Here is a 57,671-nt window from a genome sequence, read left to right on the forward strand (position 1 = left end):
ATGGCTCCTAGCTATCCGGAAGTAACGACAGACTATATGTATGTGGACAACGCCGCTATGCGTATGATCCAAGAGCCGAAATTCTTCGACGTGATGGTAACCGAGAATACGTTTGGTGATATCTTGACGGATGAGGGTTCTTGCATCAGCGGCTCTATGGGCTTGCTGCCTTCCGCTTCTACCGGAGAGAGCACACCGGTTTTCGAGCCGATTCATGGCTCTTGGCCGCAGGCGAAAGGGCTGAATATTGCGAACCCCTTGGCGCAAATTCTTTCAGTAGCGATGTTATTCGAGTATTTCGACCTCAAAGAAGAGGGAGCCTTGATCCGTGAAGCCGTAGACGCTTCCCTCGATGCGAATGTCCGTACGCCGGAAATCCAAGTGGAAGGTGGAGCGAAATATGGAACGAAAGAAGTGGGTAGTTGGGTTGTCAATTATATCACGGAAAAGTAGTATAAATGGGCCGATTTCGCACCAGTAGTGGCGCAGGCTCACACGTATAGTGGCATCGGCTCACGCGAGTAGTGGCGTAGGCCAATACCACTACTCGCGTGAGCCGATGCCACTATACGTATAAAAACAGCCTTAACGAGCCATCTTCATCAACTCGTCGATAGTCGTTTTATCATATCCCATATCCTCAGCTTTCTTGAAGTCTAAGGCGGCCGATGCCTTCTCATATTGGGCGAGTTTTACTTTGCCTCGCAATACATATAAAGCGGCTGTCGGGGTACTTTCCACGAAAACACGATTGATATCGGCCATAGCCCGGGCGTTCTTGCCCATCATGAAGTATAGATCGGCACGGCCCTCGTATAAGATCCATTCGCGGGGCATCTCGTTGATCAAGTAATTAAAGATGCGTTCGCTCTCATCGTAATTCCCCCGTAGCTTCTCGAGAATCGCGTGTCCCAGACGTCCTTTCACGGATTTCTCGTTTACTTCCAGTATCTTATCGAAATCCTGCTCGGCCAACAGATAGTTCTTATGTTGCAAATGAAGCATCGCCCTGCAATATAACGCCTCTTGATGATGGGGGTTCAAGATTAACAGGGCATTGTAATCGTTCGTCGCTTTTTCGATCTCACCCATTTCCGTATATAAGCCGGCACGATTTTCCAGTATGGCCTCATTATTCGGATGGCGGCTTAGGGCGGCGGTATAGGAGAGAAGGGCATCTTCCAGTTTCCCTTGTCTACGCTGTATCGTCCCGAGATTCATGAGCAAGGCATAGTTATTGGGGTTGCCCGGTTCAAGGCGCATGGCGGCTCGTAGGCTCTCTTCGGCGGAGACTAAGTCGTTCTTGTCCAAGAAGTCAAAACTTTTCTCGACAAACTTCTCGTATGTCTGAGCGTGGCCATAGCCTATTGAAAGGAAAAGGGCGGCGAGTATCGCAAGGATTTTCATGCTGTCGTATTTAACGTGTTATTTGATTGATGCAAAGCTACGTAATTATTTCATGGTTTTACCAGATTAAAAAAACTTTATACCTTTGCTACATTTCATAATATTTTTGGAAGATCAGATTGTTATATAATTAATAGATTAACTAAAATAGAAGAGATATGGTATTATTAGCAGCTGTAGAAGCGAGTTCTAAATTAGAGGAAGCTATCAGATCCTTGGTTGAGCATGGCTCCCAATTGGGTTTTACGATTATTAAAGCCCTTATTGTCTTTTTGGTGGGACGATTGGTTATAAACTTACTAAATAAACTGGTTCGGAAGATATTGAGCAAACGGGATATCGATCCTTCTGTCAAGACTTTTGTGGGTAGTTTGGTGAATGTCAGTTTAACCATTTTATTGATTATTTCAGTCGTAGGGGCGTTAGGCGTTCAAACTACATCGTTTGCCGCCTTGTTGGCTTCCGCCGGTGTCGCTGTCGGTATGGCATTGAGCGGTAACCTGTCAAACTTTGCCGGTGGATTGATCATCCTTCTTTTCAAGCCTTATAAGGTGGGTGATTATATTGAGGCGCAGGGCGTTGGCGGTACCGTGAAAGAGGTCCAGATGTTCCATACCGTATTAGGTACGGTTGATAATAAGGTCATTTATATACCGAACGGCTCTTTGAGCAGTGGCGTTGTGACTAATTTCAGTAACCAGACGACTCGCCGTGTAGACTGGACCTTTGGCGTGGAATACGGCAGCGATTATGAGAAAGTAAAGCAAGTGATAGAGTCTGTATTAGCGAAGGATTCCCGCATCTTGTCCGAGCCGGCCGCTCCGTTTATCGCCTTGACAGCCTTGGCGGACAGCAGCGTAAACGTGGTGGTACGTGTTTGGGTAAATAGTTCAGACTATTGGGGCGTGTATTTCGATATTAACAAGAATATCTACGCGACCTTCAATGAGGTAGGTATCGGTTTCCCATTCCCGCAACTAACCGTACACCAAGCGAAGGATTGAAGTTCGTGATAATCTATGACTTGTCCTTAAAAGGAATCTTTTTGTTCAAAAATCTTTGAGTTTCGTTAGATGAGCGGTTATTTTATAGATGGTTGAACAAAAAGATTTATCTTTGTGAACCGCAAATTAGAGATTAGACACAGAGTGTATACGATATTACGGAACTTTATTTTATTACTTTAGTATTTTTATTTGATTATATTTAAGTAGAATGATTTAAGGCTCATCCTTATATAGATTAAGGGTGGGCCTCGTTTTTTATAGTAGTGTGTAGAGATTCCACACTCTCGTGGGGAAATTTTCCACATTCCACGGTTTGTTCCACACTTTGGCAACCGAATGATTGATTCTTCGCTTTTGGTTAATTGTCGGATTTACAACTTGTTATTCTCTTGTCGTTTTTTAGGGTGAGTTTTGGCACGGAGATTGCACCCTATACTGCGAATTTATGATGTAAGAGAAAAAAGGTTTAGGTATTTAGGTTTTTAAGGTATGAAAAAGATTGTTTACGGGGTTATTGTCGCTTTATGTGGCTTATTTATTGCCCCTGATGTAGAAGCGCAAGCCGGGATGGCCGGTAGCGCTAAGGAAACAGTGGCACAGGATAAATTTTATCCGATCGAGGTAACTGATATGCCCCAAGTATTGCGTGATGCGGTAAATACTTCCTATGAGGGATGTATGGTGAAATCAGTTGAGGTGTCAAACAATAGCACGTTTGTGAAGTATAAGGTAGTATTACTTTCCAGAAATGGTAAGATATATAAGGTTTATTTCGATGACAGAGGTCATGTCGTAAAAGAACATGCTTATTTCGAGTAAGCCTGTGAAGATATTTATTGAGTAGATTAGATTTCCAGCCGTTTTGCCTGTGAAGGTGGAGCGGTTTTTCTCCAAAATATATAGTTTCATGATATTACTATATAAATACACTGTTTACATTTTTAGTAGTATAGTCGTCCTGTTCGTGAGAATAGGACGATTTTTGTTATAAGACGCTAAATCGATTGTTAATCTCATACCCCCTCAAAACCTTTTCTAAACAACCCCTGTTTAGACTGTGATTAATAAATAAAATCTATTTGATTATGGACAAAAAATGTACTCTTATTGCTGCGGCCCTGATGGTTGCGGGCGTATTCTCGGCTAATGCTCAGTCGAGTACGACCGTTCCGGAGGCTCAGTGGAAAGCCGGTAACTATTATTATTTAAAGACAGGTTCTTCCGTTTTGTCTTTAAGTGGTGAGAAAGCCGACTCAGTAATTGTTAAAACTTTGGCGTCAGACGCTACCAAAGCCGCTATTGATTCTGCCTTGTGGCAAATCACGAATGCGGGCACAACTCCTGCTGGTCCTGTGTATCAATTCAAGAACAAGAAGACACAGGCCGTTTTGTCGTTTTCGGCTTCATCTACGGCAAAGCCTGTTATCACATCGGGCGTGAATCAGTGGACATTCTCTGACGCTGCCGGTGGTAGCGCTATTCAGGCTTATTACGGAAACAATCAAATCTTGGCGTTGGATGTAGCTGGGACAGACTTGAGCTTAGGTTCTTCTGCTTCTTCTACGAAATTTACCGTAGAGGCTCCTAGCGACGCTATGTATTTGAGCGCAAGTGAGCTAGGGGATGGTTTCCAAGTCTTTCAATTGACGTTTGGAGGAAATTATCAAGGAAATATCTTCGAGGGTAAGAACTTGATAGCGAAGAATACGGCGGCTCCCGCTACAGGCGCTATTGCGAACGCTAAATATGTGACCTTGCAAATCCAAGGTGACCAAGTATTTAGTGATGGTAAAGCAAAATACTTAGGTGTCGATACATTGAAGAATGTGATCGCCGGTGCTACCGGTGTATATGGGGCTAAGTTTACGGCTGATTCCACCTATGACGCTAGTGGCTTGCATACACTGGGTAACGCTGATTTCCAGAAATTCTATTTCACGATCAACTTGAAGAACGATGCTTTGGCTATGTATGCCGCTGCCGCTCCGACCGTGAACGCAAGTCCGATGACTTCCGTTCCGAACGTACGTGTCGTATATGCCAGCGTGATCGAGACGAAAGCCTTGACCGTATCTGACTTGCAGTCGGGTTCTACTCAACCTGCTCAAGGAGCCGCTCCTGTTATTACCGTAACGAAGGGAACTCCTTCTACGATCGCTACAGGTACAGGCGTATACTTCTTGAAGAGTGCGAGCAAGGGCGATAAGGGCGGACAATACGCTGTCGCTTACGATAAGAGTGCCGCTTCCGATAAGTTGGTAACCGCGGCAGGTTTCAAACCTTCTATTTATCAACCGAAGGGACAATGGTATATCAAGGAAAACAACGGGATGTATTCGGTTGTAGACCGTAATACGAATACGACTATTATTTCTAACGAGGAGATCTTCGCCGTTCAAGGTATGGCCAATACCTATACATTTGGGGGTAGCACCGATTCTATTACGGTGGAATATCAAGCGAATGTGGATTTAAAGGATAAGTTCTTGGGTACTCGTCACTTCTCTGCGGAGGAACTCGCTGATAATGGTTATGTATTGAACTTAATCTCCGGTACTCCGGGTGTAGACGATCTGTATGCGTTTACTTCTGATTCCGTATTGATGATTAAATCCGGTGACGCAGCGAACGCAGCCGCTCTTCGTATCGTGGTTAGCCAAGATTCCGTACAGAATGTAACGGATGGTTTAGGTGCCCGTGCTTTAGGTGATACCTTGTATCATGCGACTTATATGTTGAAAGAACGTTTCAGCAATGATTTGGTTGCCAGCGAGAATGGCGGACCGTTGAAATTATCTGATTATACCGCTCCGTTGGAATTCGTATTCAATACGGCTACGACCGGTGGCAAATACCAGATGGCTACAAGGGTAGGTGCGACCACTCAATATGTCTTTATGAACGTGAATACGGCGAACCTGATCCTTTCCGATAAGGTTAACTACTTCGACTTTGTCGCTGTAGAGGCTCCGGAGTACGCTTCTATCGACGATTCTCACAAACGTTTCGGTACGAATGGCAAGTTCTTGACGATGAATCCGCTGAATTTCTTCGCCGAAGTGAAGAACGAAGGCCAAGATATCTTGAAGTCAACTTATGAGACTGACAACTTCTCTTTGTGGGTTCAAGAAGCCGATACCGTGATCGCTGGTAAACCGTTGTATTTCATCACGACATCGATCTATACGCCGGAGACAACTACCAAAGCTGTTTCTCCTCGCTACTATATGGTATCCTTGCGGGATTCTAACGAGACATTCGTTAGCAATGGCGCTACTTACTACCGTGTAGGCTTCAGCGATAAAGCGAATATCGTTCCGTCTTTGGATAACAACGCTTTGTTCGCCTTCAAGACAACTCAGGATGGTGGCTACTTATTGGAGAACCAGAAAGAGTTGAATCGCACCGTGGCCGCGGGCGAGTTGAAGACTCCTTATGTAGGTGTGGTAAACAATGTTGTGGTAATGTCTAATGTTGGCGTTCCATTCACGATCGAGAATGCTCCGACTCCGGTTTCCAACGAACAATTGGAAGAGGTTGCCAGCTTTACGGTAATCGCTGGCGAGGCTAGCGTTACGGTCTTGAACGCGGCAGGCAAGACGGTTACATTGTCTAACATCTTAGGTCAGACCACCGCTTCCGCTATCGCTTCTTCAGATAACTTCGTGATGCCGGCATCGAAAGGTATCGTGGTAGTTTCCGTTGATGGCGAGACCGCCCAGAAGGTCGTCGTTAAATGATGAATAACTGATAGTGGATATCAGTCTGTATACTAACGCCGGGATTCCTACTGTATGGTAGGGATCCCGGTGCTTTTTTATAGGTAGGCCATTTGTATGGAGGGATTCTATTCCTCCAGTTTATTCTTTAGATAAGCGATCTTCTTCTCTGATTTCTCTTTCAAGGTGTTCATGCTCTTGATATCGCTTAATACGGTGGCGAGGTTGAAGGTGTTGACGATCGCTTTCTTGTCGGCGTCCGCCATATATATAATGTAAGGCTTGCCTCCTGTGTATTCCACCTTGATCCGCTCTTTCTCGTTATCGTAGATGAACTTGACAGCATCGACGCAGTGCTCCCCCTTGTAGGTCACTACCTCCGTGGTGCTTCCCATATCCTTGAAGCGGTAATTCAGTCCGCCGTCGTACGGGATGGAAGCGGTCTCGGCGAATTGGCCGTCTTTCAGGCTCAGCTTGATTCCCGTATGCTCGATGGGGCGTCCGCCGTAATATACGCTGGCCAGATACATCTCGCCCTCCTCGTTCACGCCGCAACGTACGTAACAACGTTGCACGTTGCGCTCGATCGTCTGCTGTTTCCAGATATAATTGCCGATTTCCTCGTAAACGGAATCCTTCTCGAAAGCGAAGCCTTTCTTCAATCCCTCTACTTCCTCCAGCTTGATCGGGAGTAAGCTGTCGCAGAAAGCAATATTGCGCTCCGCCTCCTTTACTTCTACTTGGCGCATAAGCGTTAATCCCTGCTTCAGTACCTTTACTTCCTTGGGATAGAGTGCTCGGATACTGTCTATCTCGTTCTTCGCCCCGAAAAACTCGTTATTCTCGTACATGGCCCGGGCCTTGTCCAAACGGGCCTGAGCCGCTTTCTCGTCTCCGTTACAGCCCGTTAAAATGGCGGCAATGAGCGTTATACAGATCGCTAACTTTTTCATATCTTTCTCGTTCAATGTATTTGATACCGCAAAAGTACATGAAATTTGATTATCTTTGCGCTCTTTATTGGATTTGGAATACATAAATATGTATATAAACGAGGAAGAGATAGTAAATCATATATCCGCGAAGCCTTTCCATTTGATATCGGAGGCGGCGGAAGAGCTAGGTGTTGAGGTATATGTAATAGGCGGATATGTGCGGGATATTTTCTTGAACCGCCCATCCAAGGATATAGACGTGGTAGCGGTTGGCAGCGGTATCGAGTTGGCCAAACGAGTGGCCAAAAAGATCGGGCGTGGCGCTTATCTTTCCGTCTTCAAGAATTTCGGGACGGCGCAGGTGAAAGCCGGCGATCTGGAGCTGGAATTCGTGGGGGCAAGGAAAGAATCCTACAGCCATGACAGCCGTAAGCCTGTCGTGGAAGACGGCACCTTGGAAGATGACCAGAACCGCCGGGATTTCACGATCAACGCCTTAGCCCTTTGCCTGAATAAGGAGCGTTACGGAGAATTGGTCGATCCCTTCGGCGGGTTGGAGGATATGGACGAGCTTACGATCCGTACGCCTTTAGACCCGGATGTTACTTTCAGCGATGATCCGCTCCGGATGATGCGTGCGGTTCGTTTCGCCACTCAATTAGGTTTCTTTATCGATCCCGATACCTTCGACGCCATCATCCGTAACCGGGAGCGTATCTCCATTATCTCCAAGGAGCGTATCGTGGACGAGTTGAACAAGATCGTCCTCTCGCCAAAGCCCTCTATCGGTTTCGACTTGCTGGATAAATGCGGACTGTTGCCATTGATTTTCCCCGAGCTTTGCGCCTTGAAGGGCGTGGAGACCAAGGAGGGGATCGGGCATAAGGATAATTTCGCCCATACCTTGATGGTGCTGGATCGTTTGAGCAAGACTTCCGATAATCTATGGCTGCGTTGGAGCGCCCTCTTCCACGATATCGCCAAGCCTGCCACGAAGCGTTTCGACCCTCGCTTGGGATGGACGTTCCATAATCATAATTTTATCGGCGAGCGGATGATCCCCGGTATTTTTAGGAAGATGAAACTCCCGATGAACGAGAAGATGAAGTACGTGCAGAAGATGGTAAGCCTGCATATGCGTCCGATCGCCTTGTCGGACGATGAGGTGACGGATTCGGCGATCCGCCGTCTGCTGTTCGATGCGGGAGATGATATCGACGATTTGATGAAACTGTGCGAGGCCGATATCACGAGCAAGAACCCGGAGAAGGTTCGCCGTTTCTTGAACAATTTCCGAAAGGTGCGTGAGAAGCTGGCCGATATAGAGGAAAAAGACCGTGTCCGTAACTTCCAGCCTCCGGTATCCGGCGAGGAGATCATGGAGACGTTTGGCTTGGCTCCCTCCAAGCCTGTCGGCGTGCTGAAAGAGGCGATCAAGAACGCCATCCTCGACGGCGTGATCCCGAACGAGTATGAGGCGGCCCGGCAGTTCCTAATACAACGTGCGGAGAAGATGGGGCTGAAGCCGATTCTGTGATCCGGGTATAGTCACAAGGCCCAGTCGTACAGTTGGCACAGTCCCCTGTACGAAGTACTGCGGTACTTCCTAGAGGGTACTGTAGTACTTCGTACAGAGTACTACGGTACTTCGTGCACAGTACACTGTCTAAGAATTTAATCGCTCTACCGCTTTCACGCCGTTTACCGCCTTGATCTTTTTCGTCAGCAAGTTTAACGCGGTCGTATCTCTTACCAATACGGTAAAGTTACCTTGGAATAATCCGTCTACCGAGTTGATGTTTAAGGAGCGAAGCGTGACGTTCGATTCTTTTCCGATCACGGAGGTGATGTTGGTGACGATCGCTATATCGTCCCGTCCGATCACCCGCAACGTAACCGTATAGCCATTGTCTCCCTTGCCACTCCATTTCGCGCGGATGATCCGGTAACCGAAGCGGCTGAACATCTCTTGTGCGTTCGGGCAATCCATACGGTGGATCTTGATACCCTGCGTGGAGACGAAACCGAAAACCTCGTCGCCATAAATCGGGTTGCAGCATTTGGCGAGTTTATATTCGATACCCGTCAAGTTCTTGTCGATCACCAAGACATCCTTGTTCGTCGATATCTCCTCCACCGGAGTCATCGTCACGAATTCCTCCGCGCTACGCACCTCGGTGCGCTCGTTCGTCTCCGTCTCCTTGCGGAAAGCCTCCAGATATTCGTCGATTACTTGGTTGGGATCGAGGCGTTCCTCGGCGATCTCGATGTAGAAGTCCGTGACGGTCTTGAATCCTTTCTTCTTGATATAGCGCATCATGGTCGGCTCGTCCATGTCGATCTTCCGGTTCTTGAAGCGGCGCTGCAACATCTCTTTGGCGAATTCCACGGCCTTCACCGTCTCCTCCTTCAAGGCCTGCTTGATCTTCACACGGGCCTTGGAGGTGACGACGAAGTTCAGCCAATCCCGCTTCGGGCTTTGGGCGGGCGACGTGATGACGGATACGCTATCGCCGTTGTTCAAGGTGTATTTGATCGGAACGTTCTTACCGTTCACTTTCGCCGACACGCATTTGCTTCCTAGCTTCGTGTGGATGGCAAAGGCGAAATCGAGGACCGTCGCTCCCTTGGCCAGCTTGATAAGCTCGCCGGTAGGCGTGAAGACGTAGATCTCATCCTTATATAGATCCATCTTGAAATCCTGCATCAAGTCGAGCGGATTATTCTCCTTGGCCTCCAAGGCGGCACGTACGGTATTCAAGAACTCGTCTAGCCCGCTCTCCGCTTTCACGCCCTTGTATTTCCAATGCGCCGCTAGGCCTCGCTCGGCGATCTCATCCATTCGCCTCGTACGGATCTGCACCTCTACCCATTTATTTTGCGGGCCCATAACCGTGATGTGCAAGCTCTCGTAACCATTGCTCTTCGGGATAGAGATCCAGTCCTTCATACGCTTCGGGTTGGGCTGGTACATATCGGTGACGATGGAGTAGACTTGCCAGCATTCCGAGCGTTCCTTCTCCAGCGGCGTATCCAATACGATCCGGATAGCGAAAAGATCGTAGATACCCTCGAATTCCACCTGCTGCTTTTTCAGCTTGTTATTAATGGAATGTATGGATTTGGTACGCCCCTTGATATCGAACTTGAATCCTGCCGCTGCCAGCTTCCGCTTGATCGGGGCGATGAACTCGGCGATATAAGCGTCGCGGGAGCGTTTCGTCTCATTCAGTTTCCGTTTGATGAAGTCATACTGTTTCCTGTCCGTATATTTCAAGGAAAGGTCTTCCAGCTCGCTCTTGATCGTATATAAACCCAGTCGATGGGCGAGGGGAGCGTACAAATAAGAGGCCTCGGTAGCCAGTCGGATACGATCATCCTCTTGTATCTGTTTACCCATGCGCATGAGGCAGAGGCGGTCGGCGATCATAAGCAAGATCACACGTACGTCCTCGGCAAACGAGAAAAGCAAATGATGGAAATTCTCCGAGTTGACGGCAGTGTTCCGGGCATACAAGTCGGAGGTCTTCAAGAGGCGACGGATGATCAAGGTCACGTCCGCCCCGAATTTTTGCTCCACTTCCTCTATCGTGATCGCCTTCTTCAATACCGGGCGGTATAATAGGAGGGCGATGACCGAGGTACGTTTCAAGCCAATCTCCAAGGTGGCGATCAAGGCCGTGTCGATATTTCGCAATAAACCGTTGATACCATTCTTATCCCTGCCGTAGCAATCGAGGGCGACAACCCGCTTCATCAGCTCCTTCATCTTCCGAATATCTTCCCTCTCGAGGAAAGAGTAAAGGTTTCGTAACAGGAGCCTGTATTTGGAGAAGAACAGCTTCTTTTCCTCAGACGTAAAGAATCCAATTGTATCCATAGTTATATCATTTTTATTGCCCGGTTGAGGACTAACCGCAAAACATGCTGTAAAAATACTTTTTTCTATGGAATTTCAACACGTATCTTGCGGTTATTTTATACATTTGCGATACACATAGCGCATAAGTGCCCTGTGGCGTTACTGATGAGATTATTCACATTAAATACTATACTATGTTAAACGCGAACGATTTAGAACAGCTGAAAGCCAAAGGAATCAGCGAAAAACAGATTGAAGAGCAACTCGCTTGCTTCGTAAAAGGTTTCCCTTTCCTTGAGATAGCGGCCTCCGCTTCGGTAGAAAAAGGTATTATGGTAATATCTAAAGAGGAACAGGCTTCTTATATGGATGCTTGGGACGCTTATCTGGCTAAAAACAAGAAAATCGTAAAATTCGTACCTGCCTCCGGCGCCGCTAGCCGTATGTTTAAGAATCTGTACGAGTTCCTTTCAGCGGATTATAAGGAACCGATGAACGCTTTCGAGAAGAAATTCTTTAGCGAGATCGAGAAATTCGCTTTCTATAAGGCTTTGGACAAGAAGTGCGTGGAGAATACAGGGAAAGATATTCCTGCGTTGGTAGCCTTGGGCGAGTACAAGGAGGTGGTATCCAATTTATTGGAGCCGAAAGGCTTGAGTTACGGACAGCTACCGAAAGGCTTGTTGCTTTTCCATAAATATGCCGATACGGTTCGTACGGCGATGGAGGAACATCTGGCCGAAGGTGCCATGTACGCCAAGAATAACGCCGGCGAGGTGAATATCCATTTCACGGTATCTCCGGAGCATCAGGCTTTATTCGAGCAATTGGTTGCCGATAAATCTGGCGAGTACGAGGAGAAGTTCTCTGTGAAATACGATGTCTCTTTCAGTATCCAGAAACCGAGTACCGATACGGTAGCGGCCGCTATGGATAACACGCCGTTCCGCGATAAGAATGATAAGCTGTTGTTCCGTCCGGGTGGACACGGTGCCTTGATCGAGAATTTGAACGATGTGGATGCCGACGTGGTATTTATCAAGAATATAGATAACGTGGTTCCGGATAGCTTCAAATGCTCTACGGTTATCTACAAGAAGGTGATCGCCGGTGTCTTGGTAACATTGCAGGAGAAAGCCTTCAGATATCTGGAACAGATCGAGACCGGCAAATATACCCATGCCGAGGTAGAGGAGATGATCCATTTCTTGCAAGACGACCTATGTATCAAGAACCCGGATACGAGATTGCTGGAGGACGCCGAGTTGATCCTTTATATCAAGAGCAAGCTGCTTCGCCCGTTGCGTGTATGCGGTATGGTGAAGAACGTGGGCGAGCCGGGTGGCGGTCCGTTCCTGGCGGTGAATCCGGACGGTACGGTTTCCTTGCAGGTGCTTGAAAGCTCCCAGATCGATATGAGCGATCCGGCTAAGAAGGCGATGTTTGAGCAAGGTACTCACTTCAATCCAGTAGATTTAGTTTGCGCCGTTAAGAATTATAAGGGAGAGAAATACAACTTGCCGGATTACGTGGATAAGAATACGGGCTTCATCTCTTATAAGAGCAAGGATGGTCGCGAATTGAAAGCGCTGGAATTGCCGGGCTTGTGGAACGGTGCCATGAGCGACTGGAACACGGTATTCGTAGAAGTTCCTATCGAGACATTCAACCCCGTGAAGACGGTGAACGACCTGTTACGCCCCGAACATCAATAAATACCCAGTTGTAGAGACGAGGCACGCCCCGTCTCTACAACTAGATCCTTAGACTTTCGGTAGCTCCCACGGTGCCCTGTATTCCTTGCACAATAGTTTATCCGCCTCCGTATCATGGAAACTCTTTCCATCCCACGATAATTTCTTACCCGTGCGATAGGCTATATTCCCTAATTGGGAGAACTTGGCGATATGTGCTCCGATCTCTACACTTGCGTTGCAATTACGATTCCGACTCTTGATACATTCCAGATGATTCTTTACGTGTAAGTTCAGTCCCCCTTCGCCGTATGAGTTCTTTAAAGGTACTGCCTCCATACGTGCCTGTCCGTTCACTTTCTCCGGTATCACTTCCCAGCCGCTACGGTCGATCACCAACGTACCGTTCTCGCCTACAAATCCCAAACCGTGATTGCGTCCGTAAGCGCCATCGTCGATACCGATCGCATGATCCCACATCACGGTGAAATCCTTGAATGTATAGATGGTTTGCAATAAGTCCGGGGTCTCGCAAGCGTCATCCGGATAACCGAACTTGCCTCCGGATGCCATGATGGATTCCGGTGCGGTAACGTTCATGCCATATAATGCGTAGTCTAACAGGTGAACACCCCAGTCAGTCATCAAACCTCCCGCATAATCCCAGAACCAACGGAATGTGAAATGAAAACGGTTCCGGTTGAATGGGCGTCGTGGTGCCGGCCCTAGCCACATATCATAGTCCACTCCAGCGGGCACTGCCTCGTCCGGCTTGACGGGGATAGAGGGGCACCAACCTTGATAAGAGAATACACGTACGGTGCGTATCTTACCCAGCTGTCCGCTATGTACGAATTGCATGGCGTCCTGCCAGTGCGGGTCGCTACGTTGCCATTGGCCTACCTGCACGACCCGGTTGTATTTCTGCGCCGCCCGTACCATAATGTTACATTCCTCGATACTATTTCCCAGCGGTTTCTCACAATACACATCCTTCCCGGCTTGGCAAGCGGATACCATTTGCAGACAGTGCCAATGATCGGGAGTTCCTACGATTACGAGATCGATATCCTTATTATCTATCAATTTACGCCAGTCTTTATACAAATGCTTCACTTTCTTTCCGGTGATCTTCTCGGTCTCTGCCGCCCGGTTGTTTAATACGTTCTCATCGATATCCGATAAGGCGATACACTCTACTTCCGGATTACGAAGGAACGCTTTAAGGTCTTCGAATCCCATGCCGTTACATCCGATAAGCCCGACGCCTATCTTGTCGTTTGCGCCCACACCGGCACTCCCAGCTTTAATGAAAAAAGGACTGATGGAAAGTCCGGCACCGAGCAAGGCGGTCTGCCGGAGGAAATCTCTTCGTGTTGTCATATGGTCTATACAGATTTAAGTATACGCGATATTAGTAGTATTTTATGACAATCGCAAATATATAAACCTCATTCTCTTGGAATCTCGTCATTTCCGTAGGTGTGAGAAAAGGGCATTGTAAAAAAAGTTATTAAAATATATAGGAATACTACGTATCGCATAATAGATTACCTTTGTTCCCCGTTATAGGTACTTGAAAGAGACCTATATGAATAATAGGGAGGTGTGATCCTTTTTCAATATGAATTATAAAGATTTTGAAGTATGAAGGTACAAAGTTTTGTTTTATGCTTTTTATTGACGTTACTCTCCGTCTCTTGTATCCGGGAGGAGGCGCCCAATGCGGAAGCGGATATCTTATCGTGTACGGTAGATGGCGATATATTGAAAGCCGAGCCGGAGATCGGCAACGAGTCCGTGACGCTGACCGTGAAAAGTGACGCGGATATTACAAACCTAGCCCCGGTATTCACCTTGACTCCCGGCGCTACTATCAAGCCGGCTAGTGGCACCGCTTTTGATTTTACGACACCGAGAACCTATACGGTTACTTCCGAGGATGGCCATTGGACGAAGACCTATACGGTACGTTGCATCGTCTCTGGTGTGAGCACGGAATATCATTTCGAGCATATAACGATGGAGCCGAAGAATGAACGTTATCAGATATTCTATGATTTCACGTCGAATGGAGATTCCGTGACATGGGCGAGTGGTAACGCCGGTTTTGGCTTGACGGGTGTGCCCAAGACTCCGTTGGATTATCCCACCATGCAAGACGATAACGGATATGTCGGTAAATGCGCTAAGTTGGTGACCCGCAGCACGGGTAGTTTCGGTAGCGGATTCGGTATGCCTATCGCCGCGGGAAACCTTTTTATCGGTACGTTTGATTTGCTGAACGCTATTCCGGACGCAAGGAAAGGCACGAGATTGGGACGTCCTTTCGATCATGTGCCGACTTACTTGAGTGGTTATTATAAATATAAAGCGGGAGAGTCGTATAAAGTGAATGGCGAGGAGGTAAAAGGTAAGAAAGACCAATGTGATATCTACGCCATCTTCTATGAGACGGATGAGAATGTGAAATATTTGGATGGTTTCAACGGGTTGACAAGCCCGAACCTGATATCCGTTGCCCGGATCAGCGATCAGAAAGAGACGGACGAGTGGACGCATTTCTATATTCCTTTCGTGGCTAAGCCCGGTAAGGTGATCGATAAGGATAAGCTGGCGAAAGGTGGTTATCAGTTATCCATAGTCTTCTCTTCGAGTTTGAAAGGTGATGTCTTCGAGGGAGCGGAAGGTAGCACGCTTTGGATCGATGAGGTTGAGATAATCCAGTCCGGTGAGAACTAAAAAAACAGAGGATATGAAAAGATATATAGTATTAATAGGTATACTGTGCTTGTCGGGTGTCATTACGTTGAAGGCGCAGCAGGAAAGAAACCAAGGAATAATCTGGTCTTCCCTAAGGGGATTGGAATATACGGTAAAGGCCGGTATCAATATCGGCGGAACCGCTCCGGTGCCATTGCCTCGTGAGATTCGTGCGATAGATAGTTATCGCCCTACGCTTTGTGTCTCCATAGAGGGCGATATCAAGAAATGGTTCGGCGAGAGCAAGGAATGGGGTATGATGATCGGTCTCCGTCTGGAGAATAAAGGTATGGAGACAAAAGCGACGGTTAAGAATTACAGCATGGAGATCATTGGCTCCGGTGGCGAGAAGCTGAAAGGAAACTGGACCGGCGGCGTGCAGACGAAAGTGGAGAACTCTTATTTCTCGATACCGGTCGTGGCTCTTTACCAATTGAATAACCGGGTGAGTTTCTCGGCGGGACCATTTGTCTCGTTCGCTACAAACCGGAACTTCTCCGGCTACGTATACGACGGATATCTGCGTGAGATCAATCCTACCGGTACGAAGGTGGAGTTTTCTGGTGACAACCGTGCTTCCTATGATTTCTCGGATAACTTAAGAAAGTTTCAGTGGGGAGCGCAGATCGGTACAGAATGGAAGGCGTTTAAGCACCTTATCGTATACGCTGACTTGACATGGGGATTGAACGATATCTTCCAAAAGGATTTCGATACGATTACCTTCGGGATGTATCCGATCTATCTGAACGTAGGTTTCGGATATGCGTTTTAGGAATTGATATGAATCAAAATAAGGCTATCCCGGACAAGGATAGCCTTTTTTATTAAAAGATTATTATGGAAATAAATTATTTTTTATAACTTTGGGGCAATCATTCTCAGACCAAGTTACATTTTATCTTATATTATTAACAAAATTACCATGAAAGAAAACACTAAGAAGGGCGTAAGCCGTAGAGAGTTTTTGGGTCTTTCCGCACTAGGATTGGCTAGTTTAACAATTCTTCCCAGTTGGGCCATTGATGGAGTCCGTATCGCCCCGAGCGATCGAGTCGTTTTAGGTTTTATCGGCCTAGGTCAGCAAGCATTATCAGACTTTAAAGGATTTGCCGCATGTCCGGGCGTACAGGTTGCCGCATGTTGTGACGTGGACACGATGAAAACAGAGCGTTTCAGAAGACGTGTCGCTGAATGGCAAGCCTCAAAGGGAATGAACCAACGTTGTGATCAATATGAGTTTTACGAGGATTTGCTGGAGCGTAAGGATATCGACGCTATCGAGGTCGCTACCCCGGACCACTGGCATGCCTTGGCTACCATTCATTCTTGTCAATCTGGAAAAGACGTATATTGTCAGAAACCGTTGGCTTATACGATCGCTGAAGGTTTGGCTATGGTAAAAGCCGTACGTAATAATAAACGTGTGCTTCAAGTAGGTAGCCAGCAACGTTCCAGCAGAGAGTTCCAAGCTGCGATCGATATGGTTCAGAATGGAGCCATCGGTCATATAGAGAAAATATATGCACGTGTAGGTGAGCCTCCTACGCCGCTGAGCTTGCCGGAAATGCCGGTTCCCGCTAATTTGAACTTCAATCAGTGGATGGGTCCGTTGAACGATCCGAAGATCCATTATCATCCCGATTTATGTCCTCCTATTTCTCTGGATCCGGAAGAGAACGAGAAACTATGGGGCGCATGGCGTTGGTATCAAGAGACTGGTAATGGTTATACCGCTGACTGGGGCGCTCATATGTTCGATATCGCCCAAGCCGCTATCGGTATGGATGGCTCTGGTCCGGTTGAGTTTACACCTAAGGGATACAATGGCACGCAATATTCAACCATGCGCTATGCGAATGGTATCGTAATGACTGAACAACCTTATTTGGAGGATAATCCGGATGCGCAGGGTATTAAGTTTGTCGGTGATAACGGTTGGATCGAGGTAGCTCGTGGCTACATCAACTGCTCTGATCAGTCTAAGATCCCCTCCGACCTGAAGAACTTGATCGAGAAGCGCCCGAGAATGATGACTCCGGAAGAGCGTAAGAAGATGTATGAGGAATATATGAAGAAGCTGAAAGACAGTAAAAAGAAGGGTAACGATGCTGGCAATTATGAGACTAGCGCTCCGCATATGCAGAACTTCATCGACTGCGTTCGTTCACGTGAGAACCCGATCGCTCCGGTTGAGGTAGGTTGCAGTACGAATACGCTTTGCTGTTTACAGAATATTGCCCGTGAGCTAGGCCGTCCGGTTAAATGGAACCCGGCTACATTAAGCTTCGGTAATGATAAGGAGGCGGCTTCCCACCGTTTGTACTGGTATCAATATCGCAACCCGTATTCATTGCCTTATTTCTGTAAATAAGCCTATTTAAATAGAATGATGTTATGAGTAACAGACGGGATTTCTTAAAAAATATCTCTCTCTTTACCGCTGGTGGATTGCTGGCTGGTAAAGCCGGTTCCGTAAATGCGGCGAACGCTGCGTTGGGAGTTGTGGATGAGGTCCATGCCGGCAAAGAGATTGGCTTGCAGATCTATTCTTTATCCCAAGAATTATATAAAGGCGACGTGGCCGCTAATCTTCGGAAGGTGAAGGATATGGGATACTCCAAGCTGGAGTTGGCGGGTTATGGTAAAGGTGCTATCGGAGGTGTTCCTATGATGGACTTCAAGAAAATGGCGGAAGACGCAGGCTTGAAGATCATTAGCTCGCACGTGAATCCGGTAGACACATCTATCTCTGACCCTTTTAAGGCTATGATTTTCAAATACTCGAAGGAGGTTACCCCAAAGATCATGGAGTATTGGAAAGCTACGGCTGCCGATCATGCGAAACTAGGCTGTAAATATTTGATCCAGCCGATGATGCCGACGATTACTACGCACGATGAGGCTAAACTTGTTTGCGATATTTTCAATCAGGCCTCGGATGTTATCAAGGCAGAGGGCATCGCCACTGGTTTTGGCTATCATAATCATAATATGGAGTTCAATCGTGTCGCAACGAAAGAGCAACAGGAGAAAGTGAAGGGAAATCCTTTCGCTGCCTTCATGAAAGTCGGAGACCAGATTTATGACTTGATGCTGAAAGATACGGACCCGAGCAAGGTTTACTTCGAGATGGATGTTTATTGGACTGTCATGGGACAAAACGATCCTGTCGAGTATATGCAGAAACATCCGGATCGTATCAAGGTATTACATATCAAGGATCGTGCCGTATTCGGCCAAAGTGGTATGATGAACTTTGAGATGATATTCAAGCAAATGTACGCGAACGGAATCAAAGACTATTTTGTAGAGTTGGAGCAAATGCCGGACGGACGTACTCAATTTGCGGGTGTGAAGGATTGTGCCGACTATTTGATCAAGGCTCCTTTTGTAAAATGAAGTAACAATCGATAGATCGTAAGCCTCGGGGTCAATAGACTCCGGGGCTTTTTTATTAGATGAAAGGCAACATAAACGGGTCTATTTTGTTTTTATAAAAAGAAGTTTATATCGCAAAAATAAAGGAAAGGATGAGTTCTAGGATAAGGAAGATATTGAAACATACGGTGATCGCTGTTTTATCGCTGGCTGTATTGTTCCTAGTTTTGAATCTTTTCCTGACAGGTCGTTTGGAGCGGTACCTGAAAAGAGAACTGATAGAGCGTACGGCGAATGCTACGGATGGTTTTTATCGTCTTTCTTTCGATAAGCTTTCTATTAGCTTCTTCAAGGGAGAGCTAAGGTTAGAGGGTATTTCATTGGAGCCGGACTCTAAGGTTTTTGAACATTGGGCCGCCTTGGATAGCTTGCCCGATACCTATGTAAGTACCCGGATTGAGGTGATAGATTTTAAGGGAATTAATTTGGTATGGCGATGGAATTACCGGCAACTCCATTTCAATACCTTTGAGATCCGCTCGCCGGAGGTTCGTGTATACGGCTCTTCCGGATCAAACCCGTTAGTTTCCGGACTGGCGGCAGATACGGTAGAGCATGCCGAATCGAAGACCTTGTACGAGGTGATCTCTCCATACATAGATGCCCTGAGCGTAAAGACCTTGAACTTGGAAAATGCCAGTATCTCTTATAATGTGGAAAACCAAGTCTCGCCGATTATCTATACGTTGAATAACGTAAGTTTCCATGCGTATGGTTTTATGTTGGATTCTACCTCTTCACGGAGCGGGAAGCTGTTGTATTGCGATAACTTCGATTTTGTCACGAACCAGCCGCAAACCTTGTTGGTAAATAATGATTTTAGGTTGGAGACGGATAGTATATGCCTCAGTACCCAAGATTCCATTATCTATATCCAAAAAATCCAATTGCTTCCGCAAGAATTATTGTGGGGGGAGACCAATCGGAAACCTACGAATTATCTGGAAGGGAAAGTGCAAACCGTAGAGATACAAGGGATTCACTTTAGACGGGAAGAAGCCTTGAACTATTTGTCCGCCCGTAATTTTGAGATACAATCTTCGGATATTAAGGTGTATGACTTAACTCGGGAGAAGAAGCAGGCGAATGCCGATGCGGATTCTTTGGTGCAAGCCTTATCGTTATATGATGTGATCTCTCCAGTACTACATAGTATATCCGTGGATCAAATACGAATAGAGCGAACCGCACTTCACTATTCCTTAGCCTTGAAAGGGCAGATAGAGGACTTCTCGATCCCTGAGTTTAATTTCCATGCGGAAGGTCTTCTGATCGACTCCTTGGTAGCTCCGGGCGAGGAACTGAATTATTTTCGTTCCATTGCGTTTGAGGCGAATGATATACAAGGGATCATGAGGGCTCGTAATCATCGGTTCGATATCAAGCGTTTGGCGATGAATACGGCCTTAGGCTCGTTTCATATAGATAGCATGCGACTACGTCCGTTGTCTGTTCGTTCCCACAATGATTATTTGTCGGGAAGTATCGATACGATCCGGATAGACGGGTTGGCGTACGACAAAGGTGTTAGCGCAGATTTACTGAAGGTTCGGTCGCCTCGCTTGGTTTATTATAAAACGCCCTCCGTTGAATCTCCGGATAAAGGGAAAAGCACATCTGTAAATAGCCGTGTGGATGTGGAGAGTTTGTTAAATCCTTTCCTTCGGTATCTTTCCATCCGTAAGATCCAGATTCGGAATGCAAATGTGACATTGGAGGATCGTGAGATAAATGACACGACCCGGTACCGACTCAACGGCCTTGATTTCTTTGCTACGAATTTCTTGGTGGATGAGCAAACGAACCGGAGTGGACAATTGTTTTTCAAGTATGATCATTTTGGTCTTAGTTTCCGGGATTTCGATAACTACTTACCGGGAAAGGATCTGCGTGTGACTATAAGAAAAGGTTCGCTATCCACCGTAAATGGCTTTTTCCGTCTACAGGATGTGACCCTGGCCGCTAAAAAGGACTCGATACGTTTTTCAACCCCATTGATTTCTTTAGCGGGAATCCGGATTCCCAAGAATAGCATCTATCAGATCGGGTTTGACCGATTTGATTTATCCGATGGTGATTTTTCTATGTCTTGGGGATCGGATACGACAATATTGCGGACTGAGAGCCAAAAGGATATCCAATTGGCTTTGGAGAATGTGTTTGTGGATTTGAAGAAGAAGACGTTTCAATTAGGTGATCTTCAGCTACAGACGAAGGATATCGATATACCGTTGGATAACGGCTTCTACCGTTTGAAAATCGGGGGGCTGGATTTGAGAAAGTCAGGTTTGAGGTTGGATCACGTACATTTAGTCTCGCCTTATTCTAAAATGGAATTCGCTTATAAACAGCCTAAGCATCAAGATTGGTTTGACGTGAAGGTTGGGAACGTAAGATTGAACGACGTGGATATTCCCGGATATTTCTCAACCAAGGAATTACGTGTGGGGGGACTCTGGATAAACGATGTCTTACTACAAAACTTAAAGAACCGGAAGATCCCGGTGGAGCCTCATATCGTTCCGATGATTTATGAAGGTTTACAAAAGGCTCCGGTCCGTTTCAAGATAGATACCGCTTCCGTTGCCAATTTCTCCGTGGTTTATGAGGAATTACCCGTTAAAGGCGATAAGCTCGGTAAGCTTTATTTTACCGATATGAACGGCCAATTTTCAGGTTTGACCAATATCGTTTCCTATCCGGAGCAATTCATCACATTGCATGCGGACGGGAACCTGATGGGATCGGGGCATTTCACGGCTACATGGCAACTCCCCGTGGATTCATTATATGACCGCTTTCTATTGGATGCCCGTTTGGATAGCCTAGACTTGCTTTCCTTAAATGAGATCGTAAAACCTCTGGCGCCGGCGGAAGTAGTGAGCGGTTGGGCGCAGGATGTGGTCTTTCATATGGATGCCTCAAGCCGGAAAGGACGGATACGGTTAGACTTCCCGTACCGGAAATTGAAAGTGGCTTTATTGAAAGAGAAAGACGGAGAGACCACACAAAAAGGTTTCTTGTCGAGATTGGCGAACTTAGTTCTACGGGATAATAATCCGGCTCATCCGGAGCGAAAAGATAGTAAATTGCGTAAGGTCGATATGGAAATTGTGCGAGATCCCTATCATTCCGCGTTTAACTATCTATGGCAGATGCTAAGACCAGCCTTGGTGGAATCAGTCGGAGTCTCGAAAAAAGAACAGGATGCGGCCTTGAAAGTGGCAGGTTTCTTCACGAAGGTAAAGCGCTTTTTCGGTCTCGATAAAAAGAAGGATAAGCGGGAGGAGATTGATACAAATAATAAGGAAATAGAACCTTTAAAAGAATAAATAATGGAATATACAGTAAATCACTATCCGGAGAAACATCGTTTCGAGGTAGTAGAAGACGGCTTGACAGCCTATGTGGAATATCGTTTAAGAGGAGATGCCTTGGACATTATCCATACCATTGTCCCAAAAAACTTGGAAGGGCGTGGGATTGCGGCGACTCTTGTTGAAACAGCTTATAAATACGCAAAGGAACAGGGGTTGCGCCCTTTGGCTACCTGTTCCTATGCGGTTGTGTGGTTAAAACGCCATCCGGAGTTTTAATCCTTGATCGTAATACCTAACATTCTAGCGATGTCCAGTGCTTGTAAGGAGGTTACGGTAGCACCTTTCAACTCTCCTCCGGGAATCGAGCCAATACGTATACCGGCGATCTCGGAGGAAGTAAGATCGATCCCTTTCAAAGAGGTCCGGTGAAACTCGGCCTCTACTAAATTACAATGTTCGAATTCTACGTTCGTGAATTGGCAATTGTCCAATCCGCCTCCTCGTAAAAAGCATTGATTAAAAGATACGTTCCGGAGTTTGCTCATGGAGAAGATTACATAATCTCCTTTGCAATCCCGGATGGTAGTATGATTAAAGATTGATTCGGAGAAATTCGTTCCGGTAAGTTTACACCCAATGAACTCTACCCGGTAAAAGCCACATCCGGATAAATTTATATTTGATAGGTCACAGTTCTTAAATACCACATCGCTAAACTGAGATTTACGATAATTGCAAGCAATGAAACCACAATTGGTGAATAAGCAGGAATTAACGGATAGGTTCTGTTTAGATACGTCCTCGACGCATAATCCATTGAAAGAACATTCTGTAAAATCATCCTCTTGTCTGGATATACAATCCATCCAGTCCACATCCTCCCGTAAGTTTTTTACCAATCTAGGCGCTGTTATTTTCAACATGTTATTGTTTCCTATTTTAATTTAGATGGTAAAGATAACGGATTTGGGCTAAATAAACGATATCTTTACTTTATAGTTCATTTTAGCAATATCGGAAAAGTGTGTTCGGGATAATTCTTCTACTTTTGCCTTGAAATCCTAAGAATCATGCGAATAAAGACAACGACAAAGACAGAGTATCAACAACGTATCAATGTATTGGTTGAATACATAAATAGTCACTTAGGCGAGGATATCGATCTAAATAAGCTGGCGGAGATATCCGGATTCTCTCGTTGGCATTTTCATCGGATCTTTGCGGAGTTCTTAGGGGAACCGGTTGGTACGTTTATCGTTAGGATGCGGGTTGAGACGGCCGCTCGGCTTTTGCGTTACACGGAAATACCTGTCAAGGAGATCGCTTATAAAGTAGGATATGACGTACCCTCTTCTTTGTCTAAGGTTTTTCGCCAGTTCTATGGTATTTCTCCAAATGAATATAGAAACAATAAAGATTATGTAATTATGGAACCGAATAGAATAATGCCCGATATGGAATTGAAGGTCGAGGTGAAAGACTTGCCCGGCAAACAAGTTGCCTACATTCGTTTAAACGGAGGGTATAAAGAAATCGATTATCCGGGAACTTGGATGCGCTTGCTCCAATTTGCTAAGGAGCAAAACATCCAGCCATTGAGTTTTTCACCGATCTGCTTGTACCATGATGATCCGAAAGTGACCTCACCGGATAAGCTGCGTACCGATATTTGTATGGAAGTCGCTCCTGCGGTTTGCCCTAAAGGGGAGATTGGTACGAAAAAGGTATTGGAAGGGCGTTTTATGGTCGCTCTTTATAAGGGAACTTATCAGCAATTAGGGGCTGTGTATGATACGCTTTACGGCAAATATCTCCCCGAGATGGGTCTTTCCTTACGGGAAGTGCCTAGCGGCGAGATCTACTTGAATGATCCTCGTAATACGAAGCCGGAGGATTTATTGACCCAGATTTATGTGGCGATAGAATAATAAGAGCTAGAGAGGTTTCTGAAGTGAATAAATGAATTAATCTTGATTGCCGTCTTCTCTAATTTGCGGCAATCAAGATTTTTAATATTTTAGACGCAATTGTATGATGTGATAACTTATATACTAGCTTTTACAAATTCATTATCGATCCAATAAGTCGCTTCTTCGGAAGTGAATTTCAATATACAATAGCTCGGATCTATTACTCCTCCAGGGAAATGGGCGAACATCCAGTCAGACCAAAGGGCTTTCTTGATTTCCATATCGGAAACGATCTCGACCTTACCCGTTAACACGATACTGTCTCCTCCTTTCATAAAGCAAACTCCGGCTTTCGGGTTGAGTTGGAATTGTATTGTCTTATCAGAGAACGTGCCTGTAGAGAACCATATTTGGGAAATACCATCCGCTTTTATTTTTCCCATAGGAACCGGACGGGGATAACCCTCTTCCGTAACAGACGCGAGCATAGCGGTGTCACATTCCGTTAATATGGAAATTGCTTTTTCCTCGATTAGCTTGAGGTCTATCATCTGGACGGGTATACATAAATCGATCATACATTTATCTTGTGGATGTTGATCGAGGGGGATGCTTTGATAGATCTCGAATGATTTGCCCGCACAAGGTTTGCATTGGTGTTTGGATGTAAGCGTGTACATCAAGCTCCATGCGGCGGGTATTTCATCCGTTCCTATCTCAAAATGCCCGATCGCATAAAGTCCTCCGGATAATAATCCTTTTGAGATCTCACTTTCTCCCTCTACCTCTTGAGGCACTGTTAAACCGATATCCACACTTAACTCCTTTCCTTCGTGTTGGTAAACTGATATCAGTTTATTTGCCGGACCGTTTATAAGTCCTTTTGGCCCGGCCCATTGCATAAGCTTTCTGATAGAGCTTGGGATCAAGCTTATATCTCCTTGATGATGAAGATACACGATGTGTGTAGCTTGTAGTTCTTTTAGTTCAAAAGTGTAATTCATAAGATTCTTATTTGTAAAAGTTCAATAGTGCAAACATACGGAATGACTATTCTTTCTGGTTGTAAAAAAACGACTTTTTATGTGATAGATTCTTGCGATTTTATTTTTAATCAAATATAAGTAAGCGGTTCATCCGCAGGATTTGGTAAAGTCAGGAAGTAAGAGGGAACGTCTCCCGCTAAACGCTTGAATTCTTTGATAAAGTGGGAATGGTCATAGTAGCCGCAATCTAAGGCGATGCTGCTTAAGTCCGTGTGTGGGGCGTTCCTCAGTACTTCTATGGCATATTGGAATTTTATGATCCGGCTGAATTCTTTGGGGGTATATCCGGTGGCATCCTTGAACTTACGTTGGAAATGTCGCTGGCAGATGCAAATCTTGTCGATCAAGTTTTGTACGGGTAGCTGTCCGTAGGACTGTTTTATAAATGAGGTGGCGTATATAATTTGTCTGTCTACTTGAATGGATTGGGTGAGAAGGCGTATAAGATAGCCTTCGATAATGCGGATACGGACGGAATCGTCCGGTTGTTCGCAAAGCATCTCGGCAAAGGAATTATCGAATAAAAGGTTAATATCTGAAGACTGGATGCGAAGATCGGCAAACTGTCCCAAAGGCTCATTCGTGAAAGCTGCCAGCCCACAGGGTTGGAAACGAACTCCTAGCATATGTAGGGAATCTGTCGTAGCGGTAAGATTGGAATAAGACCTCATGGGACCGACAAAAAAGGAACGATAAGGTTGCATGATCATCGAATGCTCGTCCGTAGGGACGGTCATGTTACCGATTGAGAAGATAAAGTCGGTGCATCCGTCCGCGAGGATCTTAAAACGTGTCCCGATGTCGGTAAAGCCTTTGAACACCCAGAACTTGTCGATAAAGGGCACTAAGGCTGCGCAGGGGGTAAATTCGTGATACATAGTGCTTCTTTCGCTTGTTTTATACGGCGAAGATACTATTAAAAAATCATAGTTATGAAATTTTCAAAACATAGTTATGAGTTGAACAAATCATAACTATGTTTTTTTATTTGTTTTTATAGGAGTGGGAGATAGTCGGCATATCCCTCTTCTTCCATCTTTGCTTTAGGGATAAATCTTAATGACGCGCTGTTGATGCAGTATCGTAACCCACCTTTGTCGGCTGGGCCATCATTAAAAACGTGCCCTAGATGTGCATCTCCTGTTTTGCTGCGTATCTCAATCCGTTTCATCCCGTGGGAAAGATCCGTTTTTTCCATCACCAAGCTCTTGTCTATCGGCTTGGAGAAACTAGGCCATCCGCAACCCGAATCAAACTTATCGGTAGAGATAAACAAAGGTTCCCCAGTCGTGATATCTACGTAGATGCCTTCACGCTTTTCATTCCAATATTCATTCTTGAAAGCTCTTTCCGTAGCGTTTTGCTGTGTTACCGCATATTGTTCGGCGGTGAGTTTAGAGCGCAATGTCTGATCATCCGGTTTCTGGAATTTCTTTTGCGATACAGGCTTGTTCGAGGCTTTCCCCTTATTAGCCTTTCGGGCGAAATCGAATAGATCCGGGCTTATGTGGCAATAACCGTCCGGGTGTTTATCTAAATAATCCTGATGATAGTCTTCTGCCGGATAGAAATTACTTAATGGCTGAATCTCTACGACGATGGGCTTGGTATAATTCTTGGCCAATGCCTCCACGGTCTCTTTGATGATCGGCAGATCGTCCGTATTCGTATAATAGATGCCGGTACGATACTGTGATCCGATATCGTTGCCTTGCCGGTTGATACTTGTCGGATCTATCGTCTTGAAGAATAGTTCGATCAATAACTTCAAATCGGCTTGTCGCGGATCGTAGCTAACTTCCACTGTCTCGGCGAATCCGGTATTATCGTTACACACTTGTTCGTAAGTCGGGTTTTTGATACTCATCTTCCCGTTCGCGTAACCTACTCGGGTATTCGTAACGCCATCGATTTGCTTCATGAAATGTTCTGTTCCCCAGAAACATCCACCGGCAAAATAAATTTCACTTTGGGTATTCATTCTTGTTGTTTTTGAAAGTTGATCACTCATTGTCGTTCTCGCGATTGCTAGTCCGTTTGATACTAGCAAAGCTATAAATAAAATTAGATGTTTCATATACTTTTTCTTTATTATCGTGAAGGGATGAGATCCATTATATTATATAACCAGAATAGCAGGAAATGGTTCTCCACCAAAGGCTTGATCCCGGCGGCCTCGGTCGGGGTGAATTTAAAGAAACTGATAATTGATTTCATATTCTTGTTCATCTTAATGTTTAATCTATAATCCGTAATTTTTGTTCTTTGATAATTTAGTCTGTCGTTATGAGAAAAACTGACAAGATTTGTCGCGTAAATAACTAATTCATGATTGAACGTATTGTTTTTCTTAATTGTATATTTGTAGCTGAGATTACATTAATGGGATAAAAGCATATGGAGGCTTAGGACATTGGAAAAGAGAATTGGCATGATTCAGTATTTTTGGCAAATCATATATGCCCACACGATCGCATATTTTGTCGCGGGGGTATTTGCCCTTTTGGTGATGAACTATCGGGATTTGTTCGCTACCGATGTGATATCCTCATTTATGAAGCCGGTCGATGAGCCAATCGTGGTGTTAGGGCCTGTTCTGCAGATATTTCGCGGGATACTGTTGGCTTTGGTGTTATTGCCTTTACGGAAGGTGTTTTTTGAGGAAAAGAACGGCTTAATGAAATTAGGCGTAATAATCCTAGGATTGTCCTTGCTATCAACCATTGGGCCGACAATGGGATCCTTTGAAGGATACATATATACGAAAATACCCTATATGTATCAAATGTTGGGTTATCCGGAGGCGATACTATACGTGTTGTTGTTTATCGGGATATTGCATGTCTCGATAAAATATGCTCACAGGAGAATAATCACCTTGTTATCTATATTGATAATGGCGTTGATATGCTTTTTGGGGATAATGAGCTTTGTGATGGCGTGACGTATCTTAAATAATGGGCAATATCTCCGCCCAAATATGCTTCTTTAAATCCACGCACCCGTTCTTTTTGAAAGCGATGCCTTCTTTTTCCAGCAGTTCCCTTTGTTCCGTCCAATTGGGAGCCAATCTTCCTTGGCTGTTTACTACCCTGTGGCAAGGCAAGTTCAGCTCTCTCGGGGCGTTGAACATGGCTTGCCCTACCATGCGGGAACATTGTGGCCTCCGGGCGAGTTTGGCTAACTGCCCGTAGGTAACCACATTTCCCTCCGGTATTTCCTTTACGATGTTGTAAACTTCCGTGTAAAAATCAGCCTTCATCGATTCTCGCTTTTATCTTGCCCCATGCGTGCGTATCGAGGCTACAAATACGCATCGTCTCGCACATCTCCTTGAAGCGAGACATCGGGATCGTGAAACTCAATACGTTGCTTTCCACATAAGGGCGGGCCGAGGGATCGAAGAAGCCGAGGAAAGCACGGTGCCCGCCACGCCGGTTCTCATTGACGGCTTGCGTAATGGTTGCGCTACATCCCGAGCCAAAAGGCGTGGAGATGGCCTCGGGCGAGTTATTGTCGAAAAACGCCCACGTGACCAAGCCGGACAGGATATCCGGGGTAGCGAGGAACAAAAGCCCTTCCACATCCTCGAAGGAAGTAAGCCGGTCGATTCTTGCGAAATGGATATATTGCTTGGTCGCCCTTTGTACATCTATCTTCTTGATGCCTTCCAGAACCATCTCGGGTGTTTGCTTATATCGTTCTTTCAAGGAAACAAAGTTAGGTACATGTTCCGGCATGGGAGTGAATCCGGTATAGAATTTCCCACCTCCGCAACCGATGCTTTCTCCGCTCATGCTGATAATCTCCCCGTTCCTTATGGCGGGAAGCGCTTTAAACAGGCAACCTTGCGTCTTCCTTAATTCTCCCGATAGAGTATCGGAATACCAGAAAGCGATCGGTAATTCCGCTTTGCCGGAGAATGTCTCCTGATAGTTGTCGATAAACGTTTGAATATCCATATGCGATTGATTTAGGTTGATTTATACTTACCAATCGATTTCCGGGATGCCTTTACCCCGTAAGAAATCATTAGCCTTACTGAAATGCTTACAACCGAAGAAACCATATTCGGCGGAGCGGGGAGATGGATGTACGGTCGTTAGGACCAAATGTCGGCTCGTATCGATAAGGGAAATCTTGGCTTTAGCGTAACTGCCCCATAACATGAATATTAGATTTTCCCGTTCGTCGCTTAATTTCTTGATAACGGCATCCGTGAACGTTTCCCATCCCCTGTTCCGGTGCGAGCCTGTTTGGTGGGCACGGACCGTGAGGACGGAATTCATCGGAAATACGCCTTGGCTTACCCAACGATCCAAATTCCCGGAGGAAGGAATCGGTTTCCCAAGATCATCGTAGATTTCTTTGAATATATTCATCAAGGAACCGGGAATCGCCACGCCATCGGGTACCGAGAAGCAGACCCCATAGTATTGCCCCGGATTTGGATAGGGGTCTTGTCCCAAGATAACGACTTTTACCTTCTCAAACGGGCATGCGTTAAATATATGGAATATCTGGGGCCCGGGAGGAAGTACGTGCGCTTGCTTATATTCGTTTTTGACAAATGTCACCAATTGCTCGAAATAAGGCTTGTCAAATTCTTCTTGCAGACGTTTTCTCCAACTTTCATCTATTCTAACATTCATGGTGTTTTTCTTATTCTTCCACCAAAGGTACGGAGAAAAGCTTAAAATTCGAGGATTTTGTGTAAGTTTGCCTTCCGATTTGAATTTAAATAAGAAAACATGATAAGTTACCTTCAGATAGATAAGCTGACCAAGAGCTTCGGTGATTTGGTTCTTTTCGAGGATATAACGTTCGGAGTCGCGCAAGGACAGAAGATCGGGTTGATCGCCAAAAACGGGACGGGTAAGACTACCTTATTGAATATTATCGGTGGTAAGGAGGATTACGACTCGGGTGAGGTGGTTTTCCGGAAAGACCTGCGGGTCGGGTATTTGGAGCAATCACCTTCTTATCCGGAAGAACTGACCGTGCTACAGGCTTGCTTCCACTCGAAGAACGAGACTGTCCAGTTGATAGCTGAGTACGAGGAGGCGATGGCGAAAGAGGATCACTCGAATCTGGAGGACATCCTTACCCGTATGGATAGCTTCAAGGCGTGGGATTATGAGCAAAAGGCGAAACAAATCCTCGGGCAGTTGAAGATTCATAACTTCAATCAGAAGATCGGGGAATTGTCCGGAGGGCAGTTGAAACGGGTAGCCTTGGCGAATGTCTTGATCACGGACCCTGAATTGATTATCTTGGATGAGCCGACGAACCATTTGGATCTGGAAATGACCGAGTGGCTGGAAGATTATCTGAGCCGGGCCAATATCAGTATCTTGATGGTGACGCACGACCGTTACTTCTTGGATCGTGTTTGTAGTGAGATCATCGAGATCGATAATAAACAAATCTATTCGTATAAAGGTAATTATAGTTATTATCTGGAGAAACGCCAAGAGCGTGTCGAGGCGATGAACGCCGACGTGGAGCGTGCGAAGAATCTTCTCCGTACGGAACTGGATTGGATGCGCCGCCAGCCGCAGGCACGGGGCACGAAAGCGAAGTACCGTATCGATGCCTTTTATGAGCTGGAAAAGAAAGCGAAGCAACAACGGGATACCGGAAAGGTGAACTTGGACGTGAAGGCTTCTTACATCGGTTCGAAGATTTTCGAGGCGGTGAATGTAAGCAAACGTTTCGGTGATTTGAAGATTACGGAGGATTTCAACTATATTTTCGCCCGTTACGAGAAGATGGGTATTGTCGGGAATAACGGTACGGGCAAATCTACCTTTATCAAGATGCTGATGGGGGAGGTGGCTCCCGATAGCGGCCATTTCGATGTGGGCGAGACCGTTCGCTTTGGCTATTATAGTCAAGATGGCTTGAAGTTCGATGAGCAAATGAAAGTGATCGACGTGGTGCAGGCGATCGCCGAATACGTGGATTTGGGTAACGGACAGAAGATGGGAGTGTCCCAGTTTTTGAACTATTTCCTGTTCACGCCGGAGAAACAGCATAATTACGTTTATAAATTGAGCGGTGGCGAGAAGCGTCGCCTCTATTTATGTACGGTATTGATGCGTAGCCCGAACTTCTTGGTGCTTGATGAGCCGACCAATGATCTGGATATCGTGACCTTGAACGTATTGGAGGAATACCTTCGTAACTTCAAGGGGTGTGCTATCGTCGTTTCCCACGACCGTTACTTTATGGATAAGGTGGTAGATCACCTGCTGGTTTTCCGGGGTAACGCTGATATCAAGGATTTCCCCGGCAACTATACGCAGTACCGGGATTGGAAAGATGTGCAAGACCAACTGGAAAAAGAGGCGGAGGCTGCTTTGCAAGCGAGACAAAACCCGGCTCCGGAGAAACCGTCTCGTCCTGTCAATGAGCAAAAGAAAAAACTCACTTTCAAGGAACGGAAAGAGTTCGAGGCCCTAGAGGAGGAGATACCGGCTTTGGAGGCGGAGAAGGCGGAGTTGGAGACTGCGATGAGCAGTGGTACTTTGCCTACGGACGAGCTTATGGCTAAATCTCAACGGATCACCCAAGTCATGGAAGAGATCGACGAGAAAACGATGCGCTGGCTGGAGTTGAGTGAGCTGGCATAAGTAATAATGAGGAATGAGCGAGACTAAACCTGTACTTTGGAACCGGAATTTCGTCCAATGTTGTATCTCTTACTTCTTGATGAATTTCGCCTTTTATATGTTGATGCCTACCATGCCGGTCTATCTGGTAGAGGAATTGGGCATCAGCACGTCCGAGGTGGGGATGGTCTTGTCTAGCTATACGATCGGGTTGCTGTGCGTGCGCCCGTTCTCGGGATATCTGGTGGATTGTTTCTCCCGCAAACCGTTATATGTATTCGCCTTCACGATATTCGCCTGTTTGTTTGCCGGTTATTGGTTTGCTATGACAGTCTATACGATCATGGCGGTTCGTTTCATCCAAGGCGGGTTTATGGGACTGACCTCAGTCTCTGGCAATACGATTACGATAGACGTGATCCCTTCCAAGCGAAGAGGAGAGGGCATGGGCTTTTACGGATTGACGATCAATCTCGCCATGTCTTTGGCTCCTTTGGTGGCGGTCGGGCTGTACGATCGGCATGGTTTCTTCTGGATCATAGGGGTCGCTTTGGTGATCGCGTTGGTCGGGATCGGCTCCGTCGGGCTGATCCGTTATCCGAAACGGGAGAAAGTGCCTCGTCCGGCCTTCTCGTTGGATCGTTTTATCTTGGTAAAAGCGCTTCCTGCGGCCTTGGCCTATTTGCTGGTCGCTATACCTTATGGGATGTTGCTCTCGTTCGTGGTATTATATGGTAAAGAGATCGAGGTGCCGAACCCAGGCTATTTCTTTATATGTATGGCGATCGGTGTAGGGACGGCCCGTTTGATTTCCGGGCGGTTGGTGGACCATGGCAAGATCCATGTCGTGTCCATCGTATCCTTGGTTTCTTTAGCGATCTCGTTTTCCGTGTTCGCTACCGTACATACATCATTTGTCTTTTTCGCTTGCGCCTTGGCGATCGGTATCGGTTTTGGCGTGAGTGTACCGGCTTTTCAATGTCTTTTCGTGAATGTCGCTCCGCACCATATGCGCGGTACGGCCACTTCTACCTACTTGACCTCTTTCGATTTCGGGATGGGGATCGGGATGCTGTCCGCCGGCTTTATCGCTACCCATACCAATCTGGCTACCGCCTACGGAGTCGGGGCGGTTTGTTGCCTTCTTTCCTTATTCGTCTATATCCGCTTGGTAAAAGCCTCGTACGAGAGGAATAAGCTGATTTCTTGATCCGCTTGATTCCCGGTTTCGTCTAAACCTACGGCGTACTTCGTCGATTCTTCCTTTTCTAGCGGGAAACCTCACCCTATATTTGTATCAAAGATCACAGAGAAATAGGTTTTTAAGGTTTAACAAATGAAAGGAATAGGTAGTATGAAACGTTTAGTAATGGCTATGTCAGCCTTGTTGGTAAGTGTGACAATGAGTTTTGCGCAGGAATCGAGCTTACATAAAGAACCGTTTGTAGTCAATGTGGGCCAATTGGTAAGCTATCTGGAATTACGTCCCAGCCAGATTAATGAGGTAGCGATGATCAACGATTATTTTAGGGAAAAGCAAAGCGAGGGCTTGAGGGGAAGTCATAAAATGCGGGATAAACGGATGCGGCAAGCCGTATTTGGCAACTTAAAGTTGATGAAAAAGGCGTTAAGCACCGATCAATATCGGAAATACGTGGCTTTGATCAACGTAACGAACAATAATAACCGGATGATGAGCGGGCTTTCCTTCCCCGATGTTTATCTAGCCGATAAATAAGTAAAGGATAGATGTAAAGTATCAAGCTATTGCATAAAAAGTATCTTGTGACTGTATCTATTCTAGAAACCACGTCGTGGTCTGTATAGATCATGTCGTGGTTTTTATAGACCACGCTGTGGTTTGTATAATCCACGACGGAGATTATAGAATAGATACGGTATCGTATAAGAATACAGCTAGGCTTGTATAAGAATATATCTAGGCTTTTGTTTGTTTATAAACGGTGTCTATGATGAAATAGATAGTGTTTATCGTAATATGTATTACAAAATGATTGCTATATGCCTTGATATATATCAATAACGTCAATTGTTTGCAAAAATTAACCGTATTGAAGAACAATGTTATAAAACATACTGTTATATTTGCAGTAACAAAAAGAGAAAGATGGAAGATGCGGAAACGCCGCATTTATTAGTTAAGGTCTTAGTTTAGGTTTAAATTTTAGGTATTATGAGACGTTTAGGTATGATGGTAGTCGCTTTAATGATGGTAGCGACAATGAGCTTCGCTCAAAAGGTTAGTGATTCAAAGAGTATGAGTTTCGATAAGCTAAGCAGATATTTGCAGCTTGACGCAAACCAGATCGCTGAGGTGTCAGAGATTAATACTTACTTCGAGAATCAATTAGGTCAACCCCTGTCTGCGGAAGCGCTTTGCAATAACGCAAGACCGGAAGAAACTCGCAACGCATTGTTGTGTAATTTGAAACTGATGAAACGTGCATTGACTAAAGATCAATATCGTAAATATGTAGCGTTGATTAATGTGACTCGCGCTAATCAGGAAGATAAGGTTTCTAATCCGCTTTTGGACAGCTATTTGGCTGAGAAGTAATTAAGCCAATGTGATTGGGCTATGTGTTTTTAAGGTTTTTGTTTAGGTTTAACAATTTAAGGTTTTTAGGTATTATGAAACGTTTTGGAATGGCAGTCGCAGCCTTATTGATGTGTGCGACAATGAGCTTCGCTCAGAAACCGAGTTTGAGTAGAGAACCGTTTGTGGTAAGTACAGAGAAGTTAGCGAACTATTTGCAATTGACTCCGAGCCAGTTGGACGAGGTAGCTAACATCAACGAATATTTCATCGAGATGCAGAATGCGAGCGTAAAAGCTAGCGCTAAATTGCAGGATAAGAAAATGTATCAAGCGGTTTACGGTAACTTGAAGTTGATGAAGAAGGCTTTGAGCCCGGATCAATATCGTAAGTATGTTACTTTATTGAACATCACGAACAATAACAACCGTACGCTGGGTATTAATACGTTCCCGGAAGTGTACTTAGCGGATAACGCAAGTAAGTAATTTATACTATATAAGAGTGTGTCCCCCACTATTTCCTGTCAAAAGGTAAATAGTGGGGATACTTTTTTTTAAGGCTCGCGTATAAATCGAAGAAGATTGTGTAAGTTTGCGGCGTTTTACAAATAACGCTTAATTCGAGTCATGACAACACAACAACTTTTAGTCCCTTCTAATGCTACTTTGAAGAGAAATGTAATGGACTACTCCTTAATCGTGGTAGGTTCATTTTTGCAGGCACTTAGTTACGTGCTTTTCCTAGCGCCTTACAAAATCGTACCGGGAGGTGTGTATGGTATCTCTATCGTAATCCACTATGTGACGAAAGATTTGTTCCCGTTCTTCCCGGATGGTTTGCCGATGGGTGCGACGGCGCTTTGCTTCAATATCCCGTTGATGATTTTGGCGATGAAAAAGATCGGATTGTCTTCCGGCCCGAAGACGATCGTTACTTTCTTGCTGATCTCTATATTTACCGACTCATTATCTTATTTCCTTACCGATCCATTGGTGGAGAACGATGCCTTTATCGCCGCCTTTTACGGTGGAGCTATTTTAGGATTGGGTGTGACTTGTATTTTCCGGGCGCAAAGTACGAGTGCCGGTACGGATGTATTGGCACGTGTGATCGCTAATGACTCCAACTTGAAGGTCAGCAATATGATCATCGTATTGGATTCTGCGGTCGTATTGTTGGGCTTGATCGTATTTAAGGATTGGGCGGTACCTTTGTATTCTTGGTTTACTATTTTCGTATATGGAAAAATCGTGGAGATGTTCCAGACGGAGAATCCGAACCGTGCCGTCTTCATTGTCTCTCGTAAGACACAGGAGTTGAAGACCTTGATAGTCGATAAAATGGGTATGAGGGGTACTTTTATCCACGGTAAGGGAATGTATCAGGGAAATGAGACTGAGATTATATTCACGATCGCTGAACGAAAAGATATGCCCCGCTTGAAAGATGAGGTGAAAGAGATCGATCCGAATGCCTTTGTTTCTACGATGCACGCTAGCAAGGATTCGCCACGGCCGGGTATTTAATAGAATTAAGAATTATTCCGTATATTTGTGGGTAGGCTAATATTAATATCGGTTTTGAATGATGGATAGAAGAGGTTTTTTGAAGAATGCTACGCTTGTGAGCGCTGCTTGTTTGATGGATTTCAGGGAGGCTTTGGCGTGGGGCGCTAAGGATGCTGAAGTAGGAAAAGCATGGAAAGGATGGAAAAAGGGGCAGTTCCAGATTCATCTGATTTATACCGGGGTGTCGGAATCGATGTTCTTGATTTTCCCCGACGGTACAACGATGCTGCTTGATTGTGGTGATCATAATGCGGTTGGGCGCGGTAAATTGGCTGTGCCGGTGCTTCCCAATCCCGATCGGCATGCCGGGGAGTGGATCTCACGCTATGTCCGGAGAGTGAACCCTCAGAAGGATTATGTTGATTATATGATGTTGACGCACTATCATTCAGATCACGGTGGCAACAATAAATTCTACGCTCGTAAGGAGACGAGGGATGGTAAGGATTACTACCTAAGTGGATTCTCTCAGGCTGCCGAGTACCTTACGTTTGGCAAGGCTTTTGACCGTTGCTGGCCCGACTACAACGATCCTCTTCCTTTGACCCAGGAGGCAGCCGATGCTTTTGAGCACATGAAGGATTTTTACGACTATATGTTGGCTCATAAGAAGATGGAGATTGAGAAGTTCTGTCTTGGCGAAACCAACCAGATCGCCATGAAGAAAGACGCTACGGCATATCCGGGATTCTCGGTAAGAAATATCTGTGCCAACGGCCGCATTGCCGATAAGGAGGGGAATATACGTGACCTCTATGCGGAGCGCAAGAAATCCAATCCGGTTAAGTTCAGTGAAAACGGAATGAGCCTGGGCATGATCTTTACCTACGGCGATTTCAAATTCTATACGGCGGGAGACTTCTCTGATGGCTGGGAGTTGCCTAATGGAAAGAGATTCGAGATAGAGGATGCGATAGCCGACGTGGTTGAGCCGGTGAGTGTGGCGAAAATCAATCACCACGGACACAAGTCAATGACTGATAAGCTCGTGGCTGCGTTGCGTCCGCGTGTAGTTGTCAACAACGTGTGGGATCAGCTTCATACGCTGCCCTCGGTCATGGAGCGTTTTTATAACCGGAATCTTTATCCCGGCGAGCGCATCGTGTGTCCTACCGTGTTTCCCGCGGAGCGTCGTGCCGAGGATGCCGGACAGCCGTGGCTTGATATACTTAACCCCTCGTCGTTTGATGCCGGTCATGTGATTGTCAATGTCGAGGAGGGAGGCAAGGACTATTCGGTTACTTACCTCACTGCCGATGATGAGTCGATGACTGTAAAGAGCGTGATGCGGTTCAAGTCATAAACGGCTTGAATTTGGTGTCAACTGTCAACTAAAATGCCTATCTTTGCATCATAAAAACGAATAAATATAGAATAATAATGCCCAACATCTCACAAAGAGGAGTCGAAATGCCCGCTTCCCCGATCCGGAAGCTGGCTCCATTGGCCGATGCTGCCAAACAGAGAGGAGTTCATGTGTATCACCTGAATATCGGTCAGCCCGACCTTCCCACTCCGCGAGCGGCACTCGATGCGATCCGTAATGTCGATCGTACGGTGTTGGAATATAGCCCTAGTCAGGGATATCGCAGTTATCGCGAGAAGTTGGTTGGATATTATAAAAAGTATGATATTAATCTTACGGCTGACGATATTATCATCACTACCGGTGGTTCGGAGGCTGTTTTGTTTGCCTTCTTGAGTTGCTTGAATCCGGGTGATGAGATTATCGTACCGGAACCTGCTTATGCCAATTATATGGCATTCGCTATCTCGGCAGGAGCCGTGATCCGGACAGTGACGACTACGATAGAGGAAGGATTTTCTCTTCCGAAAGTGGAAAAATTCGAGGAGTTGATCAATGAGCGTACCAAAGCGATCCTGATCTGTAACCCGAACAATCCTACGGGTTATTTGTATACGCGTCGTGAGATGAATCAAATCCGGGATATCGTAAAGAAATATGATCTTTATCTTTTCTCGGATGAGGTATACCGGGAGTTTATCTATACCGGTTCCCCGTATATCTCGGCTTGTCATCTGGAAGGTATCGAGCAGAACGTGGTATTGATCGATTCTGTCTCCAAACGCTATTCGGAATGCGGTATCCGTATCGGTGCGTTGATTACGAAAAATGCCGAGGTGCGTAGTGCCGTCATGAAGTTCTGCCAAGCTCGTTTAAGCCCGCCTTTGATCGGACAGATCGCTGCCGAGGCCTCTTTGGATGCTTCCGAGGAGTATGCCCGTGAGACTTATGACGAGTATGTGGAACGGCGTAAATGCTTGATCGATGGCTTAAACCGTATTCCCGGCGTTTATTCTCCCATACCGATGGGCGCTTTCTATACGGTGGCTAAACTTCCGGTGGATGATGCCGATAAGTTCTGCGCTTGGTGTCTGGAAGAGTTTGAATACGAGGGTCAGACGGTCATGATGGCACCGGCGTCGGGTTTTTACACGACACCGGGACTTGGTAAGAATGAGGTTCGTATGGCCTATGTTTTGAAAAAGGAAGATCTTGCGAAAGCTTTGACGGTGTTATCAAAGGCGTTGGAAGCTTATCCGGGAAGAATGTTATAAATGAATTTAGAGCTATTTATCGCCGAAAAGATACATTTCAGCAAGGAGGGGGATCGTGAGGTTACTCCTCCCGCTGTTTGTATTGCCATGATCGGGATCGCTTTGGGATTGGCGGTGATGATCCTTTCGGTGGCGATCGTGATAGGCTTTAAGAAAGAGGTCCGGAACAAGGTGATCGGTTTCGGCTCGCATATCCAGATCACGAATTTCGATAGTAATTCTTCCTATGAGTCGCAGCCGATAGCGGTTAGCGATACTTTATTGAATGCGCTCGATGCATTCCCCGGTATTCGCCATGTCGAGAAATTCGCAACGAAGCTAGGTATCTTGAAGACTGACCAAGACTTTCAAGGTATTGTCTTGAAAGGGGTGGATACGGATTATGACTGGACTTTCTTCAAGGATAATTTAAAAGAGGGCGAGATCTTTACGATCCAGCCGGATAAGAACTCTACGGATGTTATTATTTCCAAGTATTTGTCAGATCTGCTAGGACTAAAGGTAGGGGATTCTTTCCTGACTTATTTTGTGCAAGACGATGTGCGTGCCCGTAAGTTCACGATCACGGGGATTTATGAGACGGGTTTCCTTGATTATGACAAGATGTTCGTAATCGCCGATATTAAGCAGATACGTCGCTTGAACGGTTGGGATAAAGATCAAGTAAGCGGACTGGAGTTGCAAGTGGATGACTATGATCGTTTGGACCAAGTGGCCGAGGATATTTATTTCGATCTGACGGAACGGCAAGACCGAAATGGTAATACGTTTTACGCCCGCTCGATCAAGGAGTTGAACCCGATGATCTTTAATTGGCTGGATGTGCTAGACATTAATGTGGTGGTTATCTTGGCGCTGATGCTTTCCGTCGCAGGGTTTACCATGATCTCAGGATTATTGATCATAATCTTGGAACGTACCAATATGATCGGAATCCTAAAAGCCTTGGGACAAAATAATAACAGTATTCGCAAGATTTTCTTGTATGTCTCTTTCTTCTTGATCGGCAAAGGAATGTTGTGGGGGAATATCATCGGTATCTCTCTTTGTTTGCTTCAATCTCATTTCCATATTATCCAATTAGACCCTTCTATTTATTATTTGGATGCCGTGCCTATCGATCTGAGTCTATTTTCACTGTTCCTTTTGAATATAGGGACATTGGCCGCCTCCATGTTGATGATGCTGGGACCTTCCTATTTGATTACGAAGATTGATCCGGCCAAGAGTATCCGTTTTGAATAAAAGCCGTATCTTTGGCATACGTTCTAGTTTTGCCGGATTGATATGACAGATCTTATCTCTAAAGAAAAGCGTAGCTATATCATGTCTATGATTAAGGGCAAGAATACAAAGCCCGAGATTATAGTCCGTAAATACCTGTTCCATTGTGGCTTTCGCTTTCGTGTGAATGTAAAGCGCCTTCCCGGTACCCCTGATATCGTATTGCGTAAATATAAGACCGCTATCTTCGTGAACGGCTGTTTCTGGCATGGGCACGAGGGTTGCCCGGAATTTCGTCCTCCCCGTACCCGGGTAGAGTGGTGGACCGAGAAACTAAACCGGAATAAAGCTCGGGATGCCCGTGTACGTGAGGAATTACGAGCGATGGGCTGGAATACGATGGTGATTTGGGAATGCCAGCTTAAACCCAAAGAACGGCAAGCTACTTTAGAAAATGTCGTCCGTTTATTGGAAAAGACGTATGTGGAATCTACCTATCATGCGAAGTTTACCCCAGCCTACCCGCTACTAGAGGAGGAAGAACTTCCCAAAGTGGCGGAAGAAGAGATATCCTATGAGAGTGCTCATCATTATTAATTCTCCAACCGGAACGTATAATCCTTCCTACTTCTGAAAAGCCGGTAAATACGGACATATCCATTGAATATGGGTTGAATAAACTCCAGCAGGAATAACCAACCGATAGTAGGGCTTTGTTGAAGCATTCGAGCCGATTTGCCGAAAACGATTGCCTTGATTATAAAACGTATCAAATATAATAATACGGCGATCAAGGAGATTAGCCAGTTGCCCTGTAATCCGATCACAACCGTAGCGATAACCGATACTTGGAAAAGGAAGAAACAAGTGGATTCGAGATGATAGAATGTCAAGGCGCTTCCTTTGTAATACCGTTGAGTGGCGGCACGGGAAACCTTCATCTCTTTCCAGATTCCAAAACGTTCGATTTGATCCATTTCCGTTAGGCTGTCCGGAGTGTAGATTACTTTCGTATTCTCCTTGGTCGAGGCTTCGTTGATGAATAAGTCATCGTCTCCCGCATGCAAGTTCAAGGATTGGTAGTAACCTTTATGCTTGAAGAATAACTCTTTCCGATAAGATAAATTTCGTCCGTTTCCGGTATATGGGTGATGGGAGAGGGCGGAAGATAGATAACGTAAACCCGTCAATAAGTTATCATAGGCGATCAACTTATGAAAGAATCCCTTGTAGTTGCTGTATTTGCAGTAGCCCAAGACAATACTGGTCTCGGGTGTGTATCCACCAACCATGGCAGATAACCATTGATCGTTGAGCGGTTGGCAATTCGCCTCCGTGAATAGAAGAATATCGTATTTGGCCGCTTTCACGCCTAGGGTAAACGCCAGTTTACGGCGGCTTAGGTAACGAGCGTCCGAGGGGACGTAAGTATGATACAAATGTTTATACTCATTTTGAAAGAACTTTAGCGTATCGTCAGTATCGTCGCTCGAGCCATCGTTGATAACGACTACCTGATATTCCGGGTAATCTTGTGTAAGTAACGCAGGAAGGTGTTTCTTGAGGTTCTCAGAATCATTTTTAGCGTATATGATGATGGATACGGGGAGTTTATTACCTTCCTCTAAGGTATCATCCGTTCGTCTTGACGCACGTAAAAGGCGGGCATAAGCGATCAGATAATAAAGAGATAAGATAACGAACCCTATTAAGGTGATTCCCAATAGGAAAAGCTCTGTATTATTGAGTAGAAACATAATAATGTGCCAATGTGATTAATATGCCAATGTGCCAATATCATTAATGAGCCAATATGATTAATACGCCAATGTGCCAATAAGCTACTCAAGGTATTTACATTGGCACATTGATCAATTGGCTCATTATTTTATCGTATCGGAATAATAGGCTTTCGGTAAATGGCGGCAGTTGTATTGGGAGGCCATGACCTCGCCATAAGCGCCGGCGGAACGAAGGGCGATCAAGTCGCCACGATGAGCCTTATTCAACTCTACATCCTTACCGAATACATCCGATGACTCACAGATCGGGCCCACTACATCGTAAGTCTCTACTGCCTCATCGCTGCTGATGTTCTCGATACGGTGATAAGCGTCGTACATCGCCGGGCGGATCAATTCCGTGAAACCTGCATCAAGGATAGCGAATTTCTTCGTCTCTCCTTCCTTGACATATAATACCTTAGAGATTAATGTTCCGCATTGAGCGACGATCGAACGTCCCGGCTCAAAATGTACCTGTTGACCCGGACGTACTTGAAGCAGTTTATGAATGGCTGCGAAATAGTTATCGAAAGCCGGGATCGATAAATGATTCGGGTGATAGTAATCGATACCTAGTCCACCTCCGAAGTTTAGGTTCTCCACTGTAACCCCATGAGCTTCCAGTTCTTCCTGTATCTCGTTGAAACGAATTACCAAATTGCGGAAGCTAGACATATCCGTGATCTGTGAACCGATATGGCTATGGATACCGATCAACTTCACATTCTTCATCTCCTTTAATTTATCCAGTACACCTCCTAATTGGCTAAGGTTGATACCGAATTTATTCTCTTTCATACCCGTCGTGATCTTGGCATGCGTATGGGCATCCACTTCCGGGTTGATACGAAGGGCGATAGAGGCTACTTTATTTTTAGCGGCCGCCAGCTCATTGATGATTTCCAGCTCAACGGCAGATTCCACGTTAAAGCAGAAAATATCATTGTCCAGTCCTAGGTTGATCTCCCAATCCGCTTTGCCAACACCGGCAAAGACAATCTTATCGGCAGGAAAACCGGCATCTAAAGCTGCCTGTACCTCGCCGCCACTTACGCAGTCTGCGCCAAGGCCGTTTGCCGCTATGATGGAAAGGATACGGGGATTGGCATTCGCTTTCACGGCATAATGCACGTGGTAACCATATTTCCCGGATTCGGTTTTTACTACGTCTAATGTGTCTTGCAATAGCTTGACATCATAATAATAAAAAGGCGTAGAAAGCTGCTTGAACTTTTCTACAGGAAATGTTCCTTTGAGCATATTATACGAAATTATATAAAGATAAATAAGGGCAGTCTGTAAAAGGCCGCCCTCGTTTGTTTTTATTTGTTGTTAAATAAATGATCGCTTAGAGCTTGCAGCGCTCTCTGCTTGTCCGAGGCCTTGATCAGCAAGGAGACGTTGTAGTTGCTTCCTCCGTAGGAGATCATACGGACCGGGACATCCTTCATAGCTTGTACGATACAAGCCTCGAAGCCGATGTTATCCCATTCTAGGTCGCCAACCACGCAAACGATAACCATATCCTCGTCTACGGTCACGGTTCCGTACTTCTTCAAATCGTCAACGATCTCTTCCAGATGCTTGCGGTTATCGATCGTAACGGAGACACCCACTTCGGAGGTTGTAACCATATCGATCGGAGTCTGGTAGTTCTCGAAAGTCTCGAATACCTTACGCAAGAAACCTGTAGCTAGCAACATACGTCCGCTCTTGATCTTGATAGAGGTAATATTGTCTTTGGCGGCGACCGCTTTGATCTTACCTTTTTCGATAGCGTTTGAGATCAATGTACCCGGAGCGTCCGGCTGCATCGTATTTAACAAACGAACCGGGATGTTGTTCAATTTAGCCGGCAATATACAAGTCGGGTGAAGGATCTTGGCTCCGAAATAAGCTAATTCGGCAGCTTCCTCGAAATGCAATTGACGGACTGGAGACGTTCCCTGTACGATACGAGGGTCGTTATTGTGCATACCGTCGATGTCTGTCCAGATCTGGATCTCTTCCGCACCGATAGCCGCGCCGATTAAGGATGCGCTATAGTCGCTACCACCCCGTTGCAGGTTATCGATCTCGCCATAAGCGTTGCGGCAGATATAACCTTGTGTGATGTATAGATCAGCATCCTTATTATCAGCGAGTAATTTCACCAATTTCTCTTTGATATAGACAGGGTCCGGTTCCGCGTTCTTATCCGTACGCATATAATCCAAAGCCGGGATCAATACGGATTTCACGCCGCATTCGTTCAAATAAAGATTCATCATACCCGTAGAGATCAACTCTCCTTGTGCCAAGACAACCTTTTCCTCGAACAAGGTAAACAGATCCTTCGTGAACGTACGGATATATTCGAAATGAGATTTTATCAGTTCTTTGGCCTTCTGTTTATATTCCTCGGTGCTGTATAGTTCCTCAACATGGCCCATATATTTCATGGCAAGCTTGTTGATGATCTCATTCGCTCCGTCTGGGTTCTTTTTGTACAGGTAGTCGGAAATCTCGACTAACGAGTTGGTTGTACCCGACATGGCTGACAATACAACGATCTTACGGTCTCCCGTGATCAGTTTCGCTACATCTTTCATTCTCTGTGCAGATCCCACAGAAGTACCGCCAAACTTTAAAACTTTCATCTTCTTTTGTTCTATATTAAATTGTTTTCTTTTTCAATCGAATGCGACCGCAAAGTTACAAAAAAATTATTCTCTGACATCACTTAGACAGGCATTCTCGCATTTTACTATGCGGGCAGGATAATTATGCACGATCGTATAGTTATGAGTGGTCATAATCACCGCCGTTCCCTGCTGGCAGATGTCGTGTAAGAGTTGTACGATTTGTCCGCTCGTCTCCGGGTCCAAGTTGCCGGTCGGCTCATCCGCCAGTATCAACTTGGGGTTGTTCAGAAGGGCACGGGCAATAACGATACGTTGTTGTTCCCCGCCGGATAGCTCATGCGGCATTTTATAGCCTTTGTCTTGCATGCCTACCTGACGGAGCACGTTGTCTATCCGTTCCTTGATCTCGCTTTTCTTTTTCCATCCGGTGGCTTTCAGCACGAATTCCAGATTCTTGGAGACGGAACGGTCGGTCAACAATTGGAAATCTTGGAAGACGATACCTAGTTTCCTACGCAAATAAGGGATATCCTTCCGCTTCATCTTGGTGAGGTTGTAATCCATGATACGTGCCTCGCCTCGCAAGATCGGTATCTCGCAATACAAGGACTTGAGCAGGCTGCTTTTACCGGAGCCTACCTTCCCGATCACATATACGAACTCTCCGTTACGAAGCGTGAGGCATGCGTCGTGTAATACCCTGTTTTCCTCACGGCATATCTCCACGTTCTCTAATTTGAGTAGAATATCTTCTTCCATAGAATTTATCAACCTTTATGTCTTTTCTTTAATTCACGGGCGAGGTCTTCCAGACGAAGTCCCTTGCTTGTCAATAATACGATTAAGTGGTAAACCAAGTCGGATGCCTCATAGATGAAGCCGTCCTCGGTTCCGTTGGTCGCCTCGATAACGGTCTCTACCGCTTCTTCGCCGACTTTCTGGGCCATGCGATTCACGCCTTTCTGGAATAAGGTAGTCGTATAGGAACCTTCCGGCATTTCTTGACGGCGACGCTCGATGAAGTTCTGCAAGTATTTCAAGAACATGATATCCTCTACGTTCTTCTCGCCGAAACAAGTATCCGCTCCCGTATGGCAAACCGGTCCGGCTGGAATCGCCTTGATCAATAATGTATCGTTGTCGCAATCCGCCGTGATGCTAACCACCTGCAACGTATTTCCGCTACTCTCTCCCTTCATCCACAAACGGTTTTTCGTGCGGCTAAAGAATGTAACCTTACCCGTACTTACTGTCTCATCATAAGCTTCTTGATTCATGAAGCCCAACATTAATACCTTACTAGTGTTGTTGTCTTGTACGATAGCGGGAATTAATCCGCCCATTTTCTCGAAATCTAATTTCATCTTTATATATAATGTGTTATATCCTTACATTGATCCCCTCGTCCTTGAGGTATTGCTTCAAGTCGCTAATCCGTATCTCGCCGAAATGGAAAACGCTGGCCGCTAAAGCCGCGCCCGCTTTCCCGTTGGAAAACGTATCCCGGAAATGTTCCATCTTTCCCGCTCCACCGGAGGCGATAACCGGGATATGCAACGTATCGGCCAAGGTAGCCAGAGCGTCGTTCGCGTATCCGTCTTTTACGCCATCGTGCGTCATACTGGTGAAAAGTATCTCGCCGGCGCCACGGCTTTCCGCTTCCGAGGCCCATTGAAACAAATACTTATCCGTCGGGACACGCCCTCCGTTTAGATAGCATAGCCAGTCATTGTTCTCAAAATTAGCGTCGATAGCGACTACGCATACCTGACTACCAAAGTTCTTGGCGATCTCCTCGATTAATGCCGGGTTACGTAAAGCCGCCGAGTTGATCGAGACCTTATCGGCGCCAGCGCTAAGCAAACGATCCACGTCCTTCAATTCGTTGATACCTCCACCCACGGTAAAAGGGATGCTGATATGGGCCGCCACTTGTTTTACCAACTCGGTGAAAGTCTTTCGCCCCTCGTGTGAGGCGGTAATATCCAAGTACACTAATTCGTCGGCCCCTTCACGGCTGTACTGGGCGCCCAACTCCACGGGGTCTCCAGCGTCGCGAAAGTTCACGAAGTTGATGCCTTTTACGGTCTTTCCATCCTTTATATCCAGACAGGGAACAATTCTCTTGGCTAGCATATATCTATTTTATTATTTCAAGTAAAACGAAGTAAATCTTTCAACTGGATCTTCCCCTCATAAATGGCCTTGCCGAAAATGACAGCGGGAATCCCAGCCTCAGATAATTTCTCAATATCCTCGATCGAGCTTACGCCACCGCTCGCTATGATATAAAGGAAGGGGATCTCGTCCCGTATCTCTTTATATAAATCGATAGCCGGGCCTTGCAGCATACCATCCCGTGCGATATCCGTGCAGATCACCTTGGTAATCCCCTTGTCGTAATATCCTTTGATAAAAGGAACCAACTCTTGGCTGGTCGTTTCCTCCCAACCGCTGATGGCGATCTTCTTTTCTTTGGCATCGGCCCCTAATATGATTTTCTCGCTACCGAACTTGCTGATCCAAGAGGTGAACATTTCCGGGTTCTTCACGGCGATACTGCCTCCGGTTACCATCTGGGCGCCGCTTTCGAAGGCGATCTCCAGATCATCCTCTTGTTTCAAGCCCCCTCCGAAATCAATGATCAAGGAAGTCCGGGTCGCTATCCGCTCAAGGATACGGTAGTTGATGATGCGTCCTTCACGGGCTCCATCCAAATCTACCACATGCAAACGCCGGATGCCGTTACCCTCGAACATCTTGGCCACCTCCAGAGGATCTTCGTTGTAAACCTTCTTGGTCGCGTAATCTCCTTGCGTCAACCGGACGCATTTGCCATCTATTATATCTATAGCGGGAATAAGCTCAATCATATCTTTAAAAAGTTTTTCAATATAACCTCTCCTACCGATCCACTTTTTTCCGGATGGAACTGTGTCGCGTAGAAGTTGTCCTTATGTAAAGCGGCGCTGAACGGAAGGATGTAATCGGTCGTAGCCGCCGTATATTCATTTACAGGTACATAATAACTATGTACGAAGTAAACAAATTTGTTCTCCAATCGCTCATTGAATAGGCCGCTTTTAACGTTTGTCAAGGTATTCCAACCCATGTGAGGAACCTTGTCCTCATGCTTTTGCGGAATGAAACGTTTTACTTCCGTAGGGAAGATCCCCAAGCAATCAGCGTTCCCCTCCTCCGAACGCATGCACATCAATTGCATGCCGAGGCATATCCCGAGTACCGGTTGCTTTAGGTTCAAGATCACCTGATCCAATTTATGCTCCCTTAAATACTCCATGGTCGTGAAAGCTTCACCTACTCCGGGAAAGATAACCTTATCCGCTTTATTTAATAATTCCGGATCAGCCGTGATGATCGGGGTAACGCCCAACCGCTTCAAAGCGTAATCTACCGAGTAGATGTTTCCGGCATTATATTTAATAATGGCAACGTCCATTGTTGTTAAGCATTTATATTGAGTCGCAAAAGTAACAAATTATCATTACATAATTATGAATGGCGACTGAAAAGTTCCAAAATGAAATGTATTTGTGATAAACTGGTGTGATCGGGAAGGGGAAATAAAGAAAGGGACGATCGCTTATGTGGACCTATGGAAAGAATATTTCAGCGAAAAGTTGATTTTTTTTACTCCAGCTATTGCAGGTTTAAAAATAATACTTACCTTTGCACCGCAATCGAGAGAGATAGCGATAAAAGAAAAGAGGTTCGGTAGTTCAGCTGGTTAGAATACATGCCTGTCACGCATGGGGTCGCGGGTTCGAGTCCCGTCCGGACCGCCTCTTTTTCAAAATTATTATGGATTATAAAATGGTTCGGTAGTTCAGCTGGTTAGAATACATGCCTGTCACGCATGGGGTCGCGGGTTCGAGTCCCGTCCGGACCGCTTTCAAAGAAAGTAAAATAAAGTAAAGCTCTGTAATTTAAAGATTACAGGGCTTTTTCTTTTTTCATCACTTATCAAGATATGGCCTTTCGTATTTGGGCTTACCATATATTTTTGTGAATTCTCTCTTTCACTCGAATATCTTTCTGCTTACATATATGTGCATCCTCGGCCGCATAACCGATGGCGAGAAAACAAGTGAACTCATATTCAGCGGGAGCATTGACGAGGTGTTTCACGTACTCCGGTTCATTGCCAATGGGAATACGGAAAGCGCATGCCAGCCCTTCCGCTGTTGCGGCTAACAATATGTTTTCTACGGCTGCCCAAGCCGAAGCGAAATAGTTCAAGGAACTTTGGTCTGCGGGCTTGCATAAGGGATAGTCCTTTTGCCTGAAAAACGGTAGGATAAGGCAGTTGCTTTGGATTAGCATACGTTGTTGCTTGGGAAGCGCATCGACAAACATAGCATATCCGTCTTTGTCCATTACGTTCTCGGCGGCTTTAAGTTGGGTTTGTTGAATGGTTTTGGTGTTTTCCGCTACAGGTGATATAAGTCGGGCAATGTTTTCCTGCCCTCTCACGACAATGAACTCGAACTGTCGCAGATGGTCGTTGGTCGGAGATTTAAAGGCTGCCGATAATACTTTTTCCAGCACTTCGTCCGTTACCTCCTTATTGGAAAAGTCCCGGATGGTTCTTCTTTTCTCTCATACTTGATAGAAATCCATAACAATACATTTAATAGTTATACTTGTTGTTTTCAGCGGCAAAGTTATATTGCTTTATTGTCGCATATTTGTTGTATTGTTTTATGTAATTGTCGTATATTTGTATCGAACCATTTTATATACGACTACCTTATGGAAGAGATGATCACTCCTTACGAATTGCCCGAAGTAGAGAACCATTCATTCTTTTTTATAGATCAACGAATAGAGACCCATGTAGAAGCCAAATTGCATCAGCACGATGCATGGGAGTTATATTATGTGTTACATGGATATGGAACCCGAATGGCAGGCGATACGTTACAATCTTTTTCAGCAGGTGATGTGGCATTGATACCGCCATCCATGCATCATTATTGGGAATATACCCCTTTATCGGCAGACAGTGACGGGTGCGTTCATTACTTGATGGTTGCTTTCAGTCACTCTTTCGTCGTGAGATGCATGGAGGTATTTCCCGAATTACGCAATCGTTTAGCAGGGCTTACTTTTCCTGTTAACGCATTAAAGCTTGGTTTGGAAAGCTCTCGTATCATACGCAAAATATTATTGCGTATGAACGATATGGATGAATTGGGGCGATTGTGTGAAATGTTCCGCTTGCTACCGGTTATATTCACTTCATCCGACCATACTTTTGCAGGCAAGCCTATGAATGTAGAGCGGGATGTGAGGCGTATACAGCAAATTTGTACGTATGTGATGGGGCATTATGTCCATCCTATTTCATTAGATGATATTTCTGCCGAGGTTGGTATGAACCGTTCTGCGTTTTGTTCCTATTTCAAGCGATGCAAGGGAATGACATTCTCACAATTTGTTACAGAGTACCGCTTAAATACTGCTTGCGAACTTCTGAAACACTCGCAAAAGCAGGTGTCGGAAATCTGTTTTGCAGTAGGATTCAATGATGTTCCACACTTTAATCGGATTTTTAAAAAATTGAAAGGAGTAACGCCACAAGAATATAGAAAAAAGGGGACTTCCGGTTAGGCAATATTTTAGGCTTATGCGATATTAGTGGAGAATGATGTTGTAAGCGAAAATGCGATAACCTTGACGTTTTGTTTGAAAATCCGGGATTATGATGACAGGGCCTTTTTGCGAATAGAAGAAATAGGGAGTGCTTTATGGTCAAATTATCCATTTTACCCTGTTTTTTTGTATGAATATCTCTATTAGGAGACGAAAGTAATGGGATTAGGTAACGCAAAAGCCAGTGTTAGGCAACGCTACCGTATGTGTTAGGCGATACATACGGTAGGAATTGGGTACGCAACCTATAGAAATGGGCGATGCATCCGTATGAAAAGCACCTTTCTCCTGCATAAATATGAGATAGGATGAATTAATCTCGCTAGAATGAAAGGGTATATTTAAGCAAAGTGCTATAATACAATTGATTGCTGATATTTTTTTCTCGTATTTGGTAACAGTATGTACCTTTGCCCGGAAAAAACGATTCTCTGGGGCTTCAGATTACATATTGTCATATTGTCAATTTGAACGTATTACTTATCTTTCTCGCTGGCAATGCGGGCAATAGTAAATGCTGCCTCCGAGGTAAGCCTCTTTCTGTATCCGTTCGCCACAGACGGGGCAAGGGTCATGGTAGGTGTTCTTCGATAGGATCGTGCGGTAATTGCCTAAGGCGCCGTATAGATCCTTCTCCGTATCCCGGCCTCCTCGGCGAGTCATCTCTTCCAGCGTGGATTTCACGGTGTTGAAGAGGCGGTCTATATCCTCTTCTGATAAAGTCGATATTTTTCGTTTCGGGGAGATCCGGGCATTGAACAAGATATCTTGGCAGACTCCGTTGCCCAGGCCCGGAATACGTTGCTCGGTGGCGAGTAACGCCTTTGCGGATATATCTTTCTTGAGATTCCCGATGAGACTGATAAAATAGGTTTTATCGAATCTCTCGTCCAACGGACATAGCTTATGGATGCTACCTTGGTAATAGGGATTGTCAAACTCGCCTTTGAAAGCGTAGATGGAACCATACATCGAAACCGTGAAAGCTAGGAACGAATCGTCCTCGAATACGATCATAAGCTGATATTTCTTCGGGGCCTTTTCTGCGGAGGTATAATAACGCATATTGGTTCCGTCTCCGATTAAGAGGTGGGTATCTGCGTCCATAAAGATGTCCACGAATGCGCCATAGCCTTGGGCGCCTAGGACCGTTCGTCCTACCAGCCTATTGGAGTATTCCGCCGGATCGCCATTATAGAACGTGAAGCGGTGAGGACTGTTCGACTCGATAACATGCGCTATCCGTTTACCCTTTAGCGTTTCGCTAGCCTGTTTGCCAATGGTGGCGGATTCGGGAATCTCAATCATATTCGTATTGTTTTTAGAGGTGACAGGGTAAATATAGGCATATTTTCCGTACCAATATTCATTGATACGGAAAATAGGAACCGGGCTTTAATTCTGGGTCGGATAAAGGGGCTTTCCTGTCTCGTCCACATCTGTCCAGTCTTTTACGTTGACACTGGCCAAAGTGACCGAATTACCGTTGATTACCGCTTTAAATAAATAAGAGTTTCCCGCTTTCAACTCGCCATCCGGAAGAGGGATCTGGGTGGTATAGGTGCGGGTACTGTTTTCATTGTCGGCGGATATTTCCAGCGTGAGAGTCATGGGAGCCGTATGTCTTATCGGCAACATGATATATTGGGCTGTTAATCCGTTTATCCCCATCTTATCCGCTTTTCCGAAGGCGGTAGCAGGAGTGATGACACCTGTGCCCAGATCCATGGTAGCCCCAACCACGGGAGGAGTGATCATGGCGGAGACCAGTTGGTTGATCGTGATACCTTCACCGCCGGTTAATTCTACTACGACTTGGGTAGCCACATGCCCATAAACAATCGGTATATTGATTTGGGAGCTATTAACATCCTGTTGTATGGCGCTCCACCAAAGATAATCGATACCGTTGAAGAGGGGTTCGGATACGCCACTCGTGAATGTCGGGGGGATCGTGGAGAAATTGTCGGATACGGCGTAGAAATTATAAGTGCCATTGGAGAGAAACATTTTATATCCGTCACTTCCTGTTAACACCCCGGGAGATGAGGTTATGTAAAGGCCTGACGCCTCGGGGCTTCCCTTGGTTCCTGCGCTGCTGTCGAAGACATAAACCCTGCTTTGTATCCCTTTATTCATGGGAGACATGGAACGTAATAGGTTCCGGCCCTCCACGGAGGCGTTGAAGGTCACCAACGTGCTGTTTCCCGGGTCCTCGTTTCCCGAAGAGCCGTTCGGGGTTGTTCCATCCTCAAAAATAATCGTGTTCTTGTTGCATCCGGCGAGGAGTAACAGGAACATCGTGCTAAATGTAAGCGCATTTGCCGCTTTCAGTAAATTCCGTATCATATAATTTGTGTTTAGTGAATAGTCTATATAATACATTTTACGAACCGTTTTGGTTCAGAAAGCGGCAAATGTTTTAACTTTAATCTAGCGGTTTCACGTAAGACCAGTGGGTTTGTATGATCTTCCATTGGTTGTCGGGGTTGCGTCTGTAAACCTCGGTGCAGTTCCATTTTATTACCTTGTCGGATAAGTAGCTATCAAGGTTGAAGGTGAGTACCGCTATGTTTTGTGCGACTTGTACGACCGGGCGGATCATGTCGAAATGATCTGCCGGAGGAAGTTGCATACCTTTATAATAAGTGCGCAGTTGTTCCAATCCCTCTATTTTCGTCTCTAGGGAAGGATCGAAGTAAATCACGTCGGTGTCTGAAAGCTCTACGAATGCCATCGGGTCGGTCGAGGCTAGAGCCTCTTTTTCAAGGGAGATGATCATCTCCGGGATGTTCTCGTTTAATGTTTTGTTCTCCATATTCTTTTGTTGTGCGTTAGCGGATAACGTGCTTCCTAATATGAGAGCCGCTATCCATGATTTGTATTGTCTCATGATGCTTTATTTATTGATAGAGGCAAAATTAGACATACCGAATGGAGTTCGTATAATACGTATAAAGGAGGAAATAGTACTTTTTACGGTTTTGTATTCCTGCGATAGTTTAGCGGGGTCATGTTTGTTTGGGAACGAAATAGACGGATGAAATAGGATGGATCCTCGTAACCTAGAGCTTCCGTTATGGCGGATATAGGCAAGTCTGTATAAGTCAATAGCCGTTTGCTCTCGATTAGTATTTTGTTTAGGATGTATTGTTTAGCGTTGATGCCCGTAGCGTTTTTCACGATCTCATTCAGGTAGTTCGGGGTGATGCAAAGCTGATCGGCATAGCTCCGGATGGAATGATCTTGCTTGAAGGAATGGTTTACTAACTCGATAAATCGGTCTACATAGATGCTTTTAGATCGGGTGTTTGTGTCTGGTGGTAAAGCGTTCGAGTTAGAATATAACCTGTTGAGCAACATTAATGTCTCGTACAACAAGGCCCGGAGTAAGTGTTTGTCTTTCGACTGATAGTTCTTGATCTCTTTATCGATCTCCGAGATCAACTCGGAGATGCGGGCATAGGCTTTCTTGTCGAGACTGAGCTTGGAAGACCGTCTTTCCGTATGGAAATAAGAGAGGTTCCGGAGAAATGCCGGATCATTGAAAAAAGAGAGCAGGAACTCTTCCTCAAAGATAAGAGCGAATCCGTCTTGTATCGTTTTATCGTCCCATTTGCGTATTTCGCCGGGCCGGGTAAAGATGATATCTTGAGGCTTTACCCGGTTCGCTTGATGATCGATAAGGAATTCTCCCTCCCCGCTAGTGATCAATGTTATATCGTAATACGTCAATATATGTACGGGTTGTTCCTTGAGATACTTCTTGATCGTGTTCAAGGGAACGACGTCGATAAGTAGCTCATCGCCGTATTTGTGTTTATAGAAGTCGTATTGCGGTATATTATGATTCATCTGCTCATGTCTTTTATTTGAAAAGCATAGGAGCGAATTGGAGGAGATAAGCCCGCCAATTGGCCCAGATATGCCCTCGAGTGGATTCTACGTACTGGTATTTCATACCTAGGCTATCCATTCGCTGGCGGAATTGCTGGTTCGCGTCGTACAGGAAATCGTCCTTTCCGATACCGATCCAGAACAATTGATAACCGGATCTCTTGAGGTTTCCTAACTTCTCGTCGAGGTTCGTGTACATCGGGCTATTGGGGTCTACACCATTTGCGCTGAGCCCAGCGGAGAAAAGTCCTATATAGTTAAAATAGTCCGGATAATTCAATGATATATATAATGTATGGAAACCACCCATCGAAAGTCCGGCTATGGCTCGGTGTCGCTTATCCGGGATCGTACGGTAACGGTTATCGATGAAATGAATGATCTCGGTGAAACTCTTCTCGTACGAGCCATCCTTATAACCGGGGAAGCTGTTGCTCATGGCCGGCTTGTAATTCAGGTTATCGGGCGTTTCGCCGGGAGCGGCCTGTTTACTGGGATTGCCGTTTGGCATAACGACAAGCATTGGCTGTATCTTGCCTTCGGCAATCAAGTTATCCATGATACGGGCGGTACGGCCAAGCTCCAGCCAAGCGTTCTCGTCGCCGCCACTGCCATGTAACAGGTACAGAACGGGATAAGACTGGATGTTCTTATCGTAAAAAGGAGGTGTATAAACGCTAAGCCTACGTTCGCTCCCGAGGATATCCGAGTGATACCACGTGGTCGTTACATCGCCATGGGGCACGTCACGTACTTGATAATAATCCCCATTTCCCCCGTTGATATAGAACAGGCTGAACAAGGTGCCTACGTCACGGCAAGAGAATGGGTTGTTTGGGGCGATGTTGTAAATACCATCTATGTTTAAACGATAGGTGTACATTTCGGATGGCAGTGGGGGAGTCGTATAGCTCCATGTACCGTTTTTCCCTTTCGTCATCTGGCCATTGCCCTCGTTGGCTTCCCAGTCTCCTTTTACGGAGACGGACTTCGCCTTTGGGGCTTCTACATAGAAAGTAACGCTATTGTCTGGGTTGATCACGAGAGGTTCTACCTTATCGGTCTTGAATCCTACGTTCTGTTGGGCGAAAACCATGGATAGCGGCAGTAAGAGAGCTGCGAGTAATGCTAGTCTTTTCATTTTATCTATACGGTTTAAAGAATTAAGTTATAGAGACAAATATACGATTTATTTCGGAAAAATAGAAGTTATACTTACTTGGCACTTGTAGTATATCTTTTTGGGTAAAGTAAGTATATCTTCTTTAGTACTTGCTGTATATATCCTTTTCTGATTAGGATGATTCTTTTTGATTATAACTAATACCTGATTTCACGTTACTACCTTTGCGGCTCTTCTATTGTTAATTAGTCTTATGTGTTTGCACAGTATTTGCTGTTTTGTGCGGCACATTTTTATTAAAAGTGTGCAGTGTTTGAAAAAAGTATTTATCTTTGCGACCGTTTTGTAATCAAGAAAAGTAAAACATGAAGAAAAAAGTAGTATTAGGTGCGGCATTGATGATGATGCCTTTGGTTTCTTTCGCTGGAGGATATTTGACGAATACGAATCAGCATGCAGCCTTTTTAAGGTCACTTTCGCGAGGTGCTGCAATTGATATAGACGGCGCTTTGTCAAACCCGGCGGGTCTTTCTTTTTTGCCGACAGACGGTTTCCGCGTTGGTGTGAGTATCCAAAGTGCTTTCCAGACCCGGGATATCGATGCCTCTTTCAGTACATACAATGGTTTCGACCCAGTGAATAAGGTGCCGACAGTGAGCGACGTTCCCTATAAAAAGTATTACAAAGGAAAGGCAGCCGCTCCTGTGATTCCGAGTGTTTTTGCGGCTTACAAAAAAGGTGATTGGACGATCTCCGGTTTCTTTGCCATTACGGGTGGAGGTGGTAAGGCTTCGTTTGACGATGGCCTGCCAATGTTCGAATCGGCTGCTATGGCCGGTATCTTCAAGGAAAGTGTAGCGAAATATATAAAGACTGGCGGTCAAAGTCCCATCGTCACGCCGGATATGTATACTATTAACAGTGCGATGGACGGAAAACAGTATATTTATTCCCTACAACTTGGCCTATCATACAAGATCACGGATTGGCTTTCTGCTTTTGCCGGAGGCCGGATGAACTATTTCTCAGGAAACTATGACGGGTATCTGGATGCAAAATTAAAACAGAATTTTGGTGGAGCGGATTTAATGAACCTGGCTTTGGATTGCGATCAGACAGGTTGGGGGTTGACACCGGTTTTGGGTGTTGATGTCAAATATGGTAAATTCAATTTCGGAGCTAAATATGAGTTTAAGACGAACTTGAACATCGAAAACAATACCAAGAAGTTGGATTATCCCGACAGTGCGGAAGATTTGGTTGGCCCTTATAAGCATGGTGTAAATACGCCGAACGATATTCCTTCCATGCTTTCGGTGGCAGCTTCTTATCGGTTTTTGCCCATGTTGAAGGCTTCTGTTGAGTATCACTTCTTCGATGACAAGAAGGCGGGAATGGCCGGTGGAAAGCAGAAGGAACTGGAAAGAGGTACGAATGAGTATCTGTTTGGTATAGAGTGGGATGTTGTCAAGAGATTGACCATTAGCGGTGGCGCTCAAATTACAGATTATGGTTTGTCTGATAATTTCCAAAGTGATGTTAGTTTCTCCTGCGATTCTTATTCGCTGGGCTTTGGTGCTAAAGTGATGTTGAGCGAAAAAATGGCTTTGAACGTGGGATATATGTGGACAACTTACCACGATTATACCAAGAAGATGGACAACTACTGCGGCACGGGACTTCCTGGGCAGAATGTGTATAGCCGCACCAACAAGGTGTTCGGATTAAGTTTGGACTACGCTTTCTAAGCTTGAAAATATTCGTATCCTATTGAAAAAGGAAGCTGCCTGTCGTGTGGCTTCCTTTTTTTAATTCATGGGTATTCAACGGACTATATGAAACCCTATGCATTACGGCTCGTAACCATAGGTTTTAGTCGCTGTAAAGCATAGCTGGGTATGGCATAAAAAAAGAGGGTGCATGACGCATCCTCTTTCTTGATTATTTGTTTTACTTGTTGCCGATTATAACTGAATCCAGCGTACATAAGCGAAGTCCATACGGTGAGGCAACTCCTTGTTTACAGGATATACACGGAAGCCTATCTTATGGTTACCAGCCTCGGAAGGAGTGGTCGTTAACTTGAAGAATAACTTGGAGCCTTCTTCCTTCATCAACTCGAACTGAGCGGTATTGATTGGTGACAGCGTGTGTTTCTCCGGATCTTCCTTCATGACAACCATTTCAGCACCTAACATACCTTGTAGTTCATGACGGTCGATTACCAAATTGAAGTTGTATTCTTTTCCTACAACCGGGCCATTCACCGTCAAATCTTGGTCGCAAGTGAAAGATTCCACTTGGAAGCTATCCCAATGTTGCGCAACTTCCTCTTTCCAAGCAGCTAATTGCTTAGCGATCTCGTAGTTGTTAGCGGAAATATGAGCGGAACGAGTAGCCAATTTGTGATAGAAACGATCCTCATAATCGTCCAACATACGTTTCATCGTATAATCCGGAGCGATCTTGGCGATAGAGTTCTTGATATATTGGATCCAGTCCGGAGAGTAACCCTTGCTGTTCTTAGCGTAGTAAGTCGGGATGATCTCAGTTTCCAAGCAATGGTAGATCGTAGCCGCATCCAATTGGTCTTGGTATTGCTGGTTCTCATAAGTACGCTTGTCGGTCAATGCCCAACCTGCGCCTTCTACGTAACCCTCATACCACCAACCGTCAAGAACGGAGAAGTTCAATACACCGTTCATCTCGGCTTTCTCACCGGAAGTACCGGAAGCCTCTAACGGACGAGTCGGCGTGTTCAACCATACGTCTACACCAGAAATCAAACGACGGGCCAAACGCATATCGTAGTTCTCCAAGAAGATGATCTTTCCTAAGAACTCCGGACGGCGAGAGATCTCTACGATGTGTTTGATCAAACCTTGACCACCACCATCAGCTGGGTGAGCCTTACCGG

Annotated in this window: 53 protein-coding genes, 2 tRNA genes and 1 pseudogene (2 of these 56 only partly in view); 28 read left to right on the forward strand and 28 right to left on the reverse strand. The window is 45.5% G+C overall.

The genetic code is table 11. From position 1 onward, the window contains the following. Nucleotides 1-453: the 3' end of a 3-isopropylmalate dehydrogenase gene (gene leuB, locus CI959_RS12445; RefSeq protein ID WP_005854478.1), read on the forward strand. It extends 609 nt beyond the left edge of the window; the window shows 453 of its 1,062 coding nt (coding positions 610-1,062); the start codon falls outside the window, past its left edge; it ends in the stop codon at nucleotides 451-453. 132 nt (nucleotides 454-585) lie between these two features. On the opposite strand, the gene CI959_RS12450 is transcribed toward leuB, so the two are convergent. Further along, nucleotides 586-1,407: a tetratricopeptide repeat protein gene (locus CI959_RS12450; protein ID WP_057317130.1), complete on the reverse strand. Its 822-nt coding sequence runs from the start codon at nucleotides 1,405-1,407 to the stop codon at nucleotides 586-588. A 158-nt stretch (nucleotides 1,408-1,565) separates the two neighbouring features. Here CI959_RS12450 and CI959_RS12455 point away from each other — a divergent pair, with 158 nt between their 5' ends. From CI959_RS12455 to CI959_RS12465, 3 genes are all read left to right on the forward strand, one after another. Further along, nucleotides 1,566-2,411 (forward strand): mechanosensitive ion channel family protein, encoded by an 846-nt coding sequence (locus tag CI959_RS12455; RefSeq protein ID WP_005854480.1) that lies wholly within the window; start codon nucleotides 1,566-1,568, stop codon nucleotides 2,409-2,411. A gap of 492 nt (nucleotides 2,412-2,903) precedes the next feature. Then, nucleotides 2,904-3,233 carry a hypothetical protein gene (locus CI959_RS12460; protein ID WP_005854481.1) on the forward strand — a complete coding sequence of 110 codons (330 nt, stop codon included), beginning with the start codon at nucleotides 2,904-2,906 and terminating at the stop codon, nucleotides 3,231-3,233. Between the two features lie 266 nt (nucleotides 3,234-3,499). Beyond that, nucleotides 3,500-6,154 (forward strand): DUF6383 domain-containing protein, encoded by a 2,655-nt coding sequence (locus CI959_RS12465; RefSeq protein ID WP_057317131.1) that lies wholly within the window; start codon nucleotides 3,500-3,502, stop codon nucleotides 6,152-6,154. Nucleotides 6,155-6,261: 107 nt separating this feature from the next. On the opposite strand, the gene CI959_RS12470 is transcribed toward CI959_RS12465, so the two are convergent. Then, nucleotides 6,262-7,086, reverse strand: a complete 825-nt coding sequence (locus CI959_RS12470; protein WP_011966674.1) for a hypothetical protein — start codon at nucleotides 7,084-7,086, stop codon at nucleotides 6,262-6,264. Nucleotides 7,087-7,174: 88 nt separating this feature from the next. Here CI959_RS12470 and CI959_RS12475 point away from each other — a divergent pair, with 88 nt between their 5' ends. Beyond that, complete coding sequence (locus CI959_RS12475) at nucleotides 7,175-8,605, forward strand: CCA tRNA nucleotidyltransferase (protein ID WP_005854484.1); 1,431 nt, start codon at nucleotides 7,175-7,177, stop codon at nucleotides 8,603-8,605. Nucleotides 8,606-8,734: 129 nt separating this feature from the next. Here CI959_RS12475 and CI959_RS12480 read toward each other — a convergent pair whose 3' ends face one another. Then, nucleotides 8,735-10,948: a bifunctional (p)ppGpp synthetase/guanosine-3',5'-bis(diphosphate) 3'-pyrophosphohydrolase gene (locus CI959_RS12480; RefSeq protein WP_095231454.1), complete on the reverse strand. Its 2,214-nt coding sequence runs from the start codon at nucleotides 10,946-10,948 to the stop codon at nucleotides 8,735-8,737. A 176-nt stretch (nucleotides 10,949-11,124) separates the two neighbouring features. On the opposite strand from CI959_RS12480, the gene CI959_RS12485 reads away from it, so the two are divergent. Further along, complete coding sequence (locus CI959_RS12485; RefSeq protein ID WP_095231455.1) at nucleotides 11,125-12,645, forward strand: DUF4301 family protein; 1,521 nt, start codon at nucleotides 11,125-11,127, stop codon at nucleotides 12,643-12,645. A 48-nt stretch (nucleotides 12,646-12,693) separates the two neighbouring features. Here the strand turns inward: CI959_RS12485 and CI959_RS12490 are convergent, their stop codons facing one another. Next, on the reverse strand, nucleotides 12,694-14,007 hold the full coding sequence (locus CI959_RS12490) for a Gfo/Idh/MocA family protein (protein ID WP_095231456.1): 1,314 nt from the start codon (nucleotides 14,005-14,007) through the stop codon (nucleotides 12,694-12,696). A 264-nt stretch (nucleotides 14,008-14,271) separates the two neighbouring features. Here CI959_RS12490 and CI959_RS12495 point away from each other — a divergent pair, with 264 nt between their 5' ends. The 6 genes from CI959_RS12495 (at nucleotide 14,272) to CI959_RS12520 (ending at nucleotide 22,424) form a co-directional block, all read left to right on the forward strand. Then, nucleotides 14,272-15,366 carry a PCMD domain-containing protein gene (locus CI959_RS12495; protein WP_095231457.1) on the forward strand — a complete coding sequence of 365 codons (1,095 nt, stop codon included), beginning with the start codon at nucleotides 14,272-14,274 and terminating at the stop codon, nucleotides 15,364-15,366. Between the two features lie 13 nt (nucleotides 15,367-15,379). Continuing rightward, entirely contained in the window at nucleotides 15,380-16,162 is a 783-nt protein-coding gene (locus CI959_RS12500; protein ID WP_008780069.1) for a porin family protein, read from the forward strand. Nucleotides 16,163-16,312: 150 nt separating this feature from the next. Continuing rightward, nucleotides 16,313-17,761 carry a Gfo/Idh/MocA family protein gene (locus CI959_RS12505; RefSeq protein ID WP_005854493.1) on the forward strand — a complete coding sequence of 483 codons (1,449 nt, stop codon included), beginning with the start codon at nucleotides 16,313-16,315 and terminating at the stop codon, nucleotides 17,759-17,761. Nucleotides 17,762-17,784: 23 nt separating this feature from the next. Continuing rightward, nucleotides 17,785-18,789, forward strand: coding sequence for a sugar phosphate isomerase/epimerase (locus CI959_RS12510; protein WP_005854495.1), 1,005 nt, complete (start codon nucleotides 17,785-17,787; stop codon nucleotides 18,787-18,789). A 131-nt stretch (nucleotides 18,790-18,920) separates the two neighbouring features. Continuing rightward, nucleotides 18,921-22,160 (forward strand): hypothetical protein, encoded by a 3,240-nt coding sequence (locus CI959_RS12515; RefSeq protein WP_095231458.1) that lies wholly within the window; start codon nucleotides 18,921-18,923, stop codon nucleotides 22,158-22,160. Nucleotides 22,161-22,163: 3 nt separating this feature from the next. Then, nucleotides 22,164-22,424: a GNAT family N-acetyltransferase gene (locus CI959_RS12520; RefSeq protein WP_005864416.1), complete on the forward strand. Its 261-nt coding sequence runs from the start codon at nucleotides 22,164-22,166 to the stop codon at nucleotides 22,422-22,424. Here CI959_RS12520 and CI959_RS12525 read toward each other — a convergent pair. After that, nucleotides 22,421-23,071, reverse strand: coding sequence for a pentapeptide repeat-containing protein (locus tag CI959_RS12525; protein WP_005854501.1), 651 nt, complete (start codon nucleotides 23,069-23,071; stop codon nucleotides 22,421-22,423). The two genes, CI959_RS12520 and CI959_RS12525, sit on opposite strands and share 4 nt — an antisense overlap. A gap of 147 nt (nucleotides 23,072-23,218) precedes the next feature. On the opposite strand from CI959_RS12525, the gene CI959_RS12530 reads away from it, so the two are divergent. Then, nucleotides 23,219-24,076: a GyrI-like domain-containing protein gene (locus CI959_RS12530; RefSeq protein WP_095231459.1), complete on the forward strand. Its 858-nt coding sequence runs from the start codon at nucleotides 23,219-23,221 to the stop codon at nucleotides 24,074-24,076. Between the two features lie 116 nt (nucleotides 24,077-24,192). Here CI959_RS12530 and CI959_RS21840 read toward each other — a convergent pair whose 3' ends face one another. From CI959_RS21840 to CI959_RS12550, 5 genes and pseudogenes are all read right to left on the reverse strand, one after another. Next, entirely contained in the window at nucleotides 24,193-24,609 is a 417-nt protein-coding gene (locus CI959_RS21840) for a pyridoxamine 5'-phosphate oxidase family protein (protein WP_227154481.1), read from the reverse strand. Between the two features lie 15 nt (nucleotides 24,610-24,624). Further along, nucleotides 24,625-25,062: pseudogene (locus CI959_RS21845) on the reverse strand (GyrI-like domain-containing protein); the annotation flags it as partial. A gap of 110 nt (nucleotides 25,063-25,172) precedes the next feature. After that, on the reverse strand, nucleotides 25,173-25,982 hold the full coding sequence (locus CI959_RS12540; RefSeq protein WP_011966669.1) for a helix-turn-helix domain-containing protein: 810 nt from the start codon (nucleotides 25,980-25,982) through the stop codon (nucleotides 25,173-25,175). 116 nt (nucleotides 25,983-26,098) lie between these two features. Further along, nucleotides 26,099-27,181 (reverse strand): peptide-methionine (R)-S-oxide reductase MsrB, encoded by a 1,083-nt coding sequence (gene msrB, locus CI959_RS12545; protein ID WP_009018127.1) that lies wholly within the window; start codon nucleotides 27,179-27,181, stop codon nucleotides 26,099-26,101. Between the two features lie 14 nt (nucleotides 27,182-27,195). Beyond that, nucleotides 27,196-27,321, reverse strand: coding sequence for a DUF417 family protein (locus tag CI959_RS12550; RefSeq protein WP_197730312.1), 126 nt, complete (start codon nucleotides 27,319-27,321; stop codon nucleotides 27,196-27,198). A gap of 214 nt (nucleotides 27,322-27,535) precedes the next feature. Between CI959_RS12550 and CI959_RS12555 the strand changes: the two genes are divergently transcribed. Next, nucleotides 27,536-28,048 (forward strand): hypothetical protein, encoded by a 513-nt coding sequence (locus CI959_RS12555; protein ID WP_230327247.1) that lies wholly within the window; start codon nucleotides 27,536-27,538, stop codon nucleotides 28,046-28,048. Between the two features lie 6 nt (nucleotides 28,049-28,054). On the opposite strand, the gene CI959_RS12560 is transcribed toward CI959_RS12555, so the two are convergent. Genes CI959_RS12560 through ung form a run of 3 tightly spaced genes read right to left on the reverse strand, consistent with a single transcriptional unit; the run spans nucleotide 28,055 to nucleotide 29,756 of the window. Further along, nucleotides 28,055-28,366: an MGMT family protein gene (locus CI959_RS12560; protein ID WP_005854515.1), complete on the reverse strand. Its 312-nt coding sequence runs from the start codon at nucleotides 28,364-28,366 to the stop codon at nucleotides 28,055-28,057. After that, nucleotides 28,356-29,066 (reverse strand): DUF169 domain-containing protein, encoded by a 711-nt coding sequence (locus CI959_RS12565; RefSeq protein WP_011966667.1) that lies wholly within the window; start codon nucleotides 29,064-29,066, stop codon nucleotides 28,356-28,358. Before CI959_RS12565 ends, CI959_RS12560 begins: the two co-directional genes overlap by 11 nt. A 27-nt stretch (nucleotides 29,067-29,093) precedes the next feature. Next, entirely contained in the window at nucleotides 29,094-29,756 is a 663-nt protein-coding gene (gene ung, locus CI959_RS12570) for a uracil-DNA glycosylase (protein ID WP_011966666.1), read from the reverse strand. A 99-nt stretch (nucleotides 29,757-29,855) separates the two neighbouring features. Between ung and CI959_RS12575 the strand changes: the two genes are divergently transcribed. The 10 genes from CI959_RS12575 to CI959_RS12625 all read left to right on the forward strand — a co-directional run bounded on the left by CI959_RS12575 (nucleotide 29,856) and on the right by CI959_RS12625 (nucleotide 40,247). Continuing rightward, on the forward strand, nucleotides 29,856-31,739 hold the full coding sequence (locus CI959_RS12575) for an ABC-F family ATP-binding cassette domain-containing protein (RefSeq protein WP_057317139.1): 1,884 nt from the start codon (nucleotides 29,856-29,858) through the stop codon (nucleotides 31,737-31,739). Between the two features lie 13 nt (nucleotides 31,740-31,752). Beyond that, nucleotides 31,753-32,928: an MFS transporter gene (locus CI959_RS12580; protein ID WP_005854524.1), complete on the forward strand. Its 1,176-nt coding sequence runs from the start codon at nucleotides 31,753-31,755 to the stop codon at nucleotides 32,926-32,928. A gap of 144 nt (nucleotides 32,929-33,072) precedes the next feature. Beyond that, nucleotides 33,073-33,456 (forward strand): hypothetical protein, encoded by a 384-nt coding sequence (locus tag CI959_RS12585; protein WP_036631086.1) that lies wholly within the window; start codon nucleotides 33,073-33,075, stop codon nucleotides 33,454-33,456. Between the two features lie 456 nt (nucleotides 33,457-33,912). Further along, the gene (locus CI959_RS12595; protein WP_005854530.1) at nucleotides 33,913-34,296 is read left to right on the forward strand and encodes a hypothetical protein; all 384 of its coding nucleotides are present in this window, start codon (nucleotides 33,913-33,915) and stop codon (nucleotides 34,294-34,296) included. 74 nt (nucleotides 34,297-34,370) lie between these two features. After that, nucleotides 34,371-34,763: a hypothetical protein gene (locus tag CI959_RS12600; RefSeq protein WP_011966662.1), complete on the forward strand. Its 393-nt coding sequence runs from the start codon at nucleotides 34,371-34,373 to the stop codon at nucleotides 34,761-34,763. A 141-nt stretch (nucleotides 34,764-34,904) separates the two neighbouring features. After that, on the forward strand, nucleotides 34,905-35,804 hold the full coding sequence (locus CI959_RS12605) for a YitT family protein (protein ID WP_005854534.1): 900 nt from the start codon (nucleotides 34,905-34,907) through the stop codon (nucleotides 35,802-35,804). Nucleotides 35,805-35,862: 58 nt separating this feature from the next. Further along, entirely contained in the window at nucleotides 35,863-37,149 is a 1,287-nt protein-coding gene (locus CI959_RS12610; protein WP_057317140.1) for an MBL fold metallo-hydrolase, read from the forward strand. Nucleotides 37,150-37,226: 77 nt separating this feature from the next. Continuing rightward, nucleotides 37,227-38,426: a pyridoxal phosphate-dependent aminotransferase gene (locus CI959_RS12615; protein WP_005854538.1), complete on the forward strand. Its 1,200-nt coding sequence runs from the start codon at nucleotides 37,227-37,229 to the stop codon at nucleotides 38,424-38,426. Beyond that, the gene (locus tag CI959_RS12620; protein ID WP_057317141.1) at nucleotides 38,427-39,671 is read left to right on the forward strand and encodes an ABC transporter permease; all 1,245 of its coding nucleotides are present in this window, start codon (nucleotides 38,427-38,429) and stop codon (nucleotides 39,669-39,671) included. A gap of 42 nt (nucleotides 39,672-39,713) precedes the next feature. Then, complete coding sequence (locus CI959_RS12625; protein ID WP_008780092.1) at nucleotides 39,714-40,247, forward strand: very short patch repair endonuclease; 534 nt, start codon at nucleotides 39,714-39,716, stop codon at nucleotides 40,245-40,247. On the opposite strand, the gene CI959_RS12630 is transcribed toward CI959_RS12625, so the two are convergent. From CI959_RS12630 to hisH, 8 genes are all read right to left on the reverse strand, one after another. Beyond that, nucleotides 40,244-41,407 carry a glycosyltransferase gene (locus tag CI959_RS12630; RefSeq protein WP_009018136.1) on the reverse strand — a complete coding sequence of 388 codons (1,164 nt, stop codon included), beginning with the start codon at nucleotides 41,405-41,407 and terminating at the stop codon, nucleotides 40,244-40,246. The genes CI959_RS12625 and CI959_RS12630 overlap by 4 nt on opposite strands. A 126-nt stretch (nucleotides 41,408-41,533) precedes the next feature. Beyond that, nucleotides 41,534-42,694, reverse strand: a complete 1,161-nt coding sequence (gene lysA / locus CI959_RS12635; RefSeq protein ID WP_009018137.1) for a diaminopimelate decarboxylase — start codon at nucleotides 42,692-42,694, stop codon at nucleotides 41,534-41,536. 62 nt (nucleotides 42,695-42,756) lie between these two features. Then, nucleotides 42,757-44,073: an aspartate kinase gene (locus CI959_RS12640; RefSeq protein ID WP_009018138.1), complete on the reverse strand. Its 1,317-nt coding sequence runs from the start codon at nucleotides 44,071-44,073 to the stop codon at nucleotides 42,757-42,759. Between the two features lie 66 nt (nucleotides 44,074-44,139). Next, nucleotides 44,140-44,817, reverse strand: a complete 678-nt coding sequence (locus CI959_RS12645) for a cell division ATP-binding protein FtsE (protein ID WP_005854551.1) — start codon at nucleotides 44,815-44,817, stop codon at nucleotides 44,140-44,142. An 8-nt stretch (nucleotides 44,818-44,825) separates the two neighbouring features. Next, nucleotides 44,826-45,422 (reverse strand): bifunctional phosphoribosyl-AMP cyclohydrolase/phosphoribosyl-ATP diphosphatase HisIE, encoded by a 597-nt coding sequence (hisIE, locus tag CI959_RS12650; RefSeq protein WP_005854554.1) that lies wholly within the window; start codon nucleotides 45,420-45,422, stop codon nucleotides 44,826-44,828. Nucleotides 45,423-45,438: 16 nt separating this feature from the next. Then, nucleotides 45,439-46,194, reverse strand: a complete 756-nt coding sequence (hisF, locus tag CI959_RS12655; protein ID WP_009275763.1) for an imidazole glycerol phosphate synthase subunit HisF — start codon at nucleotides 46,192-46,194, stop codon at nucleotides 45,439-45,441. A gap of 17 nt (nucleotides 46,195-46,211) precedes the next feature. After that, nucleotides 46,212-46,931: a 1-(5-phosphoribosyl)-5-[(5-phosphoribosylamino)methylideneamino]imidazole-4-carboxamide isomerase gene (gene hisA / locus CI959_RS12660; protein WP_009275764.1), complete on the reverse strand. Its 720-nt coding sequence runs from the start codon at nucleotides 46,929-46,931 to the stop codon at nucleotides 46,212-46,214. Then, nucleotides 46,928-47,518: an imidazole glycerol phosphate synthase subunit HisH gene (hisH, locus tag CI959_RS12665; RefSeq protein ID WP_008780097.1), complete on the reverse strand. Its 591-nt coding sequence runs from the start codon at nucleotides 47,516-47,518 to the stop codon at nucleotides 46,928-46,930. The genes hisA and hisH overlap by 4 nt, the downstream gene beginning before the upstream one ends. A gap of 269 nt (nucleotides 47,519-47,787) precedes the next feature. Here hisH and CI959_RS12675 point away from each other — a divergent pair. Then, a tRNA-Asp gene (locus CI959_RS12675) sits at nucleotides 47,788-47,861 on the forward strand. Between the two features lie 33 nt (nucleotides 47,862-47,894). After that, nucleotides 47,895-47,968 (forward strand) — tRNA-Asp (locus tag CI959_RS12680). Between the two features lie 101 nt (nucleotides 47,969-48,069). Here the strand turns inward: CI959_RS12680 and CI959_RS12685 are convergent. Next, nucleotides 48,070-48,663 carry a nitroreductase family protein gene (locus CI959_RS12685; protein ID WP_249931845.1) on the reverse strand — a complete coding sequence of 198 codons (594 nt, stop codon included), beginning with the start codon at nucleotides 48,661-48,663 and terminating at the stop codon, nucleotides 48,070-48,072. Between the two features lie 168 nt (nucleotides 48,664-48,831). Between CI959_RS12685 and CI959_RS12690 the strand changes: the two genes are divergently transcribed. Continuing rightward, nucleotides 48,832-49,692: an AraC family transcriptional regulator gene (locus CI959_RS12690; RefSeq protein ID WP_057317142.1), complete on the forward strand. Its 861-nt coding sequence runs from the start codon at nucleotides 48,832-48,834 to the stop codon at nucleotides 49,690-49,692. 522 nt (nucleotides 49,693-50,214) lie between these two features. Here CI959_RS12690 and CI959_RS12700 read toward each other — a convergent pair. From CI959_RS12700 to CI959_RS12720, 5 genes are all read right to left on the reverse strand, one after another. Then, nucleotides 50,215-51,042, reverse strand: coding sequence for a DNA-formamidopyrimidine glycosylase family protein (locus CI959_RS12700; protein ID WP_057317143.1), 828 nt, complete (start codon nucleotides 51,040-51,042; stop codon nucleotides 50,215-50,217). Nucleotides 51,043-51,129: 87 nt separating this feature from the next. Next, nucleotides 51,130-52,119, reverse strand: coding sequence for a fimbrillin family protein (locus CI959_RS12705; RefSeq protein WP_005864624.1), 990 nt, complete (start codon nucleotides 52,117-52,119; stop codon nucleotides 51,130-51,132). A gap of 43 nt (nucleotides 52,120-52,162) precedes the next feature. Then, complete coding sequence (locus tag CI959_RS12710) at nucleotides 52,163-52,627, reverse strand: nuclear transport factor 2 family protein (RefSeq protein WP_005864625.1); 465 nt, start codon at nucleotides 52,625-52,627, stop codon at nucleotides 52,163-52,165. An 83-nt stretch (nucleotides 52,628-52,710) separates the two neighbouring features. Next, nucleotides 52,711-53,589, reverse strand: a complete 879-nt coding sequence (locus CI959_RS12715; protein WP_011966658.1) for a helix-turn-helix domain-containing protein — start codon at nucleotides 53,587-53,589, stop codon at nucleotides 52,711-52,713. Nucleotides 53,590-53,602: 13 nt separating this feature from the next. Continuing rightward, nucleotides 53,603-54,772: an esterase gene (locus CI959_RS12720; RefSeq protein WP_011966657.1), complete on the reverse strand. Its 1,170-nt coding sequence runs from the start codon at nucleotides 54,770-54,772 to the stop codon at nucleotides 53,603-53,605. Between the two features lie 347 nt (nucleotides 54,773-55,119). Between CI959_RS12720 and CI959_RS12725 the strand changes: the two genes are divergently transcribed. Beyond that, nucleotides 55,120-56,502 (forward strand): OmpP1/FadL family transporter, encoded by a 1,383-nt coding sequence (locus CI959_RS12725; RefSeq protein ID WP_005864631.1) that lies wholly within the window; start codon nucleotides 55,120-55,122, stop codon nucleotides 56,500-56,502. Between the two features lie 216 nt (nucleotides 56,503-56,718). Here CI959_RS12725 and glgP read toward each other — a convergent pair whose 3' ends face one another. Beyond that, a protein-coding gene (gene glgP / locus CI959_RS12730) for an alpha-glucan family phosphorylase (protein ID WP_044545447.1) crosses the window boundary here: on the reverse strand, nucleotides 56,719-57,671 show its end. It continues 1,618 nt past the right edge of the window; 953 of the gene's 2,571 nt are visible here — the last part of the coding sequence; its start codon lies off the right edge, out of view; its stop codon occupies nucleotides 56,719-56,721.

This window comes from Parabacteroides sp. AT13 (assembly GCF_002272965.1).
Lineage (GTDB): Bacteria > Bacteroidota > Bacteroidia > Bacteroidales > Tannerellaceae > Parabacteroides > Parabacteroides distasonis.

Excerpts from the sequence above, each read along its gene's own strand:
- CI959_RS12450 (WP_057317130.1), bottom strand. The coding sequence starts at position 1,407 with ATGAAAATCCTTGCGATACTCGCCGCCCTTTTCCTTTCAATAGGCTAT.
- CI959_RS12455 (WP_005854480.1), top strand. The coding sequence starts at position 1,566 with ATGGTATTATTAGCAGCTGTAGAAGCGAGTTCTAAATTAGAGGAAGCT.
- CI959_RS12460 (WP_005854481.1), top strand. The coding sequence starts at position 2,904 with ATGAAAAAGATTGTTTACGGGGTTATTGTCGCTTTATGTGGCTTATTT.
- CI959_RS12465 (WP_057317131.1), top strand. The coding sequence starts at position 3,500 with ATGGACAAAAAATGTACTCTTATTGCTGCGGCCCTGATGGTTGCGGGC.
- CI959_RS12470 (WP_011966674.1), bottom strand. The coding sequence starts at position 7,086 with ATGAAAAAGTTAGCGATCTGTATAACGCTCATTGCCGCCATTTTAACG.
- CI959_RS12475 (WP_005854484.1), top strand. The coding sequence starts at position 7,175 with ATGTATATAAACGAGGAAGAGATAGTAAATCATATATCCGCGAAGCCT.
- CI959_RS12480 (WP_095231454.1), bottom strand. The coding sequence starts at position 10,948 with ATGGATACAATTGGATTCTTTACGTCTGAGGAAAAGAAGCTGTTCTTC.
- CI959_RS12485 (WP_095231455.1), top strand. The coding sequence starts at position 11,125 with ATGTTAAACGCGAACGATTTAGAACAGCTGAAAGCCAAAGGAATCAGC.
- CI959_RS12490 (WP_095231456.1), bottom strand. The coding sequence starts at position 14,007 with ATGACAACACGAAGAGATTTCCTCCGGCAGACCGCCTTGCTCGGTGCC.
- CI959_RS12495 (WP_095231457.1), top strand. The coding sequence starts at position 14,272 with ATGAAGGTACAAAGTTTTGTTTTATGCTTTTTATTGACGTTACTCTCC.
- CI959_RS12500 (WP_008780069.1), top strand. The coding sequence starts at position 15,380 with ATGAAAAGATATATAGTATTAATAGGTATACTGTGCTTGTCGGGTGTC.
- CI959_RS12505 (WP_005854493.1), top strand. The coding sequence starts at position 16,313 with ATGAAAGAAAACACTAAGAAGGGCGTAAGCCGTAGAGAGTTTTTGGGT.
- CI959_RS12510 (WP_005854495.1), top strand. The coding sequence starts at position 17,785 with ATGAGTAACAGACGGGATTTCTTAAAAAATATCTCTCTCTTTACCGCT.
- CI959_RS12515 (WP_095231458.1), top strand. The coding sequence starts at position 18,921 with ATGAGTTCTAGGATAAGGAAGATATTGAAACATACGGTGATCGCTGTT.
- CI959_RS12520 (WP_005864416.1), top strand. The coding sequence starts at position 22,164 with ATGGAATATACAGTAAATCACTATCCGGAGAAACATCGTTTCGAGGTA.
- CI959_RS12525 (WP_005854501.1), bottom strand. The coding sequence starts at position 23,071 with ATGTTGAAAATAACAGCGCCTAGATTGGTAAAAAACTTACGGGAGGAT.
- CI959_RS12530 (WP_095231459.1), top strand. The coding sequence starts at position 23,219 with ATGCGAATAAAGACAACGACAAAGACAGAGTATCAACAACGTATCAAT.
- CI959_RS21840 (WP_227154481.1), bottom strand. The coding sequence starts at position 24,609 with ATGATAGACCTCAAGCTAATCGAGGAAAAAGCAATTTCCATATTAACG.
- CI959_RS12540 (WP_011966669.1), bottom strand. The coding sequence starts at position 25,982 with ATGTATCACGAATTTACCCCCTGCGCAGCCTTAGTGCCCTTTATCGAC.
- msrB (WP_009018127.1), bottom strand. The coding sequence starts at position 27,181 with ATGAAACATCTAATTTTATTTATAGCTTTGCTAGTATCAAACGGACTA.
- CI959_RS12550 (WP_197730312.1), bottom strand. The coding sequence starts at position 27,321 with ATGAAATCAATTATCAGTTTCTTTAAATTCACCCCGACCGAGGCCGCC.
- CI959_RS12555 (WP_230327247.1), top strand. The coding sequence starts at position 27,536 with ATGATTCAGTATTTTTGGCAAATCATATATGCCCACACGATCGCATAT.
- CI959_RS12560 (WP_005854515.1), bottom strand. The coding sequence starts at position 28,366 with ATGAAGGCTGATTTTTACACGGAAGTTTACAACATCGTAAAGGAAATA.
- CI959_RS12565 (WP_011966667.1), bottom strand. The coding sequence starts at position 29,066 with ATGGATATTCAAACGTTTATCGACAACTATCAGGAGACATTCTCCGGC.
- ung (WP_011966666.1), bottom strand. The coding sequence starts at position 29,756 with ATGAATGTTAGAATAGATGAAAGTTGGAGAAAACGTCTGCAAGAAGAA.
- CI959_RS12575 (WP_057317139.1), top strand. The coding sequence starts at position 29,856 with ATGATAAGTTACCTTCAGATAGATAAGCTGACCAAGAGCTTCGGTGAT.
- CI959_RS12580 (WP_005854524.1), top strand. The coding sequence starts at position 31,753 with ATGAGCGAGACTAAACCTGTACTTTGGAACCGGAATTTCGTCCAATGT.
- CI959_RS12585 (WP_036631086.1), top strand. The coding sequence starts at position 33,073 with ATGAAACGTTTAGTAATGGCTATGTCAGCCTTGTTGGTAAGTGTGACA.
- CI959_RS12595 (WP_005854530.1), top strand. The coding sequence starts at position 33,913 with ATGAGACGTTTAGGTATGATGGTAGTCGCTTTAATGATGGTAGCGACA.
- CI959_RS12600 (WP_011966662.1), top strand. The coding sequence starts at position 34,371 with ATGAAACGTTTTGGAATGGCAGTCGCAGCCTTATTGATGTGTGCGACA.
- CI959_RS12605 (WP_005854534.1), top strand. The coding sequence starts at position 34,905 with ATGACAACACAACAACTTTTAGTCCCTTCTAATGCTACTTTGAAGAGA.
- CI959_RS12610 (WP_057317140.1), top strand. The coding sequence starts at position 35,863 with ATGATGGATAGAAGAGGTTTTTTGAAGAATGCTACGCTTGTGAGCGCT.
- CI959_RS12615 (WP_005854538.1), top strand. The coding sequence starts at position 37,227 with ATGCCCAACATCTCACAAAGAGGAGTCGAAATGCCCGCTTCCCCGATC.
- CI959_RS12620 (WP_057317141.1), top strand. The coding sequence starts at position 38,427 with ATGAATTTAGAGCTATTTATCGCCGAAAAGATACATTTCAGCAAGGAG.
- CI959_RS12625 (WP_008780092.1), top strand. The coding sequence starts at position 39,714 with ATGACAGATCTTATCTCTAAAGAAAAGCGTAGCTATATCATGTCTATG.
- CI959_RS12630 (WP_009018136.1), bottom strand. The coding sequence starts at position 41,407 with ATGTTTCTACTCAATAATACAGAGCTTTTCCTATTGGGAATCACCTTA.
- lysA (WP_009018137.1), bottom strand. The coding sequence starts at position 42,694 with ATGCTCAAAGGAACATTTCCTGTAGAAAAGTTCAAGCAGCTTTCTACG.
- CI959_RS12640 (WP_009018138.1), bottom strand. The coding sequence starts at position 44,073 with ATGAAAGTTTTAAAGTTTGGCGGTACTTCTGTGGGATCTGCACAGAGA.
- CI959_RS12645 (WP_005854551.1), bottom strand. The coding sequence starts at position 44,817 with ATGGAAGAAGATATTCTACTCAAATTAGAGAACGTGGAGATATGCCGT.
- hisIE (WP_005854554.1), bottom strand. The coding sequence starts at position 45,422 with ATGAAATTAGATTTCGAGAAAATGGGCGGATTAATTCCCGCTATCGTA.
- hisF (WP_009275763.1), bottom strand. The coding sequence starts at position 46,194 with ATGCTAGCCAAGAGAATTGTTCCCTGTCTGGATATAAAGGATGGAAAG.
- hisA (WP_009275764.1), bottom strand. The coding sequence starts at position 46,931 with ATGATTGAGCTTATTCCCGCTATAGATATAATAGATGGCAAATGCGTC.
- hisH (WP_008780097.1), bottom strand. The coding sequence starts at position 47,518 with ATGGACGTTGCCATTATTAAATATAATGCCGGAAACATCTACTCGGTA.
- CI959_RS12690 (WP_057317142.1), top strand. The coding sequence starts at position 48,832 with ATGGAAGAGATGATCACTCCTTACGAATTGCCCGAAGTAGAGAACCAT.
- CI959_RS12700 (WP_057317143.1), bottom strand. The coding sequence starts at position 51,042 with ATGATTGAGATTCCCGAATCCGCCACCATTGGCAAACAGGCTAGCGAA.
- CI959_RS12705 (WP_005864624.1), bottom strand. The coding sequence starts at position 52,119 with ATGTATTATATAGACTATTCACTAAACACAAATTATATGATACGGAAT.
- CI959_RS12710 (WP_005864625.1), bottom strand. The coding sequence starts at position 52,627 with ATGAGACAATACAAATCATGGATAGCGGCTCTCATATTAGGAAGCACG.
- CI959_RS12715 (WP_011966658.1), bottom strand. The coding sequence starts at position 53,589 with ATGAATCATAATATACCGCAATACGACTTCTATAAACACAAATACGGC.
- CI959_RS12720 (WP_011966657.1), bottom strand. The coding sequence starts at position 54,772 with ATGAAAAGACTAGCATTACTCGCAGCTCTCTTACTGCCGCTATCCATG.
- CI959_RS12725 (WP_005864631.1), top strand. The coding sequence starts at position 55,120 with ATGAAGAAAAAAGTAGTATTAGGTGCGGCATTGATGATGATGCCTTTG.